This is a genomic window from Streptomyces fildesensis (assembly GCF_016107395.1).
GTDB classification, from domain to species: domain Bacteria; phylum Actinomycetota; class Actinomycetes; order Streptomycetales; family Streptomycetaceae; genus Actinacidiphila; species Actinacidiphila fildesensis.
Genome location: NZ_JAAIKO010000035.1, coordinates 1 through 56914 on the forward strand (window position 1 = coordinate 1; position 56914 = coordinate 56914).

General features: G+C 70.3%; 49 protein-coding genes, 5 pseudogenes and 1 CRISPR repeat array (1 of these 55 cut by a window edge). Of the genes and pseudogenes, 37 read left to right on the forward strand and 17 right to left on the reverse strand.

Going from position 1 to position 56914, the window contains the following annotated elements; translation table 11 throughout:
• The 4 genes and pseudogenes from C6N31_RS31450 to C6N31_RS44350 form a co-directional block, all read left to right on the forward strand.
• Positions 1-431 (forward strand): M48 family metalloprotease (locus C6N31_RS31450; protein WP_198358693.1); only part of this gene is annotated, 431 nt, incomplete at its 5' end.
• Positions 432-451: 20 nt separating this feature from the next.
• On the forward strand, positions 452-1063 hold the full coding sequence (gene pspAB / locus C6N31_RS31455) for a PspA-associated protein PspAB (RefSeq protein WP_198358695.1): 612 nt from the start codon (positions 452-454) through the stop codon (positions 1061-1063).
• Positions 1064-1450: 387 nt separating this feature from the next.
• A complete protein-coding gene (locus C6N31_RS31460) occupies positions 1451-2113 on the forward strand; it encodes a class I SAM-dependent methyltransferase (protein ID WP_198358697.1) in 663 nt (220 codons plus the stop codon).
• A 74-nt stretch (positions 2114-2187) separates the two neighbouring features.
• Positions 2188-2474 (forward strand): annotated as a pseudogene (locus C6N31_RS44350) (HoxN/HupN/NixA family nickel/cobalt transporter); the annotation flags it as partial.
• Between the two features lie 120 nt (positions 2475-2594).
• Here the strand turns inward: C6N31_RS44350 and C6N31_RS31465 are convergent.
• Positions 2595-2864, reverse strand: a complete 270-nt coding sequence (locus C6N31_RS31465) for a hypothetical protein (RefSeq protein ID WP_198358699.1) — start codon at positions 2862-2864, stop codon at positions 2595-2597.
• A gap of 466 nt (positions 2865-3330) precedes the next feature.
• Here C6N31_RS31465 and C6N31_RS31470 point away from each other — a divergent pair, with 466 nt between their 5' ends.
• On the forward strand, positions 3331-5286 hold the full coding sequence (locus tag C6N31_RS31470; protein WP_232485889.1) for a copper resistance CopC/CopD family protein: 1956 nt from the start codon (positions 3331-3333) through the stop codon (positions 5284-5286).
• Positions 5287-5561: 275 nt separating this feature from the next.
• On the opposite strand, the gene C6N31_RS31475 is transcribed toward C6N31_RS31470, so the two are convergent.
• Entirely contained in the window at positions 5562-5969 is a 408-nt protein-coding gene (locus tag C6N31_RS31475) for a (2Fe-2S) ferredoxin domain-containing protein (RefSeq protein ID WP_198358701.1), read from the reverse strand.
• Positions 5966-7957: a heavy metal translocating P-type ATPase gene (locus tag C6N31_RS31480; RefSeq protein WP_198358703.1), complete on the reverse strand. Its 1992-nt coding sequence runs from the start codon at positions 7955-7957 to the stop codon at positions 5966-5968. Before C6N31_RS31480 ends, C6N31_RS31475 begins: the two co-directional genes overlap by 4 nt.
• Positions 7958-8052: 95 nt before the next feature.
• On the opposite strand from C6N31_RS31480, the gene C6N31_RS31485 reads away from it, so the two are divergent.
• Positions 8053-8439 (forward strand): ArsR/SmtB family transcription factor, encoded by a 387-nt coding sequence (locus tag C6N31_RS31485; RefSeq protein WP_198358705.1) that lies wholly within the window; start codon positions 8053-8055, stop codon positions 8437-8439.
• Positions 8440-9087: 648 nt separating this feature from the next.
• Here C6N31_RS31485 and C6N31_RS31490 read toward each other — a convergent pair.
• Positions 9088-9831 (reverse strand): hypothetical protein, encoded by a 744-nt coding sequence (locus C6N31_RS31490; protein WP_198358707.1) that lies wholly within the window; start codon positions 9829-9831, stop codon positions 9088-9090.
• Positions 9832-10308: 477 nt separating this feature from the next.
• On the opposite strand from C6N31_RS31490, the gene C6N31_RS31495 reads away from it, so the two are divergent.
• Positions 10309-10680, forward strand: coding sequence for a BlaI/MecI/CopY family transcriptional regulator (locus C6N31_RS31495; protein ID WP_198358709.1), 372 nt, complete (start codon positions 10309-10311; stop codon positions 10678-10680).
• Positions 10677-11651 carry a M56 family metallopeptidase gene (locus C6N31_RS31500; RefSeq protein ID WP_198358711.1) on the forward strand — a complete coding sequence of 325 codons (975 nt, stop codon included), beginning with the start codon at positions 10677-10679 and terminating at the stop codon, positions 11649-11651. Before C6N31_RS31495 ends, C6N31_RS31500 begins: the two co-directional genes overlap by 4 nt.
• Positions 11652-11749: 98 nt before the next feature.
• Here the strand turns inward: C6N31_RS31500 and C6N31_RS31505 are convergent, their stop codons facing one another.
• From C6N31_RS31505 to C6N31_RS31515, 3 genes are all read right to left on the reverse strand, one after another.
• A complete protein-coding gene (locus C6N31_RS31505; RefSeq protein WP_307811562.1) occupies positions 11750-12724 on the reverse strand; it encodes a C40 family peptidase in 975 nt (324 codons plus the stop codon).
• 215 nt (positions 12725-12939) lie between these two features.
• Positions 12940-13851, reverse strand: coding sequence for a M56 family metallopeptidase (locus tag C6N31_RS31510; RefSeq protein ID WP_198358715.1), 912 nt, complete (start codon positions 13849-13851; stop codon positions 12940-12942).
• A complete protein-coding gene (locus tag C6N31_RS31515) occupies positions 13848-14216 on the reverse strand; it encodes a BlaI/MecI/CopY family transcriptional regulator (RefSeq protein WP_198358717.1) in 369 nt (122 codons plus the stop codon). The genes C6N31_RS31510 and C6N31_RS31515 overlap by 4 nt, the downstream gene beginning before the upstream one ends.
• 242 nt (positions 14217-14458) lie before the next feature.
• On the opposite strand from C6N31_RS31515, the gene C6N31_RS31520 reads away from it, so the two are divergent.
• The 5 genes and pseudogenes from C6N31_RS31520 to C6N31_RS31540 all read left to right on the forward strand — a co-directional run bounded on the left by C6N31_RS31520 (position 14459) and on the right by C6N31_RS31540 (position 19500).
• Positions 14459-14860 carry a DUF6153 family protein gene (locus C6N31_RS31520; protein WP_307811563.1) on the forward strand — a complete coding sequence of 134 codons (402 nt, stop codon included), beginning with the start codon at positions 14459-14461 and terminating at the stop codon, positions 14858-14860.
• An 84-nt stretch (positions 14861-14944) separates the two neighbouring features.
• On the forward strand, positions 14945-15577 hold the full coding sequence (locus tag C6N31_RS31525; RefSeq protein WP_198358719.1) for a DUF305 domain-containing protein: 633 nt from the start codon (positions 14945-14947) through the stop codon (positions 15575-15577).
• A 936-nt stretch (positions 15578-16513) separates the two neighbouring features.
• Positions 16514-17617, forward strand: a complete 1104-nt coding sequence (locus tag C6N31_RS31530; protein WP_198358721.1) for a PLP-dependent cysteine synthase family protein — start codon at positions 16514-16516, stop codon at positions 17615-17617.
• On the forward strand, positions 17614-18891 hold the full coding sequence (locus C6N31_RS31535) for an MFS transporter (protein WP_198358723.1): 1278 nt from the start codon (positions 17614-17616) through the stop codon (positions 18889-18891). The genes C6N31_RS31530 and C6N31_RS31535 overlap by 4 nt, the downstream gene beginning before the upstream one ends.
• A 67-nt stretch (positions 18892-18958) precedes the next feature.
• Positions 18959-19500 (forward strand): annotated as a pseudogene (locus tag C6N31_RS31540) (GNAT family N-acetyltransferase).
• A 15-nt stretch (positions 19501-19515) separates the two neighbouring features.
• Here C6N31_RS31540 and C6N31_RS31545 read toward each other — a convergent pair.
• Positions 19516-19872, reverse strand: coding sequence for an ArsR/SmtB family transcription factor (locus tag C6N31_RS31545; RefSeq protein WP_198358725.1), 357 nt, complete (start codon positions 19870-19872; stop codon positions 19516-19518).
• Positions 19873-19952: 80 nt separating this feature from the next.
• Between C6N31_RS31545 and C6N31_RS31550 the strand changes: the two genes are divergently transcribed.
• Entirely contained in the window at positions 19953-21056 is a 1104-nt protein-coding gene (locus C6N31_RS31550; protein WP_198358727.1) for a cation diffusion facilitator family transporter, read from the forward strand.
• Positions 21057-21184: 128 nt separating this feature from the next.
• Positions 21185-21631 (forward strand): hypothetical protein, encoded by a 447-nt coding sequence (locus tag C6N31_RS31555; protein ID WP_307811564.1) that lies wholly within the window; start codon positions 21185-21187, stop codon positions 21629-21631.
• Between the two features lie 101 nt (positions 21632-21732).
• Here the strand turns inward: C6N31_RS31555 and C6N31_RS44355 are convergent, their stop codons facing one another.
• Entirely contained in the window at positions 21733-21924 is a 192-nt protein-coding gene (locus C6N31_RS44355) for a hypothetical protein (RefSeq protein ID WP_232485890.1), read from the reverse strand.
• On the opposite strand from C6N31_RS44355, the gene C6N31_RS31560 reads away from it, so the two are divergent.
• The 3 genes from C6N31_RS31560 to C6N31_RS31570 all read left to right on the forward strand — a co-directional run bounded on the left by C6N31_RS31560 (position 21923) and on the right by C6N31_RS31570 (position 24782).
• A complete protein-coding gene (locus C6N31_RS31560) occupies positions 21923-22657 on the forward strand; it encodes a DUF8832 domain-containing protein (RefSeq protein ID WP_232485891.1) in 735 nt (244 codons plus the stop codon). The two genes, C6N31_RS44355 and C6N31_RS31560, sit on opposite strands and share 2 nt — an antisense overlap.
• A gap of 121 nt (positions 22658-22778) precedes the next feature.
• Positions 22779-24002, forward strand: a complete 1224-nt coding sequence (locus C6N31_RS31565) for a permease (RefSeq protein ID WP_307811565.1) — start codon at positions 22779-22781, stop codon at positions 24000-24002.
• A 150-nt stretch (positions 24003-24152) separates the two neighbouring features.
• Positions 24153-24782 carry a class I SAM-dependent methyltransferase gene (locus tag C6N31_RS31570; protein WP_198358730.1) on the forward strand — a complete coding sequence of 210 codons (630 nt, stop codon included), beginning with the start codon at positions 24153-24155 and terminating at the stop codon, positions 24780-24782.
• Positions 24783-24842: 60 nt separating this feature from the next.
• Here C6N31_RS31570 and C6N31_RS44360 read toward each other — a convergent pair.
• Positions 24843-24992, reverse strand: a pseudogene (locus C6N31_RS44360) (DUF5655 domain-containing protein); the annotation flags it as partial.
• A 498-nt stretch (positions 24993-25490) separates the two neighbouring features.
• A pseudogene (locus C6N31_RS31575) lies at positions 25491-25799 on the reverse strand (tyrosine-type recombinase/integrase); the annotation flags it as partial.
• A gap of 669 nt (positions 25800-26468) precedes the next feature.
• Here C6N31_RS31575 and cas3 point away from each other — a divergent pair.
• The 8 genes from cas3 (at position 26469) to cas2e (ending at position 36588) form a co-directional block, all read left to right on the forward strand.
• Complete coding sequence (gene cas3 / locus C6N31_RS31580) at positions 26469-29414, forward strand: CRISPR-associated helicase Cas3' (protein ID WP_198358732.1); 2946 nt, start codon at positions 26469-26471, stop codon at positions 29412-29414.
• Positions 29415-29814: 400 nt separating this feature from the next.
• Positions 29815-31464, forward strand: coding sequence for a type I-E CRISPR-associated protein Cse1/CasA (gene casA, locus C6N31_RS31585; protein ID WP_198358734.1), 1650 nt, complete (start codon positions 29815-29817; stop codon positions 31462-31464).
• A 146-nt stretch (positions 31465-31610) separates the two neighbouring features.
• Complete coding sequence (casB, locus tag C6N31_RS31590) at positions 31611-32237, forward strand: type I-E CRISPR-associated protein Cse2/CasB (protein WP_198358736.1); 627 nt, start codon at positions 31611-31613, stop codon at positions 32235-32237.
• Positions 32238-32393: 156 nt separating this feature from the next.
• Positions 32394-33575, forward strand: coding sequence for a type I-E CRISPR-associated protein Cas7/Cse4/CasC (gene cas7e / locus C6N31_RS31595; RefSeq protein ID WP_198358738.1), 1182 nt, complete (start codon positions 32394-32396; stop codon positions 33573-33575).
• On the forward strand, positions 33572-34429 hold the full coding sequence (gene cas5e / locus C6N31_RS31600; protein ID WP_198358740.1) for a type I-E CRISPR-associated protein Cas5/CasD: 858 nt from the start codon (positions 33572-33574) through the stop codon (positions 34427-34429). The genes cas7e and cas5e overlap by 4 nt, the downstream gene beginning before the upstream one ends.
• A complete protein-coding gene (locus tag C6N31_RS31605; protein WP_198358742.1) occupies positions 34426-35157 on the forward strand; it encodes a type I-E CRISPR-associated protein Cas6/Cse3/CasE in 732 nt (243 codons plus the stop codon). The genes cas5e and C6N31_RS31605 overlap by 4 nt, the downstream gene beginning before the upstream one ends.
• Before the next feature lie 126 nt (positions 35158-35283).
• Positions 35284-36258, forward strand: a complete 975-nt coding sequence (cas1e, locus tag C6N31_RS31610) for a type I-E CRISPR-associated endonuclease Cas1e (RefSeq protein WP_198358767.1) — start codon at positions 35284-35286, stop codon at positions 36256-36258.
• 21 nt (positions 36259-36279) lie between these two features.
• Positions 36280-36588 (forward strand): type I-E CRISPR-associated endoribonuclease Cas2e, encoded by a 309-nt coding sequence (cas2e, locus tag C6N31_RS31615; RefSeq protein ID WP_438817434.1) that lies wholly within the window; start codon positions 36280-36282, stop codon positions 36586-36588.
• An 18-nt stretch (positions 36589-36606) separates the two neighbouring features.
• A CRISPR array of direct repeats spans positions 36607-41211; the repeat unit is 29 nt; unit sequence GGTCTTCCCGCGCGAGCGGGGGTGGTCCG.
• 781 nt (positions 41212-41992) lie between these two features.
• Here the strand turns inward: cas2e and C6N31_RS47020 are convergent.
• Positions 41993-42103, reverse strand: a pseudogene (locus C6N31_RS47020) (HipA family kinase); the annotation flags it as partial.
• 273 nt (positions 42104-42376) lie between these two features.
• On the opposite strand from C6N31_RS47020, the gene C6N31_RS31620 reads away from it, so the two are divergent.
• Positions 42377-42868 (forward strand): Rieske (2Fe-2S) protein, encoded by a 492-nt coding sequence (locus C6N31_RS31620; RefSeq protein WP_198358746.1) that lies wholly within the window; start codon positions 42377-42379, stop codon positions 42866-42868.
• Positions 42869-42932: 64 nt separating this feature from the next.
• Here C6N31_RS31620 and C6N31_RS31625 read toward each other — a convergent pair whose 3' ends face one another.
• Complete coding sequence (locus C6N31_RS31625) at positions 42933-43586, reverse strand: cysteine hydrolase family protein (protein WP_198358748.1); 654 nt, start codon at positions 43584-43586, stop codon at positions 42933-42935.
• A gap of 213 nt (positions 43587-43799) precedes the next feature.
• Between C6N31_RS31625 and C6N31_RS31630 the strand changes: the two genes are divergently transcribed.
• Positions 43800-44264 (forward strand): pyridoxamine 5'-phosphate oxidase family protein, encoded by a 465-nt coding sequence (locus C6N31_RS31630; RefSeq protein ID WP_138359613.1) that lies wholly within the window; start codon positions 43800-43802, stop codon positions 44262-44264.
• A gap of 103 nt (positions 44265-44367) precedes the next feature.
• Here C6N31_RS31630 and C6N31_RS31635 read toward each other — a convergent pair whose 3' ends face one another.
• A complete protein-coding gene (locus C6N31_RS31635; RefSeq protein ID WP_138357361.1) occupies positions 44368-45867 on the reverse strand; it encodes an SDR family oxidoreductase in 1500 nt (499 codons plus the stop codon).
• 283 nt (positions 45868-46150) lie between these two features.
• On the opposite strand from C6N31_RS31635, the gene C6N31_RS31640 reads away from it, so the two are divergent.
• From C6N31_RS31640 to C6N31_RS31665, 6 genes are all read left to right on the forward strand, one after another.
• A complete protein-coding gene (locus C6N31_RS31640) occupies positions 46151-46906 on the forward strand; it encodes an SDR family oxidoreductase (protein ID WP_138357362.1) in 756 nt (251 codons plus the stop codon).
• Between the two features lie 93 nt (positions 46907-46999).
• Complete coding sequence (locus C6N31_RS31645; RefSeq protein WP_138357363.1) at positions 47000-47908, forward strand: SDR family oxidoreductase; 909 nt, start codon at positions 47000-47002, stop codon at positions 47906-47908.
• Positions 47909-47986: 78 nt separating this feature from the next.
• Positions 47987-48313, forward strand: a complete 327-nt coding sequence (locus tag C6N31_RS31650) for a nuclear transport factor 2 family protein (protein ID WP_138357364.1) — start codon at positions 47987-47989, stop codon at positions 48311-48313.
• 55 nt (positions 48314-48368) lie between these two features.
• Positions 48369-49118, forward strand: coding sequence for a TetR/AcrR family transcriptional regulator (locus C6N31_RS31655; RefSeq protein WP_187144782.1), 750 nt, complete (start codon positions 48369-48371; stop codon positions 49116-49118).
• A gap of 109 nt (positions 49119-49227) precedes the next feature.
• A complete protein-coding gene (locus C6N31_RS31660) occupies positions 49228-49581 on the forward strand; it encodes a YciI family protein (protein WP_138357366.1) in 354 nt (117 codons plus the stop codon).
• Positions 49581-50816, forward strand: a complete 1236-nt coding sequence (locus C6N31_RS31665; RefSeq protein WP_138357367.1) for an RNA polymerase sigma factor — start codon at positions 49581-49583, stop codon at positions 50814-50816. The genes C6N31_RS31660 and C6N31_RS31665 overlap by 1 nt, the downstream gene beginning before the upstream one ends.
• A gap of 52 nt (positions 50817-50868) precedes the next feature.
• Here C6N31_RS31665 and C6N31_RS31670 read toward each other — a convergent pair whose 3' ends face one another.
• Both C6N31_RS31670 and C6N31_RS31675 read right to left on the reverse strand, forming a co-directional pair.
• Positions 50869-51933 carry an SIS domain-containing protein gene (locus C6N31_RS31670; RefSeq protein ID WP_138357368.1) on the reverse strand — a complete coding sequence of 355 codons (1065 nt, stop codon included), beginning with the start codon at positions 51931-51933 and terminating at the stop codon, positions 50869-50871.
• Between the two features lie 90 nt (positions 51934-52023).
• Complete coding sequence (locus tag C6N31_RS31675; RefSeq protein WP_138357369.1) at positions 52024-53031, reverse strand: NAD-dependent epimerase/dehydratase family protein; 1008 nt, start codon at positions 53029-53031, stop codon at positions 52024-52026.
• A gap of 116 nt (positions 53032-53147) precedes the next feature.
• On the opposite strand from C6N31_RS31675, the gene C6N31_RS31680 reads away from it, so the two are divergent.
• Positions 53148-54041: an LLM class flavin-dependent oxidoreductase gene (locus tag C6N31_RS31680; RefSeq protein ID WP_138357370.1), complete on the forward strand. Its 894-nt coding sequence runs from the start codon at positions 53148-53150 to the stop codon at positions 54039-54041.
• Between the two features lie 358 nt (positions 54042-54399).
• Positions 54400-55098 (forward strand): class I SAM-dependent methyltransferase, encoded by a 699-nt coding sequence (locus C6N31_RS31685; protein WP_138357371.1) that lies wholly within the window; start codon positions 54400-54402, stop codon positions 55096-55098.
• A 25-nt stretch (positions 55099-55123) separates the two neighbouring features.
• On the opposite strand, the gene C6N31_RS31690 is transcribed toward C6N31_RS31685, so the two are convergent.
• Positions 55124-56041, reverse strand: coding sequence for a LysR family transcriptional regulator (locus tag C6N31_RS31690; RefSeq protein WP_138357372.1), 918 nt, complete (start codon positions 56039-56041; stop codon positions 55124-55126).
• A gap of 73 nt (positions 56042-56114) precedes the next feature.
• Here C6N31_RS31690 and C6N31_RS31695 point away from each other — a divergent pair, with 73 nt between their 5' ends.
• Positions 56115-56914 carry the 5' portion of a DMT family transporter gene (locus C6N31_RS31695; RefSeq protein WP_138357373.1) on the forward strand. The gene runs 187 nt beyond the window's last position, so only the first 800 of its 987 coding nucleotides appear in the window; its start codon is at positions 56115-56117; its stop codon lies off the right edge, out of view.

Consider the following 56914-nt stretch of genomic DNA (forward strand, 5'->3'; position numbering starts at 1 on the left):
TCGTCCGCTTCGCCTTCTACTCCCAGCTGTTCGGCGGACGCAACGATCGCGACCAAAACACCGCCGCCCTGCTCGCGATCGTCATGGCGGTCTCCGCGCTTGTCTACGGCATCAGTTTCCTGCTGATCCGGGCGTTGTCCCGCTACCGAGAACTGGCCGCCGACCGCGCCGCGGCCATGCTGACCGGGAAACCCTCTGTGCTGGCCTCTGCGCTGATCAAGGTGAGCGGCGACATCGCCCGTATCCCGACCAAGGATCTGCGGACCGCACAGGCGTTCAACGCGTTCTTCTTCACCCCGGCCCTCGGGCCCGGCACGGCGCTGACCGCCATGTTCTCCACCCACCCCAGCCTGGAACGCCGCATCGAGGCACTCGCGCAGATCTCCGTCGAGCTGGGCGAGGCGGGCGGGAGCCCGGGCGACCAGGCGTGAAAAGAAGGAGCTGAGGACCCGTGGGATTCCTGGACGTCCTGCTCGGCCGGACCAAGCCGGTCAAGCCCGACCTGGACCAGCTCTTCGGTCTGCCTTCGGCAGCGATCACCCTCCAGGCCGCCATCGGCTTCACCCCAACCGGCCTGGGCTCGGTGTGCTTCGCTGGCATCGAGGGCGGCGCATTCGCCCAAGTCCAGCAGGAGGTACGAGCCCTGTTGGACGCGGACTCCGAACGGGGCGACGTACCGGTGGAGTTCAGCCGTGACGCGTACGGGTACTCGTGGCTGCTCTCCCGCCGCGATGCCGGCGAGCTGCCCGCCCTGGTCAACGACCTGCACGCGGTGAATTCCGCCCTGCAGGACAGCGGCTTCGGGCCGCAGCTCCTGTGCTCCTTGGTCACCTTCCAAGACGCCGAGCTGCGCCCCCTCGCGCTGGTATACCTCTACAAGCGGGGCACCTTCTACCCGTTCGTGCCGCTGCCGGGTCAGAAGCGTGACAATCCCCTGGAACTCCAGGTCAAGGCCACGATCAAGGACGACCTACGCATCGAGGAGGACCTTAGCCGCTGGTTCCCGCTGTGGGGCGCCCCCGGCCTCCCGGAGTCGGCGAACCCGCCAGACCCGGCGAAGTGACCACATGACGAAGGCTGATACCCGCTGCGCAGGCCGGGCCACCCACCGACACCCCTCGATCCCGGCACCATGGTCATCCTCGCCGGCCTCGACACCTTCAAGTCGCCGAGGAGGTCACCGCGCGCCTGGACGCTGCCTTGTCCGCCACGTGATGGGCGCCGAACCAAAAAGCTACGGCGCACCGGCCACGCAGCTGCCCCACGTGATTCCCAAGCTGATGCCAGCGGCGAAGCCCCGGCACAAGAAGCTGGAGAACGTCCGCTGGCACCTCAAGCCCTCCCGGCCTGCGCGGAACTCTCCAGCCTGCCCGCCCCGGAAGACGCCTGGCGATGACCGGGGCGCCAGCACCTCTAGGCTGCTCACGCACATATAGGGAGGGGAAAGGCTGTGGCAGACGAGCACGAGCTGGCCGAGATCCAGCGGCGGCACTGGCAGGACACCTACGCCGCCCGCCCGGGCATGTACGGCGAGGAGCCGTCAAACCCCGCAGTCCACGCCGCAAGCGTCTTCAGGACGCCGGGGGCCATGGACGTGCTGGAGCTGGGGGCCGGCCACGGCCGCGACGCGCTGTTCTTCGCTCGCGAGGGCTTCACCGTCCAGGCGACCGACTTCAGTGCCGTCGGTCTGGAGCAACTGCGTGACGCGGCCCGCTTTCAGGGAGTCGAGGAGCGGGTGACCACCGCGGTGCACGACGTGCGCGAGCCGCTGACTCTGCCGGACGCCTCGGTGGACGCGGTCTTCGCGCACATGCTGCTGTGCATGGCGCTGTCGACGAAGGAGATCCACGCGGCGGTCGGCGAGGTCCGCCGTGTCCTGCGGCCTGGCGGCGTGTTCGTCTACACCGTGCGGCACACCGGCGACGCCCACTACGGCACCGGCACCGGACACGGCGACGACATCTGGCAGCAGGGCGGCTTCGCGGTCCACTTCTTCCAGCGCGACCTGGTCGACTCCCTCGCCGACGGCTGGACCCTGGATGAGGTGCACGCTTTCGAGGAGGGCAGCCTGCCGAGGCGGCTGTGGCGCGTTACTCAGACCCTGCCTCAGTGAGCGCCGCCCCGCCCCCGACGGGGCGGACCTGGTGGTCGACGGGGACGGGCTGCTGTGCGTCGCCCGGCTGCTGGACCGGCCACCTTGACGAGGCTGCGCTGCAGGAACAGTTGACCAATTGCGGCTTCATGAACTGGCTGCTGGGCCGGGATGAAGTCGATCACCAAGCCATGCCAGATCTAACCCCTTGGCCTACTGTTCGCCTTGGGCTTCACCAGGGCTCCCGAGGCTGCCCTCATGGTCCCGGCCGGCTCCGGCGCCGCGTCCGGCCTGCCCTGGTGCACCCCTCTGCGGACCGGTTCTGCTCGCCACAGGCACATCCTTGTTGGATACAATCGACGGCTCGTTCATGAAGTTCGCCCAAAGGTGTTGGCCGCATTGGGGGCGAAGAACCGGCGTTTCCGCGAGGACCCCGCACTCCCGCAGAGGCGTCGGTCCGCCAGAACGGGTCCAGCCTGGCTGAGCCCGGCTCACAACTGCGTCACTTGCCCTTCTGCTTCACCTCGAAATGATTGCTGTACGCCACGGCAACCATCTGGTCTTCCTCGTGGAACGACAGCAGTTGCTGTTGTATGGCGAGCAGCAACCGTACTTCTGCACGCAGCCGATCGATCTCCGCCTGGAGACCTTCGGGCTCTGCGGAGGCGTTGGCTTGGGGCGTGCTCCGCATTCCCCGCATCATGAACCACATCGCCAAGCCCATGCCTATGGGGCACCCCAGCAAGAGCATGGGGTACGCGAACTGGGGCATCGGGACCTCCGGCGGGGCGCGGCGCGGGGATGCGGAACTGCAGCCTATCTACTAAGCACCTTAGGGTAAGTAGCGGTTTGGCGGCAGGGGGCATCGCAGGGTAGGCGGAATGCACGATCAGCGATTGGTGATCGCACGCCGGTGACTGCCCCCCCCGGCGGTCGTCCGCCTCCATTGCCCTGAGGACTTCCAGCGGCACGCCGCCGGCGCGCATCGCGGCACGGGCGCGGCGGCAGGCGAAGTCGAAACGGCGCATCACTTGGTCGAAGGAGACGACTGCGAGCAGGAAGGGCACACCCCGGCCGAGGCCGTCCGCTTCCGGGTTTGCCGCCCACCAACTACCCCGGGCATCGCCTGAGCCGCTTACGCCTATGCTGTTTAGGAGAGCTTGGGCGGGTGATGCTCGTGTGATGCGGCGACGCAGGAGGACGTTCTGAACGGCAAGGTGGGTGCTCCTCGGCGGGGCATGGGGCACGCGCGGCGACGGCTGGGCGTGGTGTTGGCCGGCGTTGCGGCGGTGTTGGTGCTGGGGGTGGGGTTCGCCCCAGCGGCCTCGGCGCATGCGTCGCTTCTCTTTACGACGCCGTCCGTGGGCAGCAGTGTGGCGGCGGCGCCGTCCTCGCTGACGTTGATCTTTGATCAACGGGTGACGCTTTCGGGTCGCGCGGTGCGGATCGCGGGGTCTGATGGGGCGCAGCGTGAGGTCGGTTCCGTGGTTATCGGCAGTGGCGGGAGCGTGGTGACCGCTGTGGTGCCAGGACAGTTGCCGTCCGGGGTGTACACGGTGACCTGGCAGGTCCTTGCCCAAGACGGCGACGCGGTGACCGGAAGTTACCAGTTCGCGGTTGGGCCCTCTGCTCAAGGCGCGCTGTCCGCGGGTGGCCTGGGATCTGCGGCCACGTCGGGCCGGAGCACGACGACGGTGCTGCGGTGGGTCCTGTTCGCTGCACTGGCGATGGTCCTTGGCGAGGCTGTTGCGGTGCGGTGGGGGCGTCGTGCATTGCCCGGCGGGGGTCGGCTGCCGCGCCGGTGGACGTTGCCTGCGGTTGTGGCCGGGCTTGGGGCCGCTCTTGGCTTGGTGGCGGTGATCGTCGGGGACGGCAGCGTGCTGTCTGCTGTGACGGAGCCGGCGGTGGGCCAGCTGGGCAGCCGGCCCGGGGTCCTGACACTGGTCGAGGCGGGGGCGTTCCTCGCAGGCGGGTTGGTCGGGTGGCGACGGTCTGACTGGGTGTGGGTGCCCGTGTCGGTGGTGGTGGTCGCGGAGGGTCTGCGGGCGCATCCGCAGGCGTTTCTCTCGGGGTGGGGCGCATTGGCGACGACGGTGCACCTGGTTGCGGCGGCGGTGTGGGTGGGCGGCTTGGTGTACGTGGTGCGGTGCGCGGTGTGTTGGCGGTCCGCGGCAGCTGCGGGCTGGGCGGTGCTGGGTTCGTACGCGCGGTTGGCGGCCTGGCTGTTCGCCGTCGTGGTGACCACGGGAGTGGTGTCGGCGCTGGTGGTCGTGCCGCTGTCGTCGGTGACGTCGACCGGGTACGGGCGCTGGCTGCTGGTGAAACTCGTGCTCGTGGTGGCGGTGTCGGGGTGCGCGCTGGCGGGGCGATGGGGGCTTCGGCGCCAGGAAGGGCCGGTGCCGGTGCGTGTAGTGCGGGCCGAGGCAGGGCTGCTGATCGCGGTGCTGGGGGTGACCGCGGTGCTGGGTGCGTCGGCGCCGCCTCGGGAGGGTGGGGGCGCGTTGCAGGTGGCGCCGCCGGCGACCGGGCCGGTGGTCCAGGTGGGTGCGCGTACGGGGGAGATTGGTGTGAGCGTAGCGGCGAGCGACGGCCAGGTGGTGCTGCAGTTGACGGCGCCGGGTTCGGACGCGCCGGGGGCTGACGCCGGGTACCGGCTCTCGGCGACGCTGGCCGATCCGGCCAGTGCGACGCGCACGCTGCGGGTACGTGGCTGCGGAGTGGGCTGCTTCGTGGCGCCGGTCGCCTGGGGGAAGGGCGCCAGCCACCTGACGTTGCGGGTGACGGCGGACGGCTGGCAAGGGGGGACGGCGTCGGTAGCCGTGCCGTGGCCTGCCCATCCCGATCCCGGCGCGTTGGAGCGCCTCGCGAGCGTCCTGCGCGGCACCGGAACGCTCACGGTCTATGAGCGGGTGACCAGCGATACCACGCGTGGCCTGGGCATTCCTCACTCCCTCACGCCGACGGGGCAGCGCTTCTTGACCAGCGAGCCCTACAGTGGCGGCCGCGCGGCGAGTGTCAACACCGTGCCCGGCCCGGACGGGACCACCACACTGCTGCTCGGCTACCCGGCAGAGAAGACCCAGATCGAACTCACCGTCGGCGCCGATGGGCGCCCTCAGCGCGAGACGCTGACCGCACCCAACCATCTGGTGACCCGGACCTTCATCTACCCGGGGCGCGACGAAAAGTCGTGACGCCCCGCGTATGCGGGTCACGGTGGTGCTTCTCGTGGTCGTGGCCGCGACGGTGATCGGGGGGTACGCCGTCCGGGGCCTGCGGAACCGCCGAGGCCGGCAGCAAGTCGGTGAGCGAGACCCGCACGGTCCTTCCGGCGGCCGAGCGCCCTGCGGCACCGCTCCTGGACGGCACCACGCTGTCCGTTCGGCCGCGAGAGTCACCCCGTTCGCCGAATCCGGCGGATCAGGATTGCGCGTGCAGCCGGATGCGACAGCACCCCAGCGGGGATCGGTCAGTCTTCGAGTTCGTGGCGAACGCGTCGGGACGGGCTGAATGTGTAGAGGTCGAGGTTGCCGGGTGGGTCGGCGAGTCCGGGGCCGCCGTTCTCGACCCAGGTGGTGATGTCGGCAGCGGCGTTGGGGTCGTTGACCTGTCCGAGCCAGACGGGCCGTCCGCCGGCTTTACGGCCTTCGGCGGAGGGTTGGGTGACGATAACGTTGGCGCGCTCGCACGCGTCCAAGCAGTCGGTACAACGGACCGTGGCCACCCTGGCGAGCGAGGTGCGCAGGTCGGTGAGCTGGGCTTCATGGTCCAGGCGGGGGATCTTCTGTGCTGTGCCGCAGCAGCAGCCGCGGCAGACCGTGACGGTGGGTCGGACCGCCCCCGTTTCGGGGGCGGCCTTCTGGCTGCGTCGGCTCACCGCGCGTCCTGGACGGCGCGGTTCCAGGCCCCGTCGCGCAGCAGACGCAGGCCGTTGAGCCCGACGATGACGGTCGACCCCTCGTGGCCCAGCACGCCGAGGGGCAGCGGTAGATGGCCCACCAAGTCCCAGATGACCAGGCTGGAGATGAACACCCCAGCGATCACCAGGTTCTGCACCACTAGGCGGCGTGCCGCGCGCGAGAGGGCGATGACCTTGGGGACGGTGGCGAGTTCGTCGCGGACGATGACGGCGTCGGCGGTTTCCAGGGCGAGGTCGGAGCCGGCACGACCCAGGGCAATGCCGGTGTGGGCGGCGGCCAGCGCGGGGGCGTCGTTGACGCCGTCACCGATGACCAGCACCTTGCGGCCGCGGGCCTCCAGTCGGCGCACCGCCTCGACCTTGTCCTGCGGCAGGAGGCCGGCGTGTACGTCGTCCTCGGTGATCCCGACCTCGGCGGCCAGGCGGGCGGCGGCGCGCGGGTTGTCACCGGTGACCAGCATCGGGGTGCTGCCGGTCAGCGCCGTCAGGGAAGCGACGGTGGTAGCGGCGTCAGCGCGCAGGCGGTCAGCGATGCCCAGCACCCCGCCGGGGACGCTGTCGCGCAGGACCAACACGGCGGTGCGGCCGCCGTCTTCCAGCTCTGCCGCAACCTCGGCAGCGCGAGCCGAGAGGGTGTCGTCGTTGTCGGCGAGGAGTCGGGCGGGGGCACCGACTGCAACCGTGTGCCCGTCGATGGTGGCGGTAACGCCGACACCGGGGGCGGAGGTGAAGTCCCGGACATTCGCGATGACCAGGCCGCGGGTGCGCGCTGCGTCGACGACCGCCCTGGCCAAAGGGTGTTCGCTGGGGTGCTCTGCGGCGGCCGCCAGCGCCAGCAGGGCGTTTTCGTCCAAGCGGGAGCCGGACAGGGGGCGGATGTCGGTGACCCGAGGGGTGCCCTCGGTCAGGGTGCCGGTCTTGTCGAGCGCGACCGCGTCGACCTGCCCGAGACGCTCCATGACGACGGCGGACTTCACCAGGACGCCGTGGCGTCCGGCGTTGGCGATCGCCGACAGCAGCGGCGGCATCGTCGCCAGAACCACCGCGCACGGCGAGGCCACGATCATGAAGGTCATCGCCCGCAGCAGCGAGACCGTCAGGTCCGCGCCGAACGCGAGGGGGATCAGGAAGACAGCCAAAGTCGCGAAGACCATGCCCAGGCTGTAGCGCTGCTCGACCTTGTCGATGAACAGCTGGGTGGGGGCCTTGGTCTTCGAGGCTTCCTCGACCATGGCCACGATCCGGGCGACCACCGAGTTCGAGGCGTCCCGCTCCACCTTCACCCGTAGCGCGCCGGTGCCGTTCAGCGTGCCGGCGAACACCTCGTCCCCCGTCTCCTTCGCCACCGGCAGCGGTTCGCCAGTGATGGTGGCCTGGTCCACCTCGCTGGCCCCATCCACAACACGGCCGTCCGCGCCTATCCGTTCTCCGGGGCGGACCCGGATGGTGTCCCCGACCATCAAGACCTCGGTGGCGACCGTCGACTCGCTCCCGTCATCGGCCACGCGGGTGGCGGTGGCCGGGGCGAGGTCGAGCAGACCGCGCACCGCGTCCTGAGTGCGGGCGGTCGCCAGGGCTTCCAGGGCGCCGGAGGTGGCGAAGATGACGATCAGCAGCGCGCCGTCCATCACCTGCCCGATCGAGGCCGCGCCGATCGCGGCCACGATCATCAGCAGGTCCACATCCAGGGTCTTCTCCCGCGCTGCCGTCAGCCCGGCCCAGGCCGGCTCCCAGCCGCCGGTGACGTAGGCGGCGGCATACAGCGGACCCCACACCCAAGCAGCGGCGCCGGTCAGCTGGAGCGGCAGCGCGATCAGGAACAGGACCAGCGCCGCGGCGGCCCAGCGAGCCTCGGCCAGCGCGAACACGTGAGTACGCCGCTTCGGCGCCGTACGCGAGGCGGCCGGGGCTGCCCGTTCGGGCCGCTGGAGCAGGTCGGAAGGCATGACAAAACAACCCTTCAGGGCAGAAAAAAGGCGACACGTCCACCGTACAGGAACATCTGAACAGGTCTTCACATATGACCGGTAGGATGAGCGCTATGGGTCACGGAGCCGACGACAAGAACCACGCCACCGCCCGCGAACGTCTGGATGCGGCGGGGGCCACCGACGTCGCCGCGACCCTCCAGGCTCTGGCGACCCCCTCGCGGCTGTACATCCTGGCCCGCCTTCAGGAGGGCCCCTGCGCGGTCGGCGACCTCGCCGAGGCCGTGGGCATGGAAGCTTCCGCGTGCTCCCACCAGCTGCGCCTGCTGCGCAACCTCGGACTCGTCACCGGCGAACGCCGGGGGCGGTCCATCGTCTACGCCCTCTACGACAACCACGTCGCCGAGCTACTGGATCAGGCCCTCTTCCACGTCGAGCACCTGCGGCTCGGTGTGCGCGACGCCCCTGCCGCTGAAGGCGCGGCGGCGGCCCGGCATTAGCCGACCACGGTCCCAAACTCGCAAACCACAGGGACCGGTTCCGGCTCTTCGCAGCCTCCAGCGCCCTTCCCATATGCGTGCTCAACGAGTTCCGTCACGATGACGGAGACGGTGCCGACGGCCAATGCCACCTTGATCGCGGTCGTGATTCCAGGCCGGCCTTGCGGATCGCAACTCGGGGCCAGGGGCAGCCCAGGCTCTCCACATACCTATCGGCCACAACGCTGGCTGCGCGCACTGGCCGGACAGGCTGCGGCCGAGGGGCCGTTCCCCTTGAGGTCCGCGCCGGCCCGTTTGAGGAGCTGCCGGCCCTGGACGACTCGGTTGTCGCAGTCGTAGTCTCGCTGCTCCATACCCCGAGGACCCCTGTGCGATAACCGGGGGGCGCCTGTCGTGATGCGTAGGGACCGGCTGCCGCGCTCCCTGCGGTCCCGCCAGCCCGTGGTTGGCCGGCTGTTTCCTCGCCGTATGTGGCCGGCGCACCGGTTGGCGGCTGACGGCGCGACGCCTTGGAGTTCGGGCCTGTTGGCGGAGCTCGCGGTCGCGGTTGTCGCTTTGCAGGAGAAGTAGCGGCTGCAGGCGACCCAGCGGTGACCGCCGCGGCGACGGCACTGGCGGTCACCGCGGCGGCACAGGCCCGTCTACCAGCTACTCGCCGGACGGGAATTCGTAGGAGGAGGGCACCTTCACCGAAGCATCGGCGGCCCCGTAGACGAGGGTGATCTCCCGGTGCGCGGTCAGTTCGATCGACGCCGGGTCCCCGGCCACTTTCTTGCCGTCCACATAGGCTGTCAGCTGCTTGCCACTGCCAGCCTTCAGGCCGCCGACCTGCTGGGCGTCCAGCTTCACGGCCCACTCGTTGAACAGCTGGCCCAGGATGTAGCGGCGGTGCGCGGGGGCCTCGATGTGTACCACTCCGGAAGCGTCGTGCGTGTGCAGCTCCGACATAGCCCGTGCGGCCTGGTCGACCCCCAGGTTTGCCGGTACCGGCACCGGCTTGCCATTGACGATCACATCCAAGTGCGCATGGAAGTGGTTTACAGTGCCCTCCATCGCGGACACCTTCATTCCCGCCGCTTTCGCGCCGGCCGAAGCGTCCGCGGGAGCCGCCCATGGCGGCAGCGCCGTCGCACTACCAAACGCGACCGGCGCCGGCAGCGGCCCGCTCGCCTTCGCGTCGCTACCGTCCGAGCCGCTGTTCGCCGCCACCGCCCACGCCACACCCCCGATCAAGGCCGCACCGATCACGCCCACGCTGGATATGAAGGTCACGCGGCGCCGCCGCTCCTTGCGGGCCTCAACGGCACGCGCGGCCGCAACCCGCTCCCGGGCGGTGTGCTTTGCGGACTTCCCGCCGCTGCCGGCTGTGGGCCTCGGGTTGTTGCCGGCCATGGGCACCTCTCCTCGTCTGTGGCGTTCGGGACCTACGCTACGCCGATCTTACTAAGGATATTAGGCGGGTGCCCGAGCGGCACTCGCCCCGCGAATGACGGTGACGCACCGCGGGCGGCCCCTCGCGCACCACGCGGAGGTAAGAAGCCGGCACCCGAACAGCCCGACGATCGGGCGGCAATCTTGACTCGGCTCCAGGCAGAGATCGAGTGCTGCGCGCCGCCCAGCGCAATGCCGACGCCGAGTAGGTACGGTTACCGGCCTCCAAGCACCTGTAACCGACATGGGGTCCGAATCGGAATCCCATCCGCTGGAGCGGATGACGGTCCGGAACCTGCCGCAGGCATCAGGAAACCGGCGGCTGTGGCCACGGGTGTCGCCCCGGACACATCACCCGGCCGGAGACCGGCTTTCGGGCTCGCTGTCTCCTAGACGGCTTAGGATGAGAGCGGGCAATCGGGCGATACGGGAGGTGGCATGCCGCATTTCGGCGATCTGGAGGCCGCGATCATGAACGCGGTCTGGGCCACCAACGGACCCGTTTGCGTTCGCGACGTCCTCGAACAGCTCGACCGAGAGCCAGAGCCCGCCTACACCACGGTCCAGACGGTGATGGACATCCTCTACCGCAAGGGCTGGATGACCCGCGTCAAGCGCGGCCGCATCAACTTCTACGAGGCCACCGCCAGTCGCGAGGACTACGTGGCCGGGTTGATGAACGAGGCGTTGGCGGTGGCCGACGACCGTACGGCGATGCTGGTGAAGTTCGTCGAGGGCATGGAGCCCGGCGAGGGCGCCGCCCTGCGCCAATTGCTCAACACCGCGAAGACCGAGGAGTCCGCGCGGTGAGCGCGGCGCTCATCCTCTTCGCATATGCCGGGTTGCTCGCCTTCGCGGCACCCGGTTTGCTCTCCCGTGGCGGCTGGACCGCCCGCGCTCCCCGGCTGGGCATCATCGCCTGGCAGATGGCAGCCTTCTCCCTACTGGTGTCCGCCGCCCTAATCGGGTTTGCGCTGGTGGTGCCGACGGTGCAGGTCAGCGCGGACCTCGCGAATCTGTTCCGCGCCTGCGTGATGGCACTGCGCGACCAGTACGCCACCCCCGGCGGGGCCGCCGCAGCAGCGGTCGGTGCCGTGCTGGCGCTGGCGGTCCTCGCCCGCGCCGCCTGGTGCGTGACCGTCTCCCTGGCTGGGGCGCTGCACGGCCGGGCCCGCCATCGCGACGTACTGACCCTGGTCGGCGTGCCTGCCGCACACCTGGGCGCGGTCGTCGTCGACTCCGACGAACCCGCGGTGCACTGTCTGCCCGGCCGGCGCCGCCGGATCGTGGTCACCACCGGTGCGCTGCGCCTGCTCGACGACCGGCAGCTGGCTGCGGCACTGGCCCATGAGCGAGCCCACCTCGATCAGCGGCACGACCTGGTCCTGGCCTGGTCCGGCGGCCTGGCCCGGGCCTTCCCCCGTGTACGGCTCTTCACCCGCGCCCATGCCGAGACCGTCCGGCTGGTGGAACTGCTCGCCGATGACGTGGCGGCGCGCAGCGCCGACCGCCTGACCCTGGCTGAAGCGCTGCTGACCCTGGCCGGGTCCCGCACCCCCGCCGCCGCGCTGGGCGCCGGCGGCAGCACCGCCGCCGAACGCGTACGCCGCCTGATCACCCCGTACCCTCCCCTCGGCCACCTGCGCACCGCCCTCACCTCCACCGGCGTCGCCGCCCTGCTGGCCCTCCCTCTCCTCGGCCTGGCCACACCGATGGCCGCCGCCGCCCACCTGCACTATTGCCCCCCGGGCACCGTGGCCGCCGCGCCCACGGCGCGCTGACACGACCGCACCCACTGCGCCCGCTCGCCCTGGCCGAGGGCCAGGGCACGGGGCACGGGGCAAGTTCACCCACTAGTGTCTTCCCGGCCGTGTGGCGTTCAGGGGCGGATGGCTCCGGCGTACGGCATCGTACTGATCCCAGCGATTTCCACGTTCTTGCCAGTGCGGGGGGCATGGATCATCTTTCCGCCGCCGATGTATATACCGACGTGGTGGATGTCGGAGTAGAAGAACACCAGGTCGCCCGGCTGCAGATCGGACTGGGCGACCTGCCGGCCCGACCCGTACTGATCTTGAGATGTGCGGGGCAGCGACACCCCAGCAGCCCTCCACGCCCCGCCGGTCAAGCCGGAACAGTCGAAGGAGCTCGGCCCCGTAGCACCCCACTGGTAGGGCTTTCCGAGCTGCGCGTACGCGAAGTCCAGCGCGCTGCGGGCCCGACCGCTCGCGGGCCCCGTGTAGTTCGCCGGCTTGTCACTGTTTCCCAATGCCTTGGACTGAGCCTTCTCCTGGGCCTTGAGCTTCGCCCGGTCCTTCGCGGTGAGACTGTTGAGCAGGGAGCGGGCCTGGGCCAGTTTCCCTTGGACCTCTGTCTTCTTCGCGGACAGGTCCCGTCGCTTTTGCTCCACCGCGATCAACTTCTGCGTTGCGGCGGCGCGTTCCACGGCCACCTGACGTTGCTTGGCCTCCAGCTCGCTCAACACGGACGCCTGGCGGCCGCTGACCCGGTCCACCATTTCGGCCTGCCCGAGGAACGCATCGGGGTTGCTGGAGAGCATGAGCTGCATGGTGGGGTCGATACCGCCGTTGCGGTACTGCGCGGCAGCCAGCGGTCCGATCTCGTCGCGCAGGCGGTTGATGTCCTCCTGCTGCCGGGCGACCCGGCGCGAAGCCTGCTCCGCCTGCGCCTGCACGGTCTTTTCCTGCGCGAGGATCCCGTCGTACTGCTCGGTCGCCGCCTCGGCCTGCTCGTACAGCTTGTCGACCTGCTGACGCACCACGTCCACCGAGGGCTTCGGCTCGGCCTGCCCCGGGGAGGGAATGAGGCTGAGTGCGCCTGCCGCGATGGTCACGGCGGCGATCCGGCTGTGGGCGGTCGACTTCGCTTTCGGTCGGCGGTGCGTTCCCATGCTGCGACAACTCCTTGGCTCGCCCGTGCGGGCGGGTCGGTTCTGTCACCGCCACTGCGGCGTCGGTGCATTGACTGCGTCGAGCAAACCTGGGGTGCAACTTAGTAGATTCGTAGATGGGGTGGCAACCTACGCAGAGATCAGGCGAAAATTTGGGGTTACCCGACGCCAGGTGAGCAGGCGACCAGGAAGGGGATCAGCGGCACGGTCACCGCTACGGCGGCCAGCGACCCCCACAGGGCGGGGTGAGGTCCGGCCTTTGGCGTCAGGACACGCTGGAGTCGCAGCAGGGCGCTGGGGCCGCCGGCCGCGAACGCGCCCTCCGGTGCTTTTGTGGCTGCCATCTCGTACATGGCGGTGGCGAGTGCCTCGCGCGAGTGGCAGCGCAGAGCACGGTCGTCCGCGATCATCTCCAGGAGGAGGGCCGTTTGCTCTTGGGCGTGACGGGCCAACGGAAGGCGGCGGAAGACGTTCGCGAACGCCTGTGCGGCAGCCATTGCCACGTGGTGGCGGCCCGCGATGTGGGCGCGCTCATGCTCCAGTACCGCATCGAGCTGCTGCGCGGACAGCAATTCCAGCGCCCCTTGGCTGACTACCACGCGCGGGCAGCGCCCCGGCAGGCAGTAGGCAGCCGGCAGGGAGTGCGCCACCACGGTGGCGCGCAACCGCTTGGAGCGTCGGCCCACCATGTCCAGCACCCGTCGGTGCTTCGAGCGGGCCCAGCGGGCACGGCCCAAAACGAACGTGAAGGCTCCCAAGAGCAGCACCATCAGGGCGACGGGCGCGGCCAGACTCAGGCCGTCGGCGGAGTCCAGGTTGGTGGAGTTCGCATCCGAGGCCAGGCCGCAGGAGTGCAGAAGGCCGACGAGTCCTGCGTGCAGATGCTCGTCCGGCGCGGCGAGGTGGTAAGCGGTCAGCGCGACGGTGAGAGCAAAGGACACGGTCAGCGCATGCCATGCGGCAACGGCAAGAGCCGGGGCCCGATGCGGCCACGAGCTGCGCACCAGGAACTGGGGTACGAGGAACCCGACGAGGACCGCGTAGCCGATGAGCACGGCGGCGGGGCTCACGCGCTGGTCCGCCGCCCGGCCGCCCGAAGCGCCTTACGCAAGGCGCTGACCTCGTCGTCGGACATGTGCTCGACGAAATGCGCGAGCGCGGCGGGCCGATCCTCGCTGGTCCCCAGCGCGTCCTCCATCAACGCGGCCGAGTACGCCTCGCGGCTACGGACCGGCAGGTAGGCCCAGGCCCGGCCGGACTTCTCGCGCAGCAGCCAGCCTTTGCTGTGCAGAATGTTCGCCACGGTCATCACCGTTGTGTAGGCGACGTCGCGCTGGAGATTGATGTCATCCACGATCTCGCGGACTGTCGCCGGGCGCTTCCACGTCCACAGGCGGTCCATGATCTCCGCTTCGAGGTCCCCCAGCCGCCGCATGCCGCGCCCTTCTGCCGTAGTACGTAGGAACATAGTAGACGGCCTCACTACCAGCAGGCTCCCTACGGCAATACGGGCACGATCGCCTGACCGGTCTTGTTGTCGCGCTGGAGCAATGCCCCGGCGTACAGACCCCGGGCCTTCCGTTGCTGGTGGCTGGCGGCCGCACCGCCGCCTGCCCAGCCGCGTGCGTCGCCCGGGACGTCCGTCCGCGGCGGGCCGCGTGTGCCTACTATGGGCCGGTGATCGGTCAAGCGCGCAGAGTGCGACCGCAGCCGGGGCTGCGGCCCTTCGTGCTGCTCGTCTTCGCGGTGATCGTCGGCGTGCTGGGGATGCACGCACTCGGCGCGACCGGCCCGCAGATGCCCGATCATGCGATGCCCGCCACTGCGACCTACGCCGCTGTTGCATCCCCCATGGGCGACTGTCCTTCCGACAGCCACGGATGTGACGGTCGAGCACACCATGCCGATGTGACCTGCGCGTCCGGTGCGGTGGACGGCGCCTTGGCGTTGGCGGACCCTGCCCTCGCCGGAGAGTGCCTGACCTTCTCGTCCGAGGTAGCCACTCCCCTCCTGTACGGGACCGCCGATGGAGGGCGTGCGCCACCAACGTTGGCTGAACTGCAACTCCTGAGGATTTAGAGCAAGCCGCGACGTCGACTGCGCCCGCAGATCCGCCGTCCCAGACCGGCTCGCCCTGCAACCTCACACTCAGGAGTACCTCTCATGACCGCACGTCGTTCACTGATCCGCCGTACCGCGCTCGTCGCCAGTACGGCAGCCGCCGCCATGGTGTTGGCCGCCTGCGGCGGCAGCGGCCACGACATGGGATCCATGGATTCCAGCTCGTCGCCGTCCACGACAGCTCCCGCCTCCGCTCCCGCCTCCGCCGGTGCGCACAATGCTGCCGACGTCGACTTCGCGAAGCAGATGATTCCCCACCACCGGCAGGCCGTGGCAATGGCCGACCTGGCCGCCACCCGATCCGCCTCCGCCGACGTCAAGGCCCTCGCTACGAAGATCAAGGGCGCGCAGGACCCCGAGATCAGGACCATGTCCAGCTGGCTCACCTCATGGGGCGAGCCGGTCCCGCAGGAGATGCAGGGGATGGACATGACCTCGGGGATGCCCGGGATGATGAGCATGGACGACATGGACAAGCTGAAGAAGGCGTCCGGGGCTGCGTTCGACACCATGTTCCTGCAGATGATGGTCAAGCATCATGAGGGCGCGGTCGAGATGGCGAACACGGAGAAGGCCAAGGGCCAATACGGCCCGACCAAGGAACTCGCCAGCGCGGTCGTCACCGCGCAGACATCCGAGATCACACAGATGAACACGTTGCTCAGCAAGAACTGACCGCACCGCACACGGACAGGGGGCCGACGCACACGTCGGTCCCCTGTCCTCCGGGAAATGGCGCCGCGCGCGGGCAGTGCTCTCATCCCGCCTCAACCGTCCGGCAGTGGCGACGCCTGCGCGCACGAGTCGGAGTGCGCTGTGCAGAGGCACGTAGTCACGGTCGGTGTCTATCCGCGCTCACACGGGAATGCGCGTTGGGCGCAGAGTCGCACCTGCACGACGCGTCGCAGTGCACGCGGGTTGTTGCCCCGGCCGTCGGGCAGCCTTCGGCGATCATTTGGTCACATCGGTGGGAGGCTCGCCACGCCAGGAAGGGCACCACGCCGGTCCCCGAATATGACTTTAGGTGCTCGGAGGGATACTTTGTGTGCATGATCGGTCCGGCGTCATTCTCCTCCGCGCATCGCCGCGGGTGGGATTGTGGTGTGCTCGCCGTACTGATCTGGGTGGCCTTCCACCTCCTAGGCTGCGTGCACGGCCACGGTGCGGCGTTCGAAAGTGAGCACCACACGCTGAACACTCTCTCGGTGGTTGCCACCCCTGTGGCGGCGTCCGGCGACGGGCCCACTGCCTCGTTGCCGCAGCACGCGCCGTGCTGCCCGGAGACGGGCGACCACACGGTGGACCGAGTCCGCGTCGACGCACCGCCTGCGCCTGTACTCGGGGGCGCCCTCCCGGCGTCCGGCCGGCCGGCCGCCCTCGCCGCGCTTTCGGCTGCCGGGACTGCCCGGGCCCCCGTCCACAGCGCTGTCGGCGGGCGGTGCATTCTCACGGCCTTGTGCGTGGCTCGGACCTGACCGGTCCCACGCAGCCGCCGTGTCACGCTGTCCGGCGACGCCGGACGGATCCGGTCGGTTGTGTGTCCGCGCCCTGATCCGCCGATGCCCCCAGCCTGACCACGCCGGCCCGGGGCGAGGAGCCGTGACACCCCGCATGAACATTTCCGCGTACGCCCCTGCCCCGATGTCCGCCCGTGGACCCTCCGACCTGGTCGGCAACACCCCGGTCCTGTGGATCGGGGAACCCTTCGCCGACGCCGGCCGCGGTTTTTGGGCCAAGCTCGAAGGCGCCAACCCCGGCGGCATCAAAGACCGCCCCGCCCTGCACATGGTGGCCCGCGCCCGCGCCCGGGGCGATCTGGCCGACGGTGCGCCGATCATCGAATCCTCCAGCGGCACCTTGGGACTCGGGCTGGCCCTGGCCGGCATCACCTACGGACACCCGGTCACCGTCGTCACCGACCCCGGCCTGGAACCGCCGATCCGCCGCGCCCTGACCGCCTATGGCGCCCGCGTCGAGCTCGCCACCGCCGCGCACCCGGTCGGAGGCTGGCAGCAGGCCCGGCGCGAGAAGGTAGCCGAGCTGCTGGACGAACTCCCGGGCACCTGGTGCCCGGACCAGTACAACAACCCCGACAATGCCGCGGCCTACGCGCCCCTGGCCGCCGAACTCATCGCGCAGCTGGGCCGCATCGACGTGCTGGTCACGTCGGTCGGCACCGGCGGCCACTCGGCGGGAATCTCGACCGCGCTGCGCCAGACCTTCCCCGATCTGGCGCTCATCGGCGTGGACGCGATCGGCTCGACGATCTTCGGGCAGCCCGCCGGGCAGCGGCTGATGCGCGGGCTGGGCTCCAGCATTAACCCGGGTAACGTCGCCTACGAGGCGTTCACCGAGGTCCACTGGGTCGCCCCTACCGAAGCAGTGCGCTCCTGCCGCCTCCTCGCCCGCCACCACTACGCCTCCGGCGGGTGGAGCGTGGGAGCAGTCGCCCTGGTCGCCGGCTGGGCCGCCCGCACCTACCCCGCCGGCACCCGGATCGCCGCGGTCTTCCCCGACGGGCCCCACCGCTACCTCGACACGATCTACAACGACGGCTGGTGCCACGGCCACCACCTGCTGGGCACCCCCGTCCCCATCGAGCCTGACGAGATCGCCGACCCTGGGGAGCGGGCCGTCGGCTCCTGGACGCGCTGCACCACGGTCACCGATCCGGCTCCGGCCGCCGCACGCGCCCTGCTGGCAGGTGTCCGGTGAGGCGGCTGCGCGCCCAGATGCGCTCCTTCGACCGCGGCATGCAGCTGCTGATGGTCAACCAGTTCGGTATCAACCTCGGCTTCTACATGCTCATGCCCTACCTTGCCGACCACCTCGCCCACGGCCTGGGCCTGGCCGCGTGGGCGGTCGGCCTGGTGCTGGGCGTACGCAATCTGTCCCAGCAGGGCATGTTCTGGCTGGGCGGAACCCTGGCCGACCGGATCGGCTACAAGCCGATGATCCTGACCGGCTGCGCCCTGCGGACGGGGGCGTTCGCGCTGCTGGCCGTCGCCGACACACTGCCCGCCCTGATCATCGCCTGCGCCGCCACCGGCTTCGCCGGGGCCCTGTTCAACCCCGCGGTACGCGCCTACCTGGCGGACGGGGCCGGGGAGCGGCGGGTGGAGGCGTTCGCCTGCTTCAACGTCTTCTACCAGGCGGGCATCCTGCTCGGCCCGCTCGCCGGACTCGCCCTGCTCACCTTCGACTTCCCGCTGGTGTGCGCGGTGGCGGCCGTCATCTTCGCGGTCCTCGCGGTGGTACAGGCCCGTGCTCTGCCACCACGACGCCCGGCACCGGACCCGCACCGTGAGCGCGGGTTGCGGGGGATCGCCACGGACTGGCGCACGATCGGCAGCAACCGGCCCTTCGTGCTGTTCTCGGCCGCGATGGCCGGCTCCTACCTCCTGGCCTTTCAGACCTACCTCGCCCTTCCCCTCCAGGCCCGCACCCTCCTCGGCGACAGCAGCAGTACCGCGATGGGCGTGGTCTTCGCCGTGTCCGCCCTGGTCGCGGTCGCAGGCCAACTGCGGCTCACCGACTGGGCGCGGAAACGACTGGACGCGCCGAAGGCCATCGCGATCGGTCTGGCCGTGATGGGGGCGGCCTTCCTGCCGCTGCTGCCCGGCCCCCACCGCACCGCTCATGGCATGGCCGCTGCCCTCGGGCTCGCGGGACTGGTGCTGTGCGCGGCGCTGCTGGCCGCAGGGTCCGCGCTGCTGTATCCCTTCGAGATGGACACGCTGGTCCGCCTGTCGGGCGACCGGATGGTGGCCACCTACTACGGCGCCTACAGCACCGTGGCCGGCATCGCCGTCGCCGGCGGAAACCTCGCCGTGGGCGCCCTGTTCGACCTCGCCGCCCGCACGAACACCCCGTGGCTGCCCTGGACGGCCCTGACCGCACTCGGACTCGGCTGCGCCACCGCCCTGACCGGCCTGCGCCGCACTGGACACCTGCACCCCGCGCCGGCCGCAGCGCCAGCCTCGGCCTGACCCTCCGATCTAGAGGCCCCTGACGTGCGGCTCGGCGCTGTCAGAGGTCTCTGGCAGGTTGCCGGTCATGACCCAGCACGACGTCCTTGAGTTCTTGCAGTTCACCCGCCCGACCCACGTGCACGCACAGCGGCGGCGGGAACTGGGCGAGTGCTGGGTCGAGGTGAGCAAGGCGGGCGGTGCGGTGGGCTTTCCGTTCCTGCCCGTCGGCTACGACGAGGTCGCTCCGGCGGCCGAGGCGCTGATCGCCGGGCTCGATCCGCAGCGCGGCAGGCTGCTGGTGGCGACCGTCGGCGGCGACCTCGCGGGCTGGCTGAACCTACGGCGCGATCCGCACCTGCTTATCGCACACTGGGGCACCGTCCACCATGTCCAGACGCACCTTGCCCACCGGGGTACGGGCGTCGGTGCCGCGCTGATGCAGGGGCCCGGGACACGGCGCGGGCGGACATGGGCCTGCAGCAGCTGCGCCTGGCCGCACGTGCTGGCGTGGGCCTGGAGAACTTCTACGGCCGGCTCGGTTGGAAGGAGATTGGCCGGTGGCCCGGCGCGCTGCGGCTGGCCCACGGCGATGACCGGGACGAGATCTTGATGGCGCTCGCCCTCTGATCAGTCGAAGGCCCGTCAGTCGTGGGGCGGGAGGTTGCCGAGCTGGTGGTCGGCAACGCCGAGGGCTTCGTCCACCAGGCGCTTGAGGTGTCCGTCCCGCACCGCGTAGATCACCCGGCGTCCTTCCTTGCGGGTGGTGACCAGCCCGGCCAGGCGCAGTCGGGCCAGGTGCTGGCTCACCGACGGCCGCGCCGCCCCGCACGCCTCTGTGAGCGTCGTCACATCCGCCTCGCCCGCGGCGAGGCGCTCCAGCAGGGCCAGGCGGGTGCGGTCGGCCAGCAACCCCAAGACCTCCGCGGCCACGGTGAACCGCTCGCCCTCGTTGCGCTCTTGCGGGTCATGCGCACCTGATAGGTGCATGCGTGCACTCATACGCACATAATGGTGGAGTGAGCGTCCGGTGTCCAACCGGTCCGCTGTGTCGACCCCTGACCCGGAAGGCGTGTAGTGCCGTGAGCGAGACGAGCCCGACCCCCGAGCCTCACCGCCATGACCACGCACCGCACGGCGGCCACAGCCATGACCATGGTGATCACGGATCCACGCACGACCACGGGGATCACGGTTCGGGCCGGTGGTCGCAGATCAAGCACCGCCTCGCGCATGTGGTCACACCCCACAGCCATGAGGCGGCGGACAAGGTCGACTCGGCGATGGAGTCCTCCGCCGAAGGCATGCGGACACTGTGGATCTCGCTGGCCGTCCTCGGCGTCACCACCGTGCTCCAGGCCCTCGTCTTCGTCATCTCCGGATCGGTGGCGCTGCTCGGCGACACGATCCACAACGCTGCCGACGCACTAACCGCCGTACCGCTGGGCATCGCCTTCCTCCTCGGCCGCCGGGCCGCGACCCGCCGCTTCACCTACGGCTTCGGCCGCGCCGAGGACCTGGCCGGCATCGCCATCCTGCTCACGATCACCGCCTCCTCCGCCCTGGCCGCCTACACCGCCATCGACCGCCTCCTGAACCCGCAGGACATCACCTACCTGCCCTGGGTTGCAGCCGCAGCGGTCATCGGCTTCATCGGCAACGAGTGGGTCGCCCGCTACCGCATCCGTACGGGACGCAAGATCGGCTCGGCCGCGCTGGTCGCCGACGGCCTGCACGCCCGCACCGACGGCTTCACCTCCCTGGCCGTACTGCTCGGAGCCGGCGGCGCCGCGATCGGCTGGCGCCTGGCTGACCCGATCGTCGGCCTGCTGATCACTCTCGCGATCCTCATGGTCCTCAAGGACGCCGCCAAGGAGGTCTTCCGTCGCCTGATGGATGCCGTCGACCCCGTTTTGGTCGACACTGCCGAGAACGCGCTGCGCGCCGTGGACGGAGTCCGCGACATCGGGCAGGTCCGTATGCGGTGGATCGGCCACGCGCTGCGCGCCGAGGCCGACATCATCGTCGACCCCCAGCTCACCGTCGTACAGGCACACGCCTTGGCCGTGGCGGCCGAGCACGCCCTGATCCACGCCGTCTCCCGGCTGACGGCCGCCACCGTGCACACCGACCACACCACCCACAGCGGCGACCCGCACGCAGCCTTAGCCCACCACGCGGCATGATGACCGCAGGGGACGCGCTGTTGGTCGCAGCAGCGTGATTAGACCGGCGCCGGGATACCGGGCCGGGGTATCGTCGGACAGGCGGCGACCAACGGGCGCGCTCGATTACAGGAGGGAAGGAACCAGCAGTGGCAGGCAGCGGACAGGCGCCCAGGCGGGGCATCGCCCGGCTGCTCGCGCTCTGTGCGGTCCTGTTCGGCCTGTTCCTCATGCATGGCGCCCCGGCCACCGCCGCCGAAGGCTGCCACGGTGCGATGTCCGCCACCGCCCCGATGCCCGAAGGCCACGGCGTCACCGCAGCGGGCTCCGCGCCGTCACCGGCGATGCCGCACGCAGGCGCCCAGAACGCCCAACATGCTTCCGGTGCGTCGCAGAGGGGCGGGGCGATGTGCGTGTCGACCCCCGCACGCGACCGCACCCCATTGCCGTCATCTGGCCTGGTGGCCGCCTTCGTCGTGCTGGCGGCCAGCATCCTCGCAAGTCGGCCTCTGATCCTTGGCCGAATCGGGCGGCGCGGCCCACCACTGCCGGGCGGGCGAAATCTGCTGCTCCAGGTGTGTATCGCGCGGACCTGACAGGACCTGTGCCGGATCCTGGACGTTTCCCGGGCCCGGCGACGTGTCCTGCTCATTCCCGCGCGCCCGCCCGGCGTTGTGCGCCCATCCGGAAAGACCCTTCACATGTTCACTTCTTCCCGGCCCACCGTGCGCCGTCGTGCCCTTGCGGCGGCCGGCACCGCTGCTGTCCTGGCGGTGACCCTGGTGGCCTGCGGCTCGTCCAGCGATTCCTCTTCGATGCCGGGCATGGACCACGGTGCCAAGTCGTCCGCGTCCTCCTCGGCGAGCGCCTCGCCCTCGATGGGCGACATGCCCGGCATGGATCACATGGCCGCCGGCAACGGCCTCGCGGGCAACAAGGACGGCTACCGCCTCACCAGCCAGGACACGACCTTGCCGGCGGGCAAGCAGGCCCCCTACCGGTTCGCGGTCACCGGCCCGGACGGAAAGCCCGTCACCGCGTTCGCCGTCGACCAGACCAAGCGGATGCACTTCTACGCGATCCGCTCTGACCTGACCGGCTTCCAGCACATCCACCCGACCATGGCCGCCGACGGCACCTGGACCGCCGACCTGGACACGCTCGCGCCCGGCTCGTGGAGGATGTTCGCCTCCTTCACGCCTGACAGCGGGGCCGGGAAGAGCACCGCGTTCGTCCTGTCTCGCACCGTCACCGTGCCCGGTGCCGAGACGCCGCTGCCGGCCGCCGCCAAGACCGCGGATTTCGACGGGTACACCGTCACCGTCAAGGGCGAGCCGACGGCTGGCATGGCCCACCCGCTGACCGTGACGGTCACCAAAAGCGGCAAGCCGGTCACCGACCTCCAGCCCTACCTCGACACCTACGCCCACCTGACCGCCTTCCACGAGGGGGACACCGCTTTCGCCCACCTCCACCCGACCACCACGGTCAACGGTAACCACGGCGGCCCGGAGCTGTCCTTCAACACGGAGCTGCCCACCGCGGGGAACTGGCGGCTGTTCCTGCAGTTCCAGACCGGCGGAAGGCTCCACACCGCGGCCTTGACCCTGAACGTCGGCTAACCCCGCCTGGGGCACCACCCGCGGGTGGTGCCCCAGGTGCAGCCCCTGCCTCGTAGCACCTCCGCGGTGCGGCGTGTCGGTGGGTCCCATGTCGTGCTCGCCTCGGAAGGCTTCAGGGATGATCCACGCCGTACTGCACGCACTGTCGATCGCCGGTTCCATGACCTGGGAGATCACCTGGGCCCTGATTTTGGGGTTCGCCCTGTCCGCCGTCGTCCAGGCCGTGGTCCGTAAATCCACCGTCGTCTCGCTGCTCGGCGACGACCGCCCCCGCACGCTCGCCGTCGCCGCCGGCCTCGGCGCCGCCTCGTCCTCGTGCTCCTACGCCGCGGTGGCGCTGGCCCGCTCCTTGTTCCGCAAGGGCGCGAACTTCACCGCCGCAATGGCCTTCGAGATCGCCTCCACCAACCTTGTCGTCGAACTCGGCGTCATCCTTGCCTTGCTGATGGGCTGGCAGTTCACTGCGGCGGAGTTCGTCGGCGGTCCCATCATGATCGTCGTCTTGGCGGTGCTGTTCCGGCTGTTCCTGCGCGACAAACTCCTGCACGAGGCACGCGAACAGGCCGAACAGGGGCGGGCCGGCTCGATGGAGGGCCACGCCGCGATGGACATGTCCGTCCAACGGGAGGGCTCCTTCGCCCACCGGCTGCTCTCCCGCGAAGGCTTCACCTCCACCGCCCACGTCTTCGTCATGGAGTGGGCGGCGATCCTGCGCGACCTGGTGATCGGCCTGCTCATCGCCGGGGCCATCGCCGCCTGGGTGCCTGACTCGTTCTGGCGCACGTTCTTCTTCGAGGGCCACCCGCTGGCATCCAAGCTGTGGGGGCCGATCATCGGCCCGCTCGTCGCGATCGCCTCGTTCGTCTGCTCGATCGGCAACGTGCCCCTGGCGGTGGTGCTGTGGAAGGGCGGCATCAGCTTCGGCGGCGTCGTCGCGTTCATCTTCGCCGACCTGCTGATCTTGCCAATCCTTAACATCTACCGGAAGTACTACGGCGCCAAGATGGCCCTGTTCCTGCTCGGCACGTTCTACCTCGCCACCGTCATCGCCGGTTACATCGTGGAGTTCACCTTCGGCGGCCTCGGCCTCATCCCCGACCAGGCCAACGCGAAAATCCCCATGGAAGGTGTCACCTGGAACTACACCACCTTCCTCAACATCGCCTTCCTCCTCCTCGCCGCAGCCCTCCTCATCCGATTCCTCCGTACCGGCGGACGGGACATGCTCCGCATGATGGGCGGTTCCCCCAGCTCCGGGCATGATCACGACGGCGGTGGCGACCAACACCACGGCAAGCACCACACCCACAGGGCTGACCGCGGTGACCACCCCGGCCACGCCTGACGTCGCCACTTCCGCACGGGTCACCCGGGATGGAGTTCGGCGCAAATGCCGACTACCGCCATGAAGCCTCCGCCCGAGAGTGGGCTCGGCATTCCGCCCTGACTCCGTTCCCGAACCGCCCAACGGTGCTCAACCGGAGAGAAGAGTTCCATGCTGCCGCGCATCCTTCCCAGCCCGGATGGCAAACCGTTGCCCCCGAAAGACACAGCAGACGCATTCCGCGTCTTCGCCCAAGATCTAGCCGCCGGCCGCCGCCCCTGGACCGCCGCGGAGGCAGACTTCCTTTCCGGACTGTTCGACCAGCTCGCCCCCGCGTGGGACACCACCGAAGCCACCGGCCGTGACGACCCACTGCGCGACGCCCTCACCCGCGGCGGCCCCCTGCCGTACGCCCCGTGCCTGGAAATCGGCTCCGGAACCGGCCAGTTCACTCCGCTCCTCGCGTCCACCTTCCCTGCTGTGATCAGCCTGGATCTGTCCGAGCAGATGCTCTGCCAAGCAGCCGGACGCTCTCCAACCCGCCTCCGCGCTGACGCCAGCGCACTACCCGTAGCCGACGCATCGGTCGCTGCTGTCGCCGCGATCGACATGCTGCTATTCCCCGCCGAGATCGCCCGGGTGCTGTCCCCGGACGGCGTGCTGTTGTGGATCAACCAGCTCGGCCAGGACGGACCGCTCTACCTGCAGGCCGGCGACGTGGCCGCCGCCCTGCCCGGAGACTGGCGGGCAACGCAATCCGAAGCGGGGTGGGGCAGCTGGGCCGTCCTGCGACGCAGCTGACCAATCCCGCAGGGAGCCCGCCCGGAGACGGTCACCACTAGGTTGGGCGCTCCCGTGCCGAAGTCCCGGGCCAGCGCGTCGTCCACCTGCATCGACTGGGACGACGGGCCCCGCGCCGTACTCGCTCGCAAGGAATCGGACCCCAGCAGCGTCTCCATGTGCACCTCGACGAGGCCCTACATCCGCCTCGACCTCAGCAGGGCGCGGCATGACCTCGGTCACGCCGCTTTTCGTCGTTCGGAACAGCTTAGACACGACACCCCCTCCTCGGCTTAGAGAACAGCGACGCAAGAGAGCGCAAAAATATTTCCCTGGAAGGCTTCGAACCGTGAATTACATTGCAGGTGCGGAACCGTGCGTCTGCGTCCGCGGTCATGGCGGGAGCCCAGACGTCGCAGCACGTTGCGGGCGACGCGGCGTACTGCGAAGTGCCGCACCACCTTGCACCACCTGCGCACCACCTCGGTCGGATAGCCATGGTCTACGACGGTCAAGGCAGGATGTCCTCAGCCTAGTCGCAACAGGCGTCTGCCCAGGTCAGAAGGGTTGCACTACGTGCTCCTTTCCAAGATTCCCAAGCTCAGAGCGCGGGCTCGATTCCTGTCGTTCGCTCCACGACGAAGGACCAGGTCAGCGCCTGGGCCTTCCATGTTGTCTACCCATCCATGTGCCCCGCACCACAGCCGCACCACCTGATCCTTCAACGGGCTACTCAGGGCCGTTCCCCCGCGCGCCCCGCCCCATCCGGTCCGAGCCCTCGGCGACGACCTTCTGCCGCTCGCGGTCCGAGAGCTGATAGATGAGCGCCGCCTTCTCCGCGGACTGGCCGGCGCGGACCATCGTGTCCTTGAGCGTGGCGCCTGAGCGCGTGGACAGGGTGTGCCCCGTGTGGCGCAGAGCGTAAAAGCGGAAGTCGCCCGTGCTGATCGTGGCCCGCGCTTTTCGCGACGTCCTGCCGAAGGAAGAGCGCCGGAACAGCTTGCCCTTCTCCCTCACGAAGAGAAACCCGTCGGCCCCGTCGCCCTTGTTTCCACCGCGGTCGTCGACCTGGTGAAGGCAGCGTGGGACAATGCACGTAGGGCTTATGGGGGACACCCGTGTCCCCCTGGTTCAGGGATCTGCCTTTCCCACATACGTCCCCTGACGTTGCGGGGGCGGCTCCGGGAAAGTGTCTTCTAGCAGGTCAGCGCCCTTGACTAGGCGCGTAGAGCAGGTGCCTTCTAAGCACCTGCCCTCTCGCTCATCGCAGGAAAGCGTCTCGCGCGACATGTAGGGTGCCGGCCACCTCGGGACGGGCGTTCTGGAGATGCGCATCCTCCGGCGGCCCAATTCGCGAAGACGGGGCGCGGATCAGGCGGTCCTTCGAGCCTGCCAGGTAACACGAGAAGGGCGGCTGCTACTTCGGCTTACGCTTCACAAGGCGCCCTCGGCGCCTGTGCCCCTTCAAATGCCCCTCCATGAGCCCATGGGACAAGGGACTCAGCAGTACTCCAGCAGCCGGGCAAGACCGACAACTGCCACAACGGCACGAGTGCCCCCATGCCACTTCCCGGGGAGATGGCCTTGAGTACTGGGGCGCTTCGACGGCTACGGGAGCTAAATCCGTGGCTGCCCTTGCACTGTCAGTGGCGTCTGCTTGAGTTCTCTCCTACCGGTACAACGACGTCGTAGGGCATGGAGAGACCCATGGTTGATTGCCGATTACTGGCCAAGTCACAGGGCTTGACGGAGGGCTACCCCGTCCTGGGTCACCTGGTGGACACGGCGGTGCTCTGCGGCACGCTATGGGATGAGATCCTGACCACGGGGCAGCGCACCCGGATTGGGGAGGCCCTGCAGGTCGAGGAGACTGCGGCCCGGGCCATCGTCATGACTTGGGCGGGGTTGCATGACCTTGGGAAGATCATGCCGCGATTCCAGGACATGATCACGAAAGAGCGTCCTGAGCTGCGGGCCCTTTTGAAGGAGCCCCGATACACACATGATTGGCCTCGGGAGACGTCTGAAAGAGTACGTCACGAGTTCGCGACGAGCAGGTCTGTTCCGCACCTGCTGACTGACCTCGGATACCCCGGGAAAGGCGGATACGTAGCCGGTCTCCTGGTCGCGCAGGTAGCGCAGTTACTCGGGGGCCATCACGGCAGATATCCGACCGGCATCGCCAATCCAGATCTCACCGACCCGGTCGAGAACCTGATGGAACTGGGCCGGCATGCTTGGGCGAGCGAACGGCGCGCCCATGCGGCGGCCCTGCAGGAGGTCATCGGGGCTCCTGCCGCCGCGTCCAGGGGCAAGATGCCGGTCGAACTGGCGGTTCTCGTGGCCGGCCTGGTGATCGTCGCCGACTGGATCGCAAGTCAGGAACACGTCATTGAAACCCAACAGGCCGCACTGGGTCAGGACACGAGTGCCCTGACGACACCTGCGGGCCGGTGTGCCCACGCTGACCGGATGGTTGCTGCGGCTCCCGCCTACGCCCGGGATGCAGGTCTAGGTCGTGCGCGTTTCGCGTCTGCGGGCTTCGCTGACATGTTTCCCGAGATCACACAGCCCTACCCGCTGCAGAGCAGCGTCGCGGCAGGACTGAAGAACGCGGTGCGGGGTCCGGGTATCTTGTTGGTGACCGCCCCGACCGGCGAGGGCAAGACGGAGACCGCGCTGTACGCCGCCGCCTTGATGGGCGAGGCGGCCGGCAGCAACGGACTGTACTTCGCGCTTCCCACCCAGGCGACAGCGAACCAGATGTACGAACGCGTGCGGGAGTGGGCCCGAAGGAATCTGGTGCAGGATGCGGCGCTGACCCTCCTGCACGGCAGCGCCGATCTCTACGCGTCCTACGCCGAGCCGGGCACGGCGGAGCTGGATACGGCTGCGTCGGACCAGGAGGGCGCCGCTGAACCGCGCGTGCTTTGCGAGCACACGGAGGCAGGCGGCATCAAGGGTGACGAGCCGATCTCCGTGACTGCGGGCCGCTGGCTGCGCCGGCGGGGCAGAGGGATCCTGTCTCCACTTGCGGTGGGGACCATCGACCAGGCGCTGATGGGGGTCTTGCCCCTGCGATGGAACGCGCTGCGGCATCTCGGGCTGTCCGGCAAGACCGTGGTGATCGACGAGGCGCACGCCTACGATGCCTTCACCCATGCGTTGCTCCTGCGGCTGCTGCACTGGCTCGGCGCCCTGAAGGTTCCGGTCGTCCTGTTGTCGGCGACACTCACCGGCGACAGCGCCCGTAGCCTGCTGGCCGCGTACCTGGACGGGTCCGGTCACCGCCCCGAGACGTACCAGCTGCCTGCGCCCGACTATCCAGGGTGGCTGTACGCCGACGCACACGACGCGCGTATCACCGTGCCCGCCGAGCCCGTGCCCAGCGAGCGGGAACGGGATCTGCAGCTGGACGTGCACACCGTGGCTCATTCGTATGCGACCGCGGAACCAGTCGGCCGGCTGCCTACCCTCCTGCGCCTGGTGGAGAACGCGACCCGTGACGGGGGCTGCGTGGCGGTCATCTGCACCACCGTTGCGGAATCGCAGCGCACCTACCAAGCCCTGCTCGCCCATTACCGGGAACGCTTCACCGACGCCTACACGGGCTGGGACGACCGCAACTCCGCGGACGACGCCGGGGGGGTGGGCCCGCGGTTGCGCCTCCTGCACTCCCGCTTCCCGGCCTACCGGCGTGCCGAAATCACTGCCGCATCAGAGGGGTGGTTCGGCCGCAGCGGCAGGCTCGGCGTGTGCCGGCCGCAGGACGGGCGCGCTGTCATCCTCGTTGCCACTCAGGTGATCGAGCAGTCATTGGATTTCGACTTCGACCTCATCATCAGTGACCTCGCCCCAATGGCGATGCTGCTCCAACGCGCGGGCCGTGTCTGGCGGCACGCCGCGAACAACGTCCTACGGCCGGGCTGGGCAACCGCTCCACGGTTGGCCGTCCTCGCGCCCGTCGACGAGCAGGGCGCGCTCGCGGTCCCGGCCGCATGGGGAGACGTCTATTCGGAGTCCCTCCTGCGGCGCACGCTGGAAACGCTGCTCGCACAGGGCAGGGGCCCGATTCGCGTGCCCGGAGATGTCCAGGGCCTCGTGGACAGGGTGTACGACCCTGAATTCTCCTCGGCTGATCCCGAGGCCCTGCTCTGCCTGGATCTGAAGCGGATGGCGGAAGACATGGCACACACCGGCCTCGCGGGGCTCGTCATGATCCCTCCGCCGCGCGACGTCACCAGCCTGCACACTTTGACGGCCAGTGACGCCGACCCGGATCTGGTGGCCACCCGGCTCGGCGTGGAATCCGTACCCGTACTACCGGTCTTCGTGAACGAGCAGGGCCGTTGGCTGGACGCCGAGGCCACCACCCCTCTGCCCGAGCACGGTACCGGAATCAATGGGCGCTTCACCCAGGCAGAGGTGCGGCGCCTCCTGGGCTTCGTCGCTCCCCTACCGCACGGAGGATGGCGTGCGGCGTGCACGCAGGCCAACGAGCCGCCGAGACCTTGGCGCGACGAACCACGGCTGGGGCGGATCGTGCTCATTCCGCTTCGCCTGGCAGAGGACGGGACGTATGAGGCGGCACGGCTGGCCGGCTACGACGTCACCTACACACACGAGTTGGGGATGGTACTGCGACGGGCGTAGGGGGTGTGCGGCGCCCGAGAACGTGCTTCTACCGCAGTACTGAAGTAACGGTCACTATTGTCAACGCGCTGACAGCCGTGGCCACTTGTGGTTACGCTGAAGTTACCGCGGGTGAACGAGGCGGTCGTGCTGGCACCCAGTCAGCCCGGCCCCTCCCACCGGCCGGACCCACGGACGAGAGGGTCCTTCCCCCTTCGTCGGGGCCACCCAACTCACGCGTTTTGCTGCCGCAGGACGCAACCCCCGCCCGCGCGGGAACTGACGCGAGTTCTCACGCATCGCTGAACTCACGATCACTCGGGCCACCTCCACTCAGGTGGAGAGATGTCACGGCCACGCTCTCAGCGTACGACTACCCACCCGGTCTGCCTTCCACCAGGATCTGAGGTACTCAGCTCCCATGCCCGACCCGGCGCACCAGCACCCACCGACAGACTTCTACGACCTCTGTACTCGACCTTGGATACCCGTCTCCACCGGCGATCGAACCAGCTGCGTAGGGCTGTGCGAATTCTTTCTCCGCGCCCATGAGTTCAGCGGGCTAGCAGTCGCCCTGCCCCCCGCCGCCTCCGGCCTTCATCGCATCCTGTGCGCGATGGCGGCCCGGATCACCGGCCTGGACACCGCAGCTGGCGGCGACGATTGGCAGGGGCGGCGGTTCGAACTCCTTGACAGCGGCGTCGGCTTCGACCCCGAGCAGGTACGGGCATACTTCCGCGAGCATGCCGACGGCCTGCGCCTGCACGACCCGGTACGTCCATTCCTGCAGGACCCGCGGTTGGTCGAGGAGTGCCCGTCCTCGTCCGGGGTGAACAAGTTGGTTCTGGCCCGGCCCGCGGGGAACAACCTGGTGTTCTTCGGCCACTTCATGGACAGCGAGCAGGTGCCTCTGCCGTCGCAGGAAGCCGTGCTGCATCTGATCGCACAGTTGTACTACGGGCCCTCGGGCCAATGCACGCCTCGCGTCGTGGGCGGTGAACGGTCCGGAAACACCATGGCCGGCCCGCTGCGCCGGGTCCTGTCGACCCACCCGGTCGGACCCACCTTGTTCGACACCTTGCTCATGGGCATCCCGGAACCGGCTGCCTGGCCGTCGCCGCACCAGGATTCCCTGCCGGACGGCTGCCCCTGGGAGCGCGCCACGCTGCCCAATCCACGTGATCTGCCCACGGCGGCCGGCGGCCCGCTGTCCCTGCTGACCGAGCAGTCCCAGCATGCCGTCCTGTTGCAGCCCGGCCCGTCGGGGGACGAGGTCATCGACGCCACCATCACCTGGGCTCTGCGGGTCAACCGCCCGCCCGCACCAGACCCCTACCTGATCTGGGACACCCTCAAAGACGGCACACCGCGCCCTCGAGATGCCCGGGCGGAGCGCGCCTTGTGGCGTGATCTCGATGCTCTGGTGCTCATGCGGAGGGCGGATGGTGGACGCAGACCGCTCATCTTGAACGGGCTCAGCGGCTTCCTGCCGGATCGGGTCGCCGACCAACTGCGCGTGGCCGCTTACGGGTTCGATCAGGACGGACAAACCCGTGACCGCACGTACTTCAGCGCGATCACCCCACCGCTGTTCGCCCTCCTGACCTCCTCCGGCCCCGGGCACGACAACGCCCTGGCTCTGGGCGTGAAGGAGGGACGTGAGGCCGCCGAGAAAGCGGCCTGGCACCTCGCGACCGCGCTCCGCAGCGTGTGGCGGTCCTATACGACACCTTTCACCGACGAGGTCCGATCCGGTGGCGCGGGTTCACAGGCCGGCGCCGACGGCGGTGGAAGTAAGAAGTCGAAGCATCCGGGCCCCTGGCCGGAAGCAGCACTGGCCGCGTACTGGCCTGCCGCCGAGGAACGATTCTGGAACCTGCTGCACGCGGGCGACTTCAGTGCCTCACTCCGTGTGTTCGGTGCCCTGGCCCTGGAGATCTACGACGGGACGACCGCGCAGGTCGCCGCCAGCCCCCGCGGCGCCAGAGCCCGGGAAACCGCACGCGGTCTCGTGCGCACCCTGGTGCACAAGCCACGCGACCCGTCGGCCCCGACCGACCGGCCCCATTAGCAGCGCCCGGCTCGGAGCGCTGTCCGGCGAAAACCCACCCGTGCCCATAGGAAGGAACAGCCATGGCCGTTCCAGCACCACCGCCGACCGCGGATCCCCAGCCGCCGCTGGCCGGCGACCCGAGACCGCCTGCGGGAAGCTCCCGAATGGCGAAGTGCGACGCTTTCGCCGAGGCTGTCGAGGACGCCTGCGCAGCACCCGGTACACGGCAGGCTCTGCGGCGCGCCTTGGGCAAGCCGCCGGAGGAGGTGCCTGCGCGCACGCATGCGGCCCTCATGCGTCCCGGGCTCCTGCCCTACGGGGTGCGCGGAGCAGATCGTCGCGCCTACTACACCGTGGCCGCGCTCATCGCCGCCCGCCCCCGAGCCGAACGGGCCACCGCATCGGAACCCGATGACGAAACACGCCCATCAACTGCGGAAGAGCCGTCGACGCGGGGCACGCAGAACGTCTCAGCCGCCGATCCGCCGGCCAGCAGCCACCGGGAGAACCTGGGGCAAACCCTCGGTCGTGCGGTAGCCCGTGAGGGGCAGGCCATCAAGGCGAACGGTGCGGAGTCCCGGCTCCATCTCATGGTCCGGCAGGACAGCGACGGACTGCACCGCATCCTCCCGGGCCTGCTGCGCCTGCTCGGATCCGCCGCGGTGCCTGTCGACTACGGCCGACTGCTCAACGACCTGCTGCGCTGGGACCGCTGGCAGGAGGACGTCGTCGTCGAATGGCTGGAGAGCTACTACCGCACCGTCCTGCGGGCCAACCGACCCAAGGCCTGACCATCGCCCCCCGCTACGCCCGGCTGCCACCCGGCCGCCGGTAGGCATCCGGGACAGCCGCCTGCTGAAGACGCCATCGTCCAGCCGCTACTGCCACCCGACTGATGAACCACTGCCCCCTGCCCTCTTGATCCCCGCCACGAACGGAAGATTCCTGTGCCTGAGCCGACCACCACGAACGCTGCCGAGCAGCGTGCCGCCCGCTTTTTGGACCTGCACGTGTTGCAGACCCTGCCCTTCAGCAACGTGAACCGCGATGATCTCGGGTCTCCGAAGACCGTCACCTACGGCGGAACGACCCGCACCCGCGTATCCAGCCAGGCATGGAAGCGGCCCACCCGACTGGCCGCGGAGGCACGTATCGGGGAGCGGGCCCTGCGCACCCGGCGGCTGCCGCAGCAGGTCGCGCACCTGCTGCGCGAGAAAGGCTGGCCCGCCGATCTCGCAGAGTTGGCCGGCGCGCAGGTGATCCGTTCCGCCGACACCAAGCTCGCCCTGGACGACGGAGACCGCACCACCGCATCCCTGCTCTTCCTTCCCGATTCCGCCGCCGGGGTCCTGGCCGCTCTGGCCGAGGAACACCGCGACGCGCTGGAGGACGCGCTGGGGAACAAGGCCGCGCAGAAGAAGCTGCTGCTTCCCAAGGACCCGGTGCACGAGGTATTGCGCTCACGCAACGGCTCCATCGCCCTATTCGGGCGGATGCTCGCCGAGATCCCCGGGGCCGGCGTCGACGGAGCAGTGCAGGTGGCACACGCGTTCACCACGCACAGCACGTCCGTGCAGGCGGACTTCTTCACCGCGGTGGACGACGCCGATCAGTGGGCGGCCGATGCCGGCAGCGGGCACATGAACTCCGGCGAGTACAGCAGTGGCGTGTTCTACCGCTACGCGACCCTCGACCTGGACGACCTGGCCCGCAACATCCCCGATCCAGTCAGCGCCCGTATCCTCGCCGAAGCCTTCGCCACTGCCTTCCTCCACAGCATCCCCTCGGCGAAGAAGACATCCACCGCACCGCACACCGTGCCCGACCTCGTCCACCTCGCGGTACGCACCGACCGGCCCGTCTCCTTCGCCGCCGCCTTCGAAGAGCCCGTCCGCGCCCAAGGCGCCGGCTGGGCCGAACCGTCCCGAGCAGCCCTCAGCCAGTACGCCGCCCGCGTCACCCAACTGCTGGGCGACGACGGCATCCTGTATAGCGCTCACGCGGGAACCATGGACAAGCCCTTGGACGGCTTGGGCGAGCGGACCGCCTCGTACACCGGCCTGGTCGCCGACGCCCTCACTTCGGCCTACCCCGGCCTCGCGCCTGCGGTCGGGCAGGACGAGTCGTGAGCAACGGCTTCCTCCTGCAACTCAGCAGCCCCCTTCAGTCCTGGGGCGAGCACAGCGCGTTCACCGACCGGGACACCACGGCCTACCCCACACGCTCAGGGCTGATCGGCATGCTCGCCTCCGCCCAAGGCATCTCCCGCGCCCAGGCCGTCGAAGGCCCGCCCGACTCGCCCCCGACCGCATTCGCGTCGCTGCGCGCACTGCACTTCACCATCCGGGTGGACCGGCCGGGAACACGCCTACGCGACTATCACACAGTGGGCGGCGGATATCCGGCCTCGCGCACCTTGCCCACCGCCAAAGGCGGCCGGCGCAAAGTCGAGGCCGCCACACTCGTCACCCACCGCCACTACCTCGCCGACGCCTTCTTCACCGTCGCCGTCACCGCCGGACCAACAGCGCCCGAAAACCTGCTGACAACCTGCACAAACGCCCTGCGCCACCCCCACTGGCCCCTGCACCTGGGCCGCCGCTCCTGCCCACCGGGCCCCTCCCTGCTACTGCGAGCCGACTGCACGGACCCCGTCGCCGAACTGAGCAACGTGCCTCTCGCACGCAAGCCCCCACCAGGGACCCCACCGTCCGGTGACACCTCGGTCACCTTCGTCTCCGACGCCCCCTTCCCCGCGGACGACACCTGGGGACCCACCTCATCCGCGATCACCACCACCCTCAACGACGAACCCGTCCGCCTGACCGCCCGCGACCGCATCCACCACACCCGCACTCTCTACACCGGCCACCGCATGCTGCCCGCACACCTGTGCAACGGGTACGGCGCCGACTACCTCGACGCACTCCACAACTACCTCCACCCCGCCGCACCCGACGCACCGGATGGGACGCGCCCATGACCGCCACCGACCTCTCCCCCACCGAGCACACCGAGCACAGCGACGACGCCCACCCCTGGCTCTTGCGGCTGCTGCTCGACCCCGGCCACCGGCAGGTCCAACGCGACCTGCGCGACGCCGCGGCGCTGCACCGACGCGTCATGTCCCTGGTACCCGACGGCCTGGGCACATCGCCCCGCGCCCGCGCCGGCGCCCTGTTCCGCCTAGACCTCGACAGCGCCGGACCCCCCGTCCTGCTCGTCCAAAGCGGCCTGGCCCCCGACCCCGGCCGCCTGCCCGCCGGCTACGCGCAATCCGCGACCCTCAAAGACATGGCCCCCATGTTCCGGGCCCTGCAACCCGGCCTGCCCGTCCGGTACCGGATCCTGGCCAACACCGTGCGCCGCTGCGGCCCCAACAGCACCGCCGGCCGGTGGAAACAGGTCATCCCCCTGCACCCAGAAGAAGCCGAACAATGGTGGGCCACCCGCGCTGCAGCCGCCGGACTCCAACTACGCACCCTGCTCCCCTCCCCGCTCGACGCGATCATCTCGCGCCACTCGCCCAAGGACACCCCGCCCCCCGACGCCCCACAGGCCCCGAAGAACATTCCCCGGGCAACCACGCTCTTCGAAGGAACAGCCACCGTGAACGACCCCCAAGCACTGCGCCACGCCCTCCTGCACGGCATCGGACGCAGCAAGTCCTACGGGTGCGGCCTGCTGAGCCTGGCACCGGACCAGAACTAGGAGACCAACATGCCCGCACCCGCCCCGGATGACGCAAGAAGCAGCACCCCACATGCCGGTCGGGAAGAGCGGGCGACGCTGCGAACCGGCTCCGCGCGCGCCCGCATCGCCAGACCCACCCTCGCCATGCTCCCGCGCGTCGGGGACTCCCTGTCCTTCCTGTACGCGGACATCGTGCGCATCGTCCAGGACGACACCGGAGTCTGCGCCGAGACCACCTCGAAGGACGGCGAGATCACCCGTGTCTACCTCCCCACCTCAGCCCTCTCCTGCCTACTCCTGGGCCCCGGAACATCGATCACCCAACCAGCACTGACCACCTTCGCCAGGCACGGCACCACCGTCGTGTGCACAGGCTCCGGCGGCGTCCGCTGCTACTCGGCCACCACCTCCGACGCCCTGACCACCCGCTGGCTCGAACACCAGGTGCGCCAATGGAGCGACCCGGAACGACGCCTCGCGGTCGCCCGACAGATGTACCTGTCCCGCTTCAACATCGCTGTACACCCGGCCACCAAACTCGAACAACTGCGCGGCTTGGAAGGCCAACGCGTCAAAGCCCTGTACAAGGCACTCGCCCAACAACACCGCATCGGCCGCTTCCGGCGTGCCTACGACCCGGCCGCATGGTCCGAACAAGACCCCGTCAACCTCGCACTGTCCTCCGCGAACACCTGCCTCTACGGCATCGTGCACGCCGCCCTCAACGCCTTGGGCTGCTCCCCCGCACTGGGCTTCGTCCACCAAGGCAAGCAACACGCCTTCGTCTACGACATCGCCGACCTCTACAAAGCCGAACTCACCATCCCGCTGGCCTTCTCCCTCCACAACTCCGCCTACCCCGAAGCAATGGCACGGCGCAGTTTCCGCGAGGGCCTTCGACTGTACAAACTCCTCCCCCGCATCGTCCGCGACGTCCAACGCCTCCTGGCCCCCGATGAGACGGATCCACTGACCGACGGCCACGCCGTCGACCTGGTCGACCTTTGGGACCCCGACGTCGGCTCGGTCCCCGCCGGCACCAACTATGCCGACTACGCAACGGACAACAACACAACGGAGGACAACGACCACGCTCCCGACCTCCACCACCGCAGCTGAAGCCGGTGAACGATGGCCTCCATGATCGTCCTCCACACCACAGCAGTTCCTGAACACATCCGCGGCGCCCTCACCCGCTGGCTGATTGAACCCACCCCGGGCATGTACATCGGCACCCTGTCCGCACGCGTCCGAGACTCACTATGGGCACTAGTGGGCGAATCTCTCCCAACCGAAGGCGCTGCGGTCCTGATCTACCCAGACGCCAACGAACAAGGATTCACCCTTAGGACGGCGGGGGAACGGCGCCGCACCCCCATCGATTTCGACGGCATCACCCTGATCGCCTTCCGGCCCGAGGAATACCAACAAACGGCAAACCCCTCATAAGACCCCAGGTCACGAAGAGGTCTTCCCGCGCGAGCGGGGGTGGTCCGTCCCAGGTGGGCGCGTCGATCAGCTCGGAGGGGGTCTTCCCGCGCGAGCGGGGGTGGTCCGACGACGGCGATCAACTGGGGAGAGGCTCAGGAGGTCTTCCCGCGCGAGCGGGGGTGGTCCGATGGAGGAACGGACACTCCGTCCGGCTCACCAGGTCTTCCCGCGCGAGCGGGGGTGGTCCGGCGACGGTCGCGGCACCGGTCAGGGCGAGGGAGGTCTTCCCGCGCGAGCGGGGGTGGTCCGAAGATGACGGTGCCGAGGACCAGCGCGACGACGGTCTTCCCGCGCGAGCGGGGGTGGTCCGTCTCGCCCAGCGACGGGAACAGGCAGCGGACCGGTCTTCCCGCGCGAGCGGGGGTGGTCCGGTGTGGGGATTCCGTTCGAGTCGGTCGGCGTGGGTCTTCCCGCGCGAGCGGGGGTGGTCCGAGCCCGCTGGAGTACTACAGCCTCCTGGACACGGTCTTCCCGCGCGAGCGGGGGTGGTCCGCCGCCAAGCGCGGCGCCGCCGAAAGGAACGCCGGTCTTCCCGCGCGAGCGGGGGTGGTCCGCAGATCGAGGCCGGCTACCGGCTCCTGTCGTAGGTCTTCCCGCGCGAGCGGGGGTGGTCCGTTACGAGGGACTGTCACAGCCTCTACATAACGGGTCTTCCCGCGCGAGCGGGGGTGGTCCGTATCGGGCTACGTACAGAACGTCGACGGTGTGGGTCTTCCCGCGCGAGCGGGGGTGGTCCGGATTCCGAGCACACCACGATCAGCCCGTTGGTGGTCTTCCCGCGCGAGCGGGGGTGGTCCGCCCTTGTCGATGGCGCTGGACAGCTTGCTGATGGTCTTCCCGCGCGAGCGGGGGTGGTCCTCCCTTGTGGGGTCGGTGGTGGGGAACACGACTGGTCTTCCCGCGCGAGCGGGGGTGGTCCGTGGGTGCCTGGCCCATGGCCTTGAGCACCTTGGGTCTTCCCGCGCGAGCGGGGGTGGTCCGCTAAAGAGACGCTGCACGATGTCAGTGCAGCGGGTCTTCCCGCGCGAGCGGGGGTGGTCCGGCGGATCCCTCGCGTTCCTGGACCTCGAAAAAGGTCTTCCCGCGCGAGCGGGGGTGGTCCGCCATCGACCCGCAGATGACCGGCCGCGGCCTGGGTCTTCCCGCGCGAGCGGGGGTGGTCCGTTCCTGACCGGAGCGGTCGGGGTCGCGCTGGTGGTCTTCCCGCGCGAGCGGGGGTGGTCCGCAGGTATTTGACTTCAACGTCAAGTACCGGAAGGTCTTCCCGCGCGAGCGGGGGTGGTCCGCTTCGACGGCTTCCCGCAGCGCCGCCCACCAGGGTCTTCCCGCGCGAGCGGGGGTGGTCCGGATGTTGAGCTCGCACCCCTCGTGCGCGCACAGGTCTTCCCGCGCGAGCGGGGGTGGTCCGACCATCTCAGGCTGGCTAGGCACCCAGTGGCGGGTCTTCCCGCGCGAGCGGGGGTGGTCCGTGGGAGAGGGAGTCGACGAACACGACGGGGTAGGTCTTCCCGCGCGAGCGGGGGTGGTCCGATCGACATTCGGGTGCTGCCCGAAGAGACTCTGGTCTTCCCGCGCGAGCGGGGGTGGTCCGGTCGTCGGATACCTTGCCCCGCACTTCCCCGAGGTCTTCCCGCGCGAGCGGGGGTGGTCCGCCGACGGCTGCAGCAGCTGGGGTTGCCAGGACGGTCTTCCCGCGCGAGCGGGGGTGGTCCGTCCGCATACCGGATCGCGTTCGGCATCGCCCAGGTCTTCCCGCGCGAGCGGGGGTGGTCCGCCCTTGAAGGGCCGGGCGGGCTCGTCGTCGATGGTCTTCCCGCGCGAGCGGGGGTGGTCCGATCAGAAGCCCTACAGCCGGCCGCCATTCCGCGGTCTTCCCGCGCGAGCGGGGGTGGTCCGGCGCTGCGGATCCTCGCGGTCACCCCCAACGAGGTCTTCCCGCGCGAGCGGGGGTGGTCCGCTGCCCATCTTCACGGCCATCTGCCCGAAGTGGGTCTTCCCGCGCGAGCGGGGGTGGTCCGCTGGGGATCGTCCTGCGGATCGAGCCGCCCAAGGTCTTCCCGCGCGAGCGGGGGTGGTCCGTCCTCTACCGGGTCCTGCGCCGCGAAGGAACCGGTCTTCCCGCGCGAGCGGGGGTGGTCCGAAGTAGAACCGGCCGCGCATTGCGCTTCCGGCGGTCTTCCCGCGCGAGCGGGGGTGGTCCGCCCAGGTAACCGCGTACCTCACCGGCAACCAGGGTCTTCCCGCGCGAACGGGGGTGGTCCGCTCGGCGCGAAGGCCCGCGTCATGCCCGGCAAGGTCTTCCCGCGCGAGCGGGGGTGGTCCGGACTTGCAGGCGCGGCGCAGGGCGATGAGTTTGGTCTTCCCGCGCGAGCGGGGGTGGTCCGCTGACGAGTCAGCGTGCTGGCATGCCTGCTCAGGTCTTCCCGCGCGAGCGGGGGTGGTCCGAACTCCGCCGGGCGGACGCTCTCGCCGGGCACGGTCTTCCCGCGCGAGCGGGGGTGGTCCGGCCTACGAGGCCGTGACCCGCGCGGTTCTCCCGGTCTTCCCGCGCGAGCGGGGGTGGTCCGATCAAGGGGTTCTGGACCTGGCTCCGCGAGTCGGTCTTCCCGCGCGAGCGGGGGTGGTCCGCCGCCCTCACCGAAGGCACCGTCGAGTACCTCGGTCTTCCCGCGCGAGCGGGGGTGGTCCGGCTGCCCCGGGCGCTGTCCTCGACGGGAAGTTGGTCTTCCCGCGCGAGCGGGGGTGGTCCGGCGTCGAGCCGCACCTGTACACCCCGGACGAGGGTCTTCCCGCGCGAGCGGGGGTGGTCCGGCGATGTTCGCGGAGCAGCGGCGCCAGCTCCTGGTCTTCCCGCGCGAGCGGGGGTGGTCCGGCACTGGAGGCGTTCCGGGGGTCGCTGACGTCGGTCTTCCCGCGCGAGCGGGGGTGGTCCGGTGTTGGCCGACCGGATCCGGGCGTGCACCAGGTCTTCCCGCGCGAGCGGGGGTGGTCCGCTGCTGGAACTACACGCCACCGTCCCGGACCAGGTCTTCCCGCGCGAGCGGGGGTGGTCCGCGGCTGCACGGGGTGAACTCCGGCGGCATGCAGGTCTTCCCGCGCGAGCGGGGGTGGTCCGCCTGTTGACGGGATCCGGGGTGGGGAAAGTGCGGTCTTCCCGCGCGAGCGGGGGTGGTCCGGCCGTTCTGCCCGCTTTCCGGCGGTCCCTGCTGGTCTTCCCGCGCGAGCGGGGGTGGTCCGCCCGCGCCATGGCCCAGCACTGGACGGAAGCCGGTCTTCCCGCGCGAGCGGGGGTGGTCCGGAATTGGGCTCGACCACGGTCAAGGCCCAGCTGGTCTTCCCGCGCGAGCGGGGGTGGTCCGCGATCATCCTCCGCCGGGTAGCCCCTGGGCGGGGTCTTCCCGCGCGAGCGGGGGTGGTCCGGCCGTACTGCTCCTCCTCCTCAGCGCCGCCACGGTCTTCCCGCGCGAGCGGGGGTGGTCCGGAGTACAACCGCATCCGCTCCCGGACGCAGTCGGTCTTCCCGCGCGAGCGGGGGTGGTCCGCCGTAGGACACCGACACGCGGTGGTCGCCCTTGGTCTTCCCGCGCGAGCGGGGGTGGTCCGCCCCCATCAGCGCGGTGTACGACCCGGACAACGGTCTTCCCGCGCGAGCGGGGGTGGTCCGATCGTCACCGTGTTGGTCGATACCGACCTGGGGGTCTTCCCGCGCGAGCGGGGGTGGTCCGAATGCCGCTCCGTGCCCCTGCGCCATGCGTCGGGTCTTCCCGCGCGAGCGGGGGTGGTCCGGGTTCGCCGGCGCGCAGGCGCTGCTGACCGCGGGTTTTCCTGCGCGAGCGGGGGTGGTCCGCAGGATCACGCGGTGCTCTCCGGGGACTGGCTGGTCTTCCCGCGCGAGCGGGGGTGGTCCGGCCCGGGAGCAACTCATCCGGCTACGCCCGCTGGTTCTTCCCGCGCGAGCGGGGGTGGTCTGTCCGCGAGCGCGGTGAACTCCTCAGGAGTCCGGGTCTTCCCGCGCGAGCGGGGGTGGTCCGGTCTCGGTCCCGGTCAGTACGCCCGGGATCGTGGTCTTCCCGCGCGAGCGGGGGTGGTCCGGTGTCGCGTGGGCGCTGCTGGCCGGAGCCCAGGGTCTTCCCGCGCGAGCGGGGGTGGTCCGCAACGTGTCCTGTTTGGAGAGCTGTCCGATTGGGTCTTCCCGCGCGAGCGGGGGTGGTCCGCCCGGGGAGTGGGCCGTTGTCGACACGCGCGACGTCTTCCCGCGCCAGCGGGGGTGGTCCGATCCGGATCACCCGGTCTACGTGGCCGGTGTTGGTCTTCCCGCGCGAGCGGGGGTGGTCCGGAGCAGTGGCAGAGCAGCACGCTCTCCACCGCGGTCTTCCCGCGCGAGCGCAGGTGGTCAGACCACCGGCCTCGTCCTGGGCAACGCGGCCGAGGTCCTCCCGCGCGAGCGGGGGTGGTCCGAGTGTGGCCAGGGCCCCGACGATCCGCTGCCCGGTCTTCCCGCGCGAGCGGGGGGTGGTCCGATCCCGGAGTGGCTTGAGGGCGTGCGGACGGGGGTCTTCCCGTGCGAGCGGGGGTGCGTGGTCCGCTGCAGCTGGGTGTGCAGAACCAGCTGTTTGCGGTCTTCCCGCCCGAGCGGGGGTGGTCCGCTCAAGACCGTGCGCTCCGCCCTCGGCGCGCTGGTCTTCCCGCGCGAGCAGGGGTGGTCCGCGGCCGCTGCAGCCGCATGAGGACCACCGCGAGGTCTTCCCGCGCGATCGGGGGTAGTTCGAGGATGACCTCGCCGACGCCATGAACCAACCGGTAACTACCATGCCCGCGCAGCCAGCAAGCCGTCTGCCCCAGCGTCGAGCTGCTGCAGACACGTACGATGCCGTTCGTTCCAGGCCGAGCACCGATGCACGAACCCCAGCCCAGATGCAGCCTCGACCACTGCGCAGAGCCCCAAGAATGGCCACCGACCCTGGGACCCCACTGGGAGTTTTCTGGGACTTCCGGCCGCATCAACGGGCATTACCGTGAAACAAGCGAAAGACCATATTCGCTGGTCGGCGCCCAGCAGCCTGATTCCGGCAGGTCACGGACTCGCGTGGTTCCTTCCGCGACATCTGACTGGGCGAATGCGGACACCTCCTCTGAGCGCTTACGCAAAGCGAATCGGCACGACCCACACCTGCACCGCCAGACGGGACAGGCGATGCTCCTACGGCAGTACCTCTTGGGGAGAATTTGGGGAGTGCGAGCGCCTCTGGGGAGCGCGTGGGGAGTATCAACTGCACAACCGGGCACGAGTCTGAAAGAAAGACGGATCCGCCCAGGCCAGAGCCCCGTTCAGCGACATCACTCCAGGTCAAAGCCGTCAGCTGGACAACTTCACGACGTACGTGCCGAGGTCGTCGGCCTCGACCACCCCCGGCACCGAGCCGCCCTCGCGCAAGGGCGTCACGTAACGGATCCCTGTTACCTCTGTGAGCATCGCACCAGGCTACTTGCGCGGCGCCGGGCAACGACGACGCGGAGCGGGGGCGAGAACGAGGAGGGGGTGGGGACGGGAACGGTGGTGGGGGCCAGTGGCGGGGAGCGGTGGCGGGGCCGGTGATCGAGCAGGCGCTGGGCCATCCGCCGGAATTCTTCGGGCGGCTTTGAACGCGCCGGAGGATCTCTGCGTATGACCGGGCGGGCACGGCATCACGCCCACCGGGCGACCGCTCCCGCGCCACCCGGCTCCTCTACCGACAGGAAGTGCCACATGACCGACACCTCCGGTATTCCCGCGGCTCCGACCCGCCGCACGATGGTCGCCGCAGCGGGCGGCGTGGGTCTCATGGCCGCTCTGACCGCGTGCGGCGGATCGGATACGAAGGCCAGTGACACCCCGGCCACCACCCCGGCCCAGCCTTCGGCCCCGGCCGACCCCTCGGCACCGGCCGCCACCACCCCGGGCGGGGACGGCGGCGACGCGCTGGCCAAGACCGCGGACATCCCGGTGGGCGGCGGAAAGATCTTCGCGGACCAGAAGGTCGTCGTCACCCAGCCGACCGCCGGAAACTTCAAGGCGTTCTCCGCGGTCTGCACGCACCAGGGCTGTGCGGTCAGCGACGTCGCGGACGGCACCATCAACTGCCCCTGCCACGGCAGCAAGTTCAACATCGCGGACGGCAGCGTCGCCAACGGTCCGGCGACCAAGCCGCTGGCCGCCGCCAAGGTCACCGTCGCGGGTGGCTCGTTGCAGCTGGGCTGACTCGTCGCAGCTGGGCTGGCGAGCGCCATCGGGGCCGCGTCGGAGTAGCCGGGGCCGTTGGCGGCTACGGCTTTCCGGCGCGCTGCCCCTGGCGCTTCCAGCAGGCCAGGATGTCGTCCGTCGTGCTGACCGTGGAGACGAGCGCGAGGGTGTGCCGGACGACGGCCTCGGTGTACTCGCGGGGCACCCCCGCGATGCCGTCGGCGGGCACCACCACCTGGTACCCCAGGTTGACGGCGTCGAAGACGGCATTGGGGATCGCGATGTTCGCGGAGACCCCGGTGACGATCAGCGTGCGGCAGCCCAGGTTGCGCAGCAGGGCGTCCACATCGGTCCCGGCGATCGGTGACAGCCCGTGCAGCCGCCGTACGACCAGGTCGCCGTCGGCGAGCGGGATCCCTTCGGCGAGCCGCACGGCGGGCGTGCCCGTCAGCGGCTGCACGGGCAGCCGCCCGGCGGCACGGAACAGCCGCGCGTTGTGGTTGGCGCCGAGCCCGTCCGGGCGGCGTTCGGCGATGGCGTGCAGGACGGCGGCGCCCACCTCGTGGGCGCCGCCGACCAGCCGTGCCACGTTGCCCAGTGCCCCTGAGTCCCGCGCCTCGGCGGCGAGCTCCGGCAGCGCGCTGTCCGGCCCGACGACGCCGCGCTGGCACTCCACGGTCAGTACGGCGGTGACCGCCGGGTCCAGCAGCTCCACCAGCCGGTCGCTCGGCGCCATGACTGCCCCCTCGTACGACGGACCTCAACGGACCGCAACGGGCCACAAGGGACCCGCAACGGATGACGACGGAGCGACCGTAGCTGACGAACCGTCAACCAGGAAGGGATGCAGCGCGCGAGGGAGCACCCGCCGGCCACCAGCGCTGGACGGCCGCGCCGCCGTCCTCCATTATTTCTGACACACAGTCAGATAAATGGAGGTGCTCGACTCATGGCCGTCATTCAGCGGCGGGGCCGCAGAATCATGATGACCCCGCACGAGGTCGACGCCTTCCTCGCGGAGCAGCGCACCTGTCGCGTGGCGACCGTCTCCAAGGACGGCCGTCCGCACGTCGGCGCCCTGTGGTTCGCCTGGGACGGCGAATCGCTGTGGCTCTACTCCATCGTCCGCAGCCAGCGCTGGACCGACCTGCTGCGCGATCCGCGCGTCTCGGTCGTGATCGACGACGGCGTGGAGTACGGGGAACTGCGCGGTATCGAGCTCTCCGGAACCGTCGAGTTCATCGGCGAGGCGCCCCGTACCGGCGAGCCCGTCCCCGAGCTGGACGCCCCCGAGCGGCTGTTCTCGGCCAAGAACTTCGGGCTCGACACCATGCCGCACGACGGCCGCCACGCCTGGCTCCGGCTCACCCCGGAACGGATGGCCTCCTGGGACTTCAGCAAGATTCCGCAGTAGGCAGCCGGGCGGGTCCGGGGCGGCGGCGCGGGCGGGTTTGGGCGGCGGCGCGGGCGGGTTGGGGCAGCGGCGCGGGCGGGTTTGGGCGGCGGCGCGGGCGGCGTCACTTGCTCCCCCGCCCCCTCGCCGCCGCCTCGGAGATGTTGCGGGCCATGCCGCCGAAGACCACCGCGTGGAACGGCGCCACGCTCCACCAGTAGAGCTGACCGGCCAGACCGTGTGGATGGAACAGCGCACGCTGGCGGAGGAGCGTGGCGCCCGCGTCGTCCTGGTCGACCGACAGTTCCAGCCAGGCCAGGCCGGGCAGCCGCATCTCGGCGCGCAGCCGCAGCAGACGGCCCGGTTCGATCGCCTCGACCCGCCAGAAGTCCAGCGAGTCCCCGACCCGCAGTCGCGCGGTGTCGCGGCGGCCCCGGCGCAGCCCGACGCCGCCGGCCAGCCGGTCCAGCCAACCCCGTACCGCCCAGGCGAGCGGGAACGAGTACCAGCCGTTCTCGCCGCCGATGCCCTCGATCACCCGCCACAGCGCGTCCGGCGGGGCGTCCACCGTGCGTTCGCGCCGGTCGGTGTACAGACTGCCGCCGGCCCAGTCCGGGTCCGTGGGCAACGGGTCGCTGGGGGCTCCGGGCACCGCGGCGGACGACCAGCGGGTCGGGACGTCGGCGTCCCGCAGCCGTTTGAGGGCCAGGCGCACCGAGTCGTCGAAGCCGGTCCGCCCGATGGGCGGGTCGGGCACGTAGCGCGCCAGGTCGTTCTCCGAACAGACCACTTCGTGCCGCAGTGACTCGGTGAGCGGGCGGGCGATGGAGCGCGGCACGGGGGTGACGAGGCCGATCCAGTGGCTGGACAGGCCCGGCGTCAGGACCGGTACGGGGAGGATCAACCGCCGTGGCAGGCCGGCGACGGCCGCGTACCGCTGCATCATGCCCCGGTAGGTGACGACGTCCGGGCCGCCGATGTCGAAGGTCCGGCTGACATCGGGCGGCAGGGTGGCGGCGCCGACGAGGCAGTGCAGCACGTCGCGGACGGCGATCGGCTGGATGCGGGTCCTGACCCAGCTCGGGGTGACCATCAGCGGCAGTCGTTCGGTGAGATAGCGCAGCATCTCGAAGGAGGCCGAACCGGAGCCGATGATCACCGCGGCCCGGAGGACGGCGGTGGGCACCCCCGAGCCGAGCAGGATGTGCCCGACCTCGGCGCGGGACCGCAGATGCGCGGAGAGCTCCGACTCCGGGACCCCGTTCGGCGTCAGCCCGCCCAGATAGACGATGCGCCGCACTCCGGCGGCGCGGGCCTGCTCGGCGAAGAGCCGGGCGGCCCGGCGGTCGGTCTCCTCGAAGCCACGTCCGGTGCCCAGCGCGTGCACCAGGTAGTACGCGGTGTGCACGCCCTCGAACGCGGAGCGCAGCGAGTCCGCGTCGGTCACATCGCCCCGAACCGTCTCGACCCGATCGGCCCAGGGGTGGTCACGGAGCTTCTCCGGCGTGCGGGCGAGGCAGCGTACGGCGTACCCGGCGTCGAGCAGCTCGGGCACGAGCCGGCCGCCGATGTATCCGGTGGCTCCGGTGACCAGGCAGCGGCGGGTGCTTTCGTCTTCGGGCATACGGGAATGCCTACCCGGCCTTCGTCGGCAATCACAGCAGGTGGGCGGCGGGGTGCTTTCCCGATGGCCTTCACGGCGCCTTTCACGGCGGCTTTCACAGCGGATACGTGACGGCTTCCGCGGCGGCTTCCGCGGACCGGTGCTGAAGGCCGGGTTCGCAGGGTTCGCCGGGCGCGGCGTAACAGCGCTACGTTTGAGGGTAGCGTCGATACCTCTTTGGTGTTAGCGTTGCTGTTGTCGGGTGGCGAAGGACGCCGCCCCAGCCGAATCAGGGAGCACCGCCATGAGCGCGCAGACCACCACCTCCAAGTCTTCGAACCGGGTCGCGATCGTCACCGGCGGCTCCCGCGGCATCGGCCGGCAGAGCGCCGAGCGACTGGCCGCCGACGGATTCGCCGTCGTCGTCAACTACGCCGGGAACCAGGCCGAGGCCGACGCGACGGTGTCGGCCATCACCGCCACCGGAGGGCGGGCGGTCGCCTTCCGCGCCGACGTCGCCGACGAGGTCTCGGTCTCGGCCCTCTTCGACACCGCCGAGAGGACCTTCGGCGGAGTCGACGTCGTCGTGCACGCGGCGGGTGTCATGACGCTGGCACCGCTGGTCGACACGGATCTGGACGCCCTGGACCGTATGCACCGCACGAACATCCGCGGCACCTTCGTCGTCGACCAACAGGCCGCCCGCCGGCTGCGCGGCGGCGGGGCGATCATCAACTTCTCCAGCTCCGTGGTGGGACTGGCCATCCCCGGCTACACCGCCTACGCCGCCACCAAGGGCGCCGTCGAGGCGATGACCCTGATCCTCGCCCGGGAGCTGCGCGGCCGGGACATCACCGTCAACGCGGTGGCCCCCGGACCGACCGCCACCGCGCTGTTCCTGGACGGCAAGGACGAGGAGACCATCGCGCGGATGGCCGCCCAGGCGCCGCTGGAGCGCCTCGGCACCCCGCAGGACATCGCGGAGGTCGTCTCCTTCCTCGCCGGCCCCGCCCGCTGGGTGAACGGCCAGGTCGTCCGCGCCAACGGCGGCATCGTCTGACCGGCGCCCCGGCCTTCCCTTCCGCGTTCCTCCTCCGCCCCTTCCGCCTTTCTCATCCGCTTTTTCGCGCTCGACCGACCGAGGAGTTCTGCCATGGGCAGCACCATCGTCATCACAGGAGCCGGTTCCGGTTTCGGAGCCCTGGCCGCACGGGCGCTGGCCCGCTCGGGCCACACCGTCTACGCCGCCATGCGCAACACCACGGGCCGCAACGCCGGCCGGGTCGCCGAAGCCCGGCAGTACGCAGCCGAGCACCACGTGGCCCTGCGCACCGTCGAACTCGACGTCCTCTCCCAGGAGTCCGCCGACGCGGCCGTCGCCACGATCCTGGCCGAGGCGGGCACTCTGGACGTCGTCATCCACAACGCCGGCCATATGGTCACCGGCCCCACCGAGGCGTTTACCCCCGAAGAGCTCACCGCCGTCTACGACACCAACGTGCTCGGCACCCAGCGGGTCAACCGCGCCGCCCTCCCCCATCTGCGGGCGCAGCGGCACGGCCTCGTCCTGTGGATCGGCTCCACCAGCACCCGCGGCGGCACCCCGCCGTACCTCGCCCCGTACTTCGCCGCCAAGGCCGCCATGGACTCACTCGCCGTCAGCTACGCCGCCGAACTGGCCCGCTTCGACATCGAGACCTCCATCGTCGTCCCCGGCTCCTTCACCTCGGGCACCAACCACTTCGCCACGGGCGGGCACCCGGCCCAGCAGGACATCGTCGACGCCTACGAGGAGCACTACGCCGGCCTCATGGACCAGGTCTCCCGACGACTCGCCGACCTGGCCCCGGCCGATGCCGACGTCTCCCAGGTCGCGGACGCCATCGTCGACGTCGTCAACGCGCCGCACGGCACGCGGCCGTTCCGCGTCCACATAGACCCCGCGGGCGACGGCGCCGAAGAGGTCAGCGAGGTCGCCGACCGCATCCGCGCCGAATTCCTCGCCCGGATCGGCCTCGGCGACCTCCTCCACCCGCACACCGACCCGCACACCGCCGAGTAGCACCCCGGCGCGAGCGCGGAGACCATGAGACCGTCCCCGCTCCGCCCCGACCGGCCCGTATCGGACAAGGAGAACACCATGACCACGACCGAACTGCACCCCGCCGTCCAGCGCGCGGTGGACGCCGCCAACGCCGGTGTCACCGACGATTTCCTCGACAGCTTCACCGCGGACGGCGCGGTCGACGACTGGGGCCGCGTCTTCGCCGGACGCGAGGCCATCCGGGGGTGGAGCGACAAGGAGTTCATCGGGGTGGACGTCAGCCTGGACGTCACAGCGGTGCGCCGGTCGGGCGACACCGAGACCGTCAGCGCGACGGTGGGCGGGAACGGCTTCAACGGTCCCTCCGACTTCGCGTTCACGGTGGCCGGCGACCGGATCTCCCTGATGCGGATCACCGGATGACGACCGGCCTGCCGCGGCGCGGAAAGGCCGCCACCGCACGTAGCACCGCTACGCCATGCTTGATAGCGTTCCCTTTGTGAGTACCCGAGCGCGCATCCTGGAAGTGGCGGCCGACCTGGTCGCGGAGTCTCCGGACGGGGACGTGTCCACGCGAGCGGTGTGCGAGGCCGCGCAGGTGGGCGCCCCGGCGCTCTACCGGTACTTCGGGGACAAGGAAGGGCTGCTGTCGGCCGTCGTCGACCACGGCTTCGACAAGTACCTGGCGACGAAGCGGCGGCACCGCGCCGGTGCCGACCCCATCGAGGATCTGCGCAACGGCTGGGACAGCCATGTGGAGTTCGCCCTGCAGAACCCGAACCTGTACCGGCTGATGAACTCCCCCGCGATGCGCACCACTCCGGCTGCGGCGCTGGAGTCCCATCAGATCCTCACCCGGGACCTGGAGCGGGCGGCGGCACTGGGCAAACTGCGGCTCGCCCCCGAGCTGGCCGCCCAGATAGTGATGTCGGCCAACGTCGGCGTGGCCCTGATGCTCGTCGCCCGGCCCGCGACCTTCACCGATCCGAGCACATCGCATCGCGTCCGTGACGCCGTGCACGCCTCCGTCTTCACCCCGGACGTGTTCGGCACCCGGGCCGCCCCGGACGGCTCCGCCGGCGGCCAGGACGACGCGCGGCTGCAGTCGACCGCGAGCCGGTTGAACGCGCTGTTGCGCCAGTCGCCCGACCAGGCACTCAGCGTCGCCGAGACGGTCCTGCTGACCGAATGGCTGGACCGGCTGTCGAACACTCCCCAGCACCGGTAGTCGCAGAAATCCGCAGGTGTTCTCGCCGCGGTGTCGATCCGGGCCCGGGCCGTTCGTATAGGGAGTGAGAAGCCGGCACGAGGCCGGCGGAACGACCTAGGAGGACACCATGCCGCAGTACCTGCTCAGCGTGATGCAGCCCGAAGGGGAGCCGCCCGCCCCCGAGGTCCTGCAGGAGATCATGCGGAACGTGGACGCTCTGCACGAGGAGCTGAAGGCCGCCGGAGCGTGGGTCTTCTCCGGTGGTCTGCACGCCCCGAGCACCGCCACCGTCGTCCGTCTCCAGGACGGTGAGGTACTCACCACCGATGGCCCGTACCTCGAGGGCAAGGAGTATCTCGGCGGCCTGTCCATCATCGAGGCGCCCGATCTGGACGCCGCGCTGGAATGGGGCCGCAAGAGCGCCCGGGCGACCACCCTCCCGATCGAGGTACGCCCCTTCTACTGGGAAGCCACCGGCTGATGCCTGACCTGCCGGCCGTCCCCTCCCCGGACGTCGAACAGGTCTTCCGTGCGGAATACGGCCGCTCGGTGGCGGTCCTGGTCCGCGTCTTCGGCGACATCGACATCGCCGAGGAGGCGGTCCAGGACGCCTTCACCACGGCGCTGGAACGGTGGCCGTCCGCCGGGCTGCCACCGAGCCCGGCCGGCTGGATCATCACCACCGCACGCAACCGGGCGATCGACCGCCTCCGCCGGGAGGCGTCCCGCCAGGACCGGCACGCCCAGGCCGCTCTGCTGCACGCCCGCGACGAACCGCCCGAGGAGGGCCCCGTGCGCGACGACCGGCTCCGTCTGATCTTCACCTGCTGCCACCCGTCGCTCGCCACCGGAGCGCAGGTCGCCCTGACGCTCCGGCTCCTGGGAGGCCTCAGCACCACCGAGATCGCCCACGCCTTCCTGGTCCCGGAGCCGACCATGGCCCAGCGGCTGGTGCGGGCCAAGGGCAAGATCCGTGACGCCCGGATCCCCTACCGGGTCCCTTACGAGGCGGACCTTCCAGGCCGGCTCCGGGCCGTACTGGCCGTCGTCTACCTCATCTTCAACGAGGGCTACACGGCGAGTTCGGGCGACCGGCTGGTCCGCGAGGACCTGTGCGCGGAAGCTCTGCGGCTCGGACGGCTGCTGGCCGAACTCATGCCGGACGAGCCCGAGGTCATGGGGCTGCTCGCGCTCATGCTGCTCACCGAGTCCCGCTGCCGGGCCCGCTCCGCCCCGGACGGCGGACTGGTCCCGCTGGACGAGCAGGACCGGGCCCTGTGGGACGGCGCCCTTGTGACCGAGGGACAGACCATCGTCCGGCAGTGCCTGCGGCGCGGCCGGCCCGGCCCGTACCAGGTCCAGGCGGCCATCAACGCCGTCCACAGCGACGCTCCGAGCACGGCCGCCACGGACTGGCGGCAGATCCTGCAGCTCTACGACCAGTTGCTGACGCTCACCCCGACCCCCGTCGTGGCTCTCAACCGCGCGGTCGCGGTGGCCGAGGTCGAGGGACCGGAGACCGCGCTCGCCCTCGTCGACGAGCTCGGCCTCGACAGATACCACGTGTTCCACGCCATCCGGGCCGATCTGCTGCGGCGGTTGGGCCGCACCGCCGAGGCGCGGTCGGCGTACGAGGCGGCGATCGCACTCACCGGGAACAAGCCGGAGAACGACTTCCTCACGCGCCGGCAACGGGAACTCGGCCCGGACCGCTGATCAGCGGTCGGGGGTTGGGGGTCGGCGGTCGGTGACGTTCGGTCAGTGGCGTTCAGTCGAGCGCCGTCGGGGCCGGCGGGGCGATCGCGAAGTCCGCCGGGTCCACGCCGCCCTGCTTCGTGTCGTCGTTGGCGAAGACGAACGACTCGATGGAGATGTTCCGTTCGTCGCTGAGCGCCGCCACCAGCTCCTGCATGACGACGGTCTCCAGCACCACGCGGACACTCGGCGGCACGTCGGGCAGCCGCACCACCCCGAGGTCGGCGCCGCCGTCGACCGGCCGGGTGGTGACGAGCAGCGTGAGGTGCCCGGCACCCGAGAGGGAGCGGGCCAGGGCGACCTCACGGCCGTCCCCGAAGACGATGTGCAGGGTCCGGCCCGCGGACTCCATCTCGCCGTGCAGATAGTTCCTGGTGACGGAGGCGGTGGCCGGCATCCGGACGACCTCGCGCAGCAGCAGCGCACCCTCCTCGGCGGCGGCCCGTGACGCACCCGACGCGACGACGTCGGCGGCCACCCGGCGCGCGGCGCGGGCCCGCAGCGGGTCGATCACCTCCGCCGCGTCATGACGAACGGCCGCCGCCAGCGCCGCGATCCCCTGCCAGGGATCGTCCGCGCCGATCCGGCCCGTCATCGCCCCGGCGATCAGGTCCAGGGCGACGACCGCTCCGGTGAATCCGATCGTCGAGGCGTACGAGTCGGGCTCGTTGCCGAGATCGACCGTCATCTCCGCGAGGTCGCCCAGCGGGGACGGCATGACGTTCAGCAGGGCTACGCGCGGCACGTCATTCGCCTCCTTGAAGGCCGCGAGGGTCTCCGAACTGCGGCCGCCCTGCGACACCCCGATCAGCACATCGACGTCGAACCCGGCGGTGCCCCGCTCGATCTCGCTGGAGAGCACCCGCTGGGTGACCACACCCCGGGCACGCAGCAGGTCGACCGCCACACCCAGCGCCGCGTACGAGGCGCCGATCCCCGCGAAGAGCGGGCGCTCGGCGGCACGCAGCCGCTCGAGGCCCGCCCCCTCGAACTGCCCGCGCACATGCGCGACCACCCGCTCCAGCGCGTTCGGCTGGTCGGCCTGCCCCTGGAGGAAGGTAATTCGCGATCCGGACATCCTCGCGGTTCCTTTCGTACGTTCCCACGCCGTAGGAGGAAGGTACGGGAGCCGTCGGCGGCGGACGGCCGAGTCGGGTACGGAAGTTGTCTACGCCCCGCCCGGGTTGGGGTTCCCCCCGCGCAAAGCCTTCGCCTCCTTCTCCGGGTCCAGTCCGAGCGCGGGCCGGTCCGGCCGCTGCGGCGCGGTGCCGCCCAGGGACCGGAGCCAGGTCCAGGTGTCGGCCACCGTCTCCTCGACGGGGCGGCAGCGCAGTCCCGCGGCGAGCGCCTTGGAGACGTCCGCGCGGTGCATGGCGTCGTGGACCTCGCCCGGTGGCAGCCAGACCGGGAGCTCCATCCATGGCTCGATGCCGGCCGCGAGGATCGTCTCCGGATCGGTCCAGCGCAGTTCGGCGTCCGAGCCGGCGACCCGCACACACGCCTCCAGGAGCTCGCCCATCGTGGTGTGCCCCGGCGGGCTCACCAGGTTGTACGGGCCGCCGAGCCCCTTCACGGCGGCGTCCAGCGTCCAGGCCGCCAGGTCCCGCGCGTCGATGTACTGCAGCCCCAGGTCCCGCGGGCCGGGCGCCAGCACAGTTCCGCCGCGGGCGATCCGCCCCAGCCACCACGGCAGCCGTCCGATGTTCTCCCCTGGCCCGAGGATCAGCCCGGCCCTGAGCAGCAGCGCCCGCTCGCCGAAGGCCGCCAGCGCCGCCAGCTCCCCGCCTCGCTTGGCCTGGGCGTACTCCACCTCGCCGTCGTCGGGGGACGCGTCGACGAGCGGCCCGTCCTCGGTGAGGCCGGCGGGCGACGGGAACGCGTACACCGACCGGCTGGACACGTAGGCGTAGGACCCGGCCCGGCCGGCGAGCAGCCGGCCCGCGTCGCGCACCGCCGACGGCGCACCGGACCAGGTGTCGACGACGACGTCCCACTCGCCCCGGTCCAGCGCCGCCAGACCGCCCTCCGCGGTCCTGTCGCCCAGCAGTGTGGCGACCCCCGGCGGCGCCGCATGGCGTCCGCGGTGGAACGCCGTCACCTCCCAGCCCCGTTCCAACGCCTCGTCGGCGACCGCGCGCCCGACGAACTCCGTCCCACCCAGCAGCAGAATCCTCATGCGGATCACCCTGCCCCCGGACCGGCCCGGCGGTAGCCGTTCCATGCTCACAGCGGAATCGCCCACAGCGGAATGCGGCTGTGCGGGCCCGGCCTGCAGCGTCGTAAGGTCGGGGTATGCGACTGAGCACTGTGATCCTTCCCGTGTACCGCTGGACCGAGGGCCGGGAGGTGTGGCGGCGGGCCGAGGACCTCGGCTTCGACACCGCCTACACCTACGACCACCTGTCCTGGCGGACCTTCCGGGACGGGCCGTGGTTCGGCGCGGTACCCACCCTCACCGCGGCCGCGACGGCCACCGAGCGGCTGCGGCTCGGCACGCTCGTCACGTCGCCCAACTTCCGGCACCCCGTGACGCTGGCGAAGGACCTGATCACGCTCGACGACGTCAGCGGAGGACGGATCACGCTGGGCATCGGCGCGGGCGGCTCCGGGTTCGACGCGACCGCGATGGGCCAGGAGGCGTGGACACCGCGCGAGCGCGCGGACCGCTTCGGTGAGTTCGTCCCGCTGCTCGACCGGCTGCTCACCGACGACGTGGTGTCGTACGAGGGCGAGTTCTACTCCGCGCACGAGGTCCGCAACATCCCCGGCTGTGTGCAGCGGCCCCGGATCCCCTTCGCGGTGGCCGCCACCGGGCCGCGCGGACTGAAGCTCGCCGCGCGCCATGGGCAGGCCTGGGTCACCACCGGCGATCCGAAGCTCTTCGAGACCGGCACGCCCGAGCAGTCGCTGGAGGCCGTCCGCGGCCAGATCGCCAAGCTCGGCGCGGCCTGCGACGAGATCGGCCGGAACCCCGCCGAACTGCACAAGACCATGCTCACCGGCTTCACCCCGGACCGCCCGCTGGACTCCTTCGACGCCTTCACCGACTTCGCCGGCCGCCACGCGGAGCTGGGCATCGACGAGATCGTCATCCACTGGCCGATCCCGGACTCCGACTTCGCCGCCGACCCCAAGCTCTTCGAACGCATCGCCACCGAGGGGCTCGTCCAGCTCGCCACACCGTAGCAACACAGGACAATCCGGGCGGAGAGGCCGATGTCGTCGCGTCCGATCCGCCCCAGTACGGCGATTCACGTGCGCACCTGGCGTCTCAGTGCGCACACTTGGTTGTGCGCTCAACGATTGACCCCGGTGCTTCCCCGCACGGTTCCGGCCGTCCGGCAGACGTGCACCCGCACACCGGCCTGGCCGGGGTCATCCATGCCGCGCCCCACCGGCGCACCCAGCCGACCGAGCACGCCGAGCACGGCTAAGCCCCTGGCGAACGAGCGGTACCCGTGGGTCCTCCGGGGAAGGTTCGGGCCCAACAGCGGCCGGACCACCGGCCGCTGTCCCGGAGGTACGTGACACGCGGAGGTTCCCCATGGCCCCGACTGCGGCATACGACAAGATCGCCGACTGGTACGAGCAGGAGTTCCTCGGTGGGCGGCAGGCGGGGACCGGGACCGGCGAACCGGTCGCGGACGTCGATCCGCTGGGCATCCACCGCGCCACACGCGAACTGCTGGGTGCGGGAAGCGGCATCTGCCTGGAGATCGGCTGCGGCACCGGGACCCATGCCGAACGGGTCCGCGCACTGGGCTGGACGCCCGTCGGCGTTGACCTCTCCGCCGGCATGCTGCGGCACGCGCGCGGCCGGCTCCCCATCGCGCGGGCCGACGCCGAGCGGCTGCCGATAGCGGCCGGTTCGGTGCCCGCCGTCATCTCGATGATGGTCCACACCGACATGCCCGGATACCCGGCGGTGCTGCGCGAGGCGGCCCGGGTGCTGCGTCCCGGCGGGGTGCTGGTGCACGTCGGCGTGCACCCCTGCTTCTGCGGCGGCTTCGCCGACCGCGCGGACCCGGACGCGGTGGTGATCGGTCCCGGCTACCGCGACGGGCACTGGACCAAGGCGTCCTGGACGAGCGCGGGAGTGCGCGACAAGGTCGGTGCCACGCACTACCCGCTGCCCGACCTGATGCACGCGTTCCTCGCGGCGGGCCTGGTGCCCGAACAGTTCACGGAGGGCGGCGCACCGACCCCGACCGTCCTGGCCCTCCGCGCCCGCAAGCCCGAGTGACCGCCGGTGACGTGAACGGCGCGCGTCAGACCGTGGACGCGGCGAGTGCGGCGCCCGCTGAGGACTGCAGGGCTTCGACCGCGGCACGGATCGCCGGGCGGCGGTCGGCGTCCTCGCGCCAGACGGCGTAGACGTGGCGGTGCATGGTGTGGCGGACGGGGACGACGCTCACGCCGTCGGGGACCGGGCCGCGGCCGAGGCGGGGGGCGACCGCGACGCCGAGGCCGGCCGCGACCAGGGCGAGCTGGGTGTGGTGTTCCTCGGCGGAGTGCGACAGGCGGGGCTCGATGCCCTTGCCGCGCAGGGTGAACATGAGCCAGTCGTGGCAGAACTCGCCGTCCGGCCAGGAGACCCAGTCGTCGTCCGCGAAGTCCTCCAGCTCGATCTGCGCCCGGCCGGCGAGCGGATGGTCCGACGGCATCGCGACATCGGCGATGTCGTCCAGCAGTGGCGCCTTGGCGAGGCCGGAGGGCAGGGACAGCGGTCTGTTGTACCAGTCCAGGACGACGGCGAGGTCCATGTCGCCACGCACCACCCGGGCCACAGAACCGGCCGGCTCCATCTCCTGCATCCGGGGCCGCAACTGGGGGTGGTCCCGGCGCAGGGCCGCCAGCGCCATCGGCAGCAGCCCGCGGGCGGCGGTCGGGAACGCCCCCAGGACGACCTCACCGACGGCCGCTCCCCGGTGCGCCTCGAGATCGGAGTGCGCCAGTTCGACCAGCGAGAGGATGCGTTCCGCATGTCCGGAGAGCAGCCGGCCGGCGTCGGTGAGGCGGACGCCGCGGCCGTTCTTGGCCAGCATCTGCTGACCGGTCTCGCGCTCCAGCTTGCCCATCTGCTGGGAGACGGCCGAGGTCGTCACATGCAGGACGTCGGCGGCGGCGCTGACCGAGCCGTAGGTGGCGATGGCATGCAGGATCCGGAGGCGCTCCAGGTTCAACATGTAAGGGATTCTACGCGTTCCATCGTACGTAAACTCGCTTGTTCTACGGAATCAAATCCGTCATCTTAGGAGCATGAGCGTCCCCGCCGGCCTTCGGCCCGCCTCCGCCACCGCCGCGCCCGCTCCGATACCGGAGGCGCCACCGGTCGCCCGCCGCGCGGTGGACTGGCGGATCCGGTTCGCCGTCCTGGGCCTCATCTGGGGCTTCAGCTTTCTGTTCATCAAGGTCGGCACGGAGGCGTTCGCACCCCTTCAGGTGACACTGGGCCGGATGGTCTTCGGCACGGTCGTGCTGGTCGCCGCCCTGCTCGTCAAGCGCGACCGGCTGCCGCGCGGGAAGCGGACCTGGCTGCATCTGACGGTCGCCGCACTGCTGCTCAACGCGCTGCCGTTCTCACTGTTCGCCTACTCCGAACTGACCATCCCCTCCACGCTCGCGGGGATCTGCAACGCGACCACCCCGCTGTGGAGCATGGTCGTCTCGGTCGTCGCGCTCTCCGAGGACAAGCCGACGCGGCAGCGGTTCGCGGGGGTCGGCCTCGGCTTCGTCGGCGTGCTGACCGTGCTCGGCGCCTGGCAGGGCTTCTCCGGCCAGGACCCGGCGGGCACCGCCATGGCCCTGATCGCCGCGGCCAGTTACGCGGTCGGCTGGGCGTACGTACGCCGCACCCTGGCCGGGTCCGGCAACTCCAACCTCGCGCTCTCCAGCAGCCAGCTGCTGCTCGGCACGGTCCAGCTCGCCCTGGTCACACCGTTCTTCACCTCCGTGCCGGCCTCGTTCCCGATCCTGTCGGTGCTCTCGGTCGTCGCGCTCGGCGCCCTCGGCACCGGTATCGCGTTCCTGCTCCAGTACGGGCTGGTCGCCGAGAAGGG

Coding starts and splice junctions, on each gene's coding strand:
- C6N31_RS44355 (WP_232485890.1), bottom strand. CDS start 21,924: ATGTCGCCCATCGAGGGCGAGGCGCTCGCCGAGGAGGACGCGGACGAC.
- C6N31_RS31545 (WP_198358725.1), bottom strand. CDS start 19,872: ATGAGTGCACGCATGCACCTATCAGGTGCGCATGACCCGCAAGAGCGC.
- C6N31_RS31690 (WP_138357372.1), bottom strand. CDS start 56,041: ATGTTGAACCTGGAGCGCCTCCGGATCCTGCATGCCATCGCCACCTAC.
- C6N31_RS31675 (WP_138357369.1), bottom strand. CDS start 53,031: ATGAGGATTCTGCTGCTGGGTGGGACGGAGTTCGTCGGGCGCGCGGTC.
- C6N31_RS31560 (WP_232485891.1), top strand. CDS start 21,923: ATGCCCGGCATGGATCACATGGCCGCCGGCAACGGCCTCGCGGGCAAC.
- C6N31_RS31495 (WP_198358709.1), top strand. CDS start 10,309: ATGCCGCATTTCGGCGATCTGGAGGCCGCGATCATGAACGCGGTCTGG.
- C6N31_RS31620 (WP_198358746.1), top strand. CDS start 42,377: ATGACCGACACCTCCGGTATTCCCGCGGCTCCGACCCGCCGCACGATG.
- C6N31_RS31570 (WP_198358730.1), top strand. CDS start 24,153: ATGCTGCCGCGCATCCTTCCCAGCCCGGATGGCAAACCGTTGCCCCCG.
- C6N31_RS31635 (WP_138357361.1), bottom strand. CDS start 45,867: ATGCCCGAAGACGAAAGCACCCGCCGCTGCCTGGTCACCGGAGCCACC.
- C6N31_RS31625 (WP_198358748.1), bottom strand. CDS start 43,586: ATGGCGCCGAGCGACCGGCTGGTGGAGCTGCTGGACCCGGCGGTCACC.
- C6N31_RS31645 (WP_138357363.1), top strand. CDS start 47,000: ATGGGCAGCACCATCGTCATCACAGGAGCCGGTTCCGGTTTCGGAGCC.
- C6N31_RS31485 (WP_198358705.1), top strand. CDS start 8,053: ATGGGTCACGGAGCCGACGACAAGAACCACGCCACCGCCCGCGAACGT.
- C6N31_RS31680 (WP_138357370.1), top strand. CDS start 53,148: ATGCGACTGAGCACTGTGATCCTTCCCGTGTACCGCTGGACCGAGGGC.
- C6N31_RS31465 (WP_198358699.1), bottom strand. CDS start 2,864: ATGCCCCAGTTCGCGTACCCCATGCTCTTGCTGGGGTGCCCCATAGGC.
- cas3 (WP_198358732.1), top strand. CDS start 26,469: ATGGTTGATTGCCGATTACTGGCCAAGTCACAGGGCTTGACGGAGGGC.
- C6N31_RS31605 (WP_198358742.1), top strand. CDS start 34,426: ATGACCGCCACCGACCTCTCCCCCACCGAGCACACCGAGCACAGCGAC.
- casA (WP_198358734.1), top strand. CDS start 29,815: ATGCCCGACCCGGCGCACCAGCACCCACCGACAGACTTCTACGACCTC.
- cas2e (WP_438817434.1), top strand. CDS start 36,280: ATGATCGTCCTCCACACCACAGCAGTTCCTGAACACATCCGCGGCGCC.
- C6N31_RS31530 (WP_198358721.1), top strand. CDS start 16,514: ATGAACATTTCCGCGTACGCCCCTGCCCCGATGTCCGCCCGTGGACCC.
- C6N31_RS31640 (WP_138357362.1), top strand. CDS start 46,151: ATGAGCGCGCAGACCACCACCTCCAAGTCTTCGAACCGGGTCGCGATC.
- casB (WP_198358736.1), top strand. CDS start 31,611: ATGGCGAAGTGCGACGCTTTCGCCGAGGCTGTCGAGGACGCCTGCGCA.
- C6N31_RS31525 (WP_198358719.1), top strand. CDS start 14,945: ATGACCGCACGTCGTTCACTGATCCGCCGTACCGCGCTCGTCGCCAGT.
- C6N31_RS31650 (WP_138357364.1), top strand. CDS start 47,987: ATGACCACGACCGAACTGCACCCCGCCGTCCAGCGCGCGGTGGACGCC.
- C6N31_RS31630 (WP_138359613.1), top strand. CDS start 43,800: ATGGCCGTCATTCAGCGGCGGGGCCGCAGAATCATGATGACCCCGCAC.
- C6N31_RS31655 (WP_187144782.1), top strand. CDS start 48,369: ATGCTTGATAGCGTTCCCTTTGTGAGTACCCGAGCGCGCATCCTGGAA.
- C6N31_RS31515 (WP_198358717.1), bottom strand. CDS start 14,216: ATGCGGCGGCTGGGGGACCTCGAAGCGGAGATCATGGACCGCCTGTGG.
- cas1e (WP_198358767.1), top strand. CDS start 35,284: ATGCTCCCGCGCGTCGGGGACTCCCTGTCCTTCCTGTACGCGGACATC.
- C6N31_RS31685 (WP_138357371.1), top strand. CDS start 54,400: ATGGCCCCGACTGCGGCATACGACAAGATCGCCGACTGGTACGAGCAG.
- C6N31_RS31470 (WP_232485889.1), top strand. CDS start 3,331: ATGGGGCACGCGCGGCGACGGCTGGGCGTGGTGTTGGCCGGCGTTGCG.
- C6N31_RS31665 (WP_138357367.1), top strand. CDS start 49,581: ATGCCTGACCTGCCGGCCGTCCCCTCCCCGGACGTCGAACAGGTCTTC.
- C6N31_RS31660 (WP_138357366.1), top strand. CDS start 49,228: ATGCCGCAGTACCTGCTCAGCGTGATGCAGCCCGAAGGGGAGCCGCCC.
- C6N31_RS31670 (WP_138357368.1), bottom strand. CDS start 51,933: ATGTCCGGATCGCGAATTACCTTCCTCCAGGGGCAGGCCGACCAGCCG.
- C6N31_RS31480 (WP_198358703.1), bottom strand. CDS start 7,957: ATGCCTTCCGACCTGCTCCAGCGGCCCGAACGGGCAGCCCCGGCCGCC.
- C6N31_RS31490 (WP_198358707.1), bottom strand. CDS start 9,831: ATGGCCGGCAACAACCCGAGGCCCACAGCCGGCAGCGGCGGGAAGTCC.